Origin of the sequence: Bifidobacterium pullorum DSM 20433 (assembly GCF_000771405.1) — a bacterium.
GTDB lineage: Bacteria > Actinomycetota > Actinomycetes > Actinomycetales > Bifidobacteriaceae > Bifidobacterium > Bifidobacterium pullorum.
In genome coordinates this window covers 173015-230685 of record NZ_JDUI01000001.1, presented here as the reverse complement: position 1 = coordinate 230685, position 57671 = coordinate 173015, and the positions used below count along the sequence as shown (strand labels likewise).

Below are 57671 nucleotides of genomic sequence, written 5' to 3'. Positions count from 1 at the left end.
GTTCGCCGAGCCCAGCGACACCCTGTTCCGGGCCGCGTTCCTGGGCGTGGATGTGGTGCACCTGTACACGCCGTTCCGATTCTGCCAGCATGCCTGCCGCGTGGCCCGGCAGATGGGGATCCCGGTCACCGCCGGCTACCACGTGCAGCCCGAGAACATCACGTATTCGGCCGGACCGTTGAAGCATGTGCCCGGCATCGACTCGATCATCTACCATCTGTTCGATTGGTGGCTGTTCTCCAAGGTCGACCGCATCCACGTGCCCACGGAGCTCGGCGCGAGCCTGCTGCGCTCCCACGGCTACACAACGCCGATCAGCGTGATCTCCAACGGGTATGAGCCGCGGTTCACACCGAAAATCCAGCGCGCCACCGACGCCCCGGCGCCGCAACCGTTCCATATCGTCGCCTCGGGGCGTCTGAGCAATGAGAAGGACCAGATCACCCTGATCCGTGCGGCGTCGATGTGCCGGCACGCCGCCTCCATCCGGTTGACGATCGCCGGAACTGGCCCGTTGAAGCAGCGGTTGCAGCGGACGGCGGACCGTTTGCTGCCGGGGCAGGTGGAGATCGGCTTCCACCGCAACGCCGACATGCCGGAGCTGCTGCGTTCCGGTGACCTGTTCGTGCATCCGTCCATCGCCGACCTGGAATCGGTGAGCGTCATCGAAGGCATGGCAAGCGGGCTGGTGCCGGTGATCGCCGCCTCCGACCTGAGCGCCGCCGGACAGTTCGCGCTGCTGCACGAATCGCTGTTTCCGGTGGGGGATGCGGCGGCGCTCGCCCGGCGCATCGACTGGTGGATCGACCATCCGCGGGAATTGTCCGCATGGGGCGCGCGGTATGCCGAGCACACCAGGGAGCACTATTCGGTGGAGGCCAGCGTGCGCCGGTTCGCGGCGATGGAACGCGAGGTCATCGCCGAACGCGCCGGGTCGCACAACGCGTAGCGGGAGCGCGTGGCGCGGGGAACGCATGGGGCCGGCGACGGATTCATCGTCGGCCCCATGCGTGTATCGGAGCGCAGCATCGTCCGTGTCGGAGTCGGCGGTGCCGTGACTGAGACACGGGGGAGGGTCACAGCACCGCGATCAGTTCGTCGACCTGCTCGTCGGTGGTCGACCAGGCGGTGCAGATGCGCATGACCGTGTGCGTGTCGTCGGCCTTCTCCATGAATCCGAGACGGACATGCTCCTGCAGGCGGGCGATCGTGTCGTTGTCCATCGTGATGAAGATCTGGTTGGTGGGCGTCTCCATCGTCAGCGTGTAGCCGCGTTCGCGTAGCACCGCGCGGATGCGTGCGGCCGCCTCGTTGGCGTGCCGGGCGATGTCCATGTACCGGTTGTCCTCGAACAGCGTGTCGAACTGCAGGCCGAGCAGCCAGCCCTTGGCCAGCAGCGCGCCGTGCTGTTTGACGGTGGTCAGGAAGTGCTTCGGCGCGTCGTTCTTCGGGAACACGACGGCCTCGCCGAACAGGGCGCCGACCTTGGTGCCGCCGATGTAGAACACGTCGGTCAGCCGGGCGATGTCCTCGAGCGTGACATCGGTGCCGTCGGCGGTCAGGGCGTACCCCAGGCGTGCACCATCGAGGAACAGCTTCATGCCGTAGCGGTCGCAGACGCCGCGCAGGGCCTCCAGCTCGTCCAGCGTGTACAGCGTGCCGTATTCCGTGGGGTGGGAGATGTAGACGGTGCCGGGGAACACCATATGCTCGTAGTTGCCGTCCGCGTAGAACGTGGCGCAGTAGTCGTCGAGCTCGGCGGCGGCGATCTTGCCGTCATGGTGGGGGAGCGTCAGCACCTTGTGTCCGGTGGCTTCGATGGCGCCTGCTTCATGCACGTTGATGTGCCCGGTGGCGGCGGCCACCGCGCCTGCATAGGCGGGGGTGATGGCGTCGATGATGGTCTGGTTGGTCTGGGTGCCGCCGACCAGGAAGCGCACATCCGCATCCGGCGTGCCGCAGGCCTCGCGGATGCGGGCCTTGGCGGATTCGCAGACGGCGTCGGTGCCGTAGCCGGGGAACTGCGTGGCGTTCGTGGCTTCCAGACGTTCGAGGATGCTGGGGTGGGCGCCGCAGCAGTAGTCGTTCTCAAAGGACAGCATGGTCGGTTCCTTCCTCATGGTGAGGGGTGATTCTGTAATCGAGGTGCAGTGTATCCCCACCAAGGGGCAATCCGGGAAGCACGGCCACGCGTCGGCGCATGGACGTGAAAAAAGAAAAACCCCGCTTGCGCGGGGTGATGGGGTGGATAACGCGGCTCGAACGCGCGACCTGCTGAACCACAATCAGCTGCTCTACCGACTGAGCTATATCCACCATGTGTGGCATCCGGTTTCCCGGATTCGCACAACAGATGGATACTATACATGATTTTCGGGACAATGCATCTTCGGCGCGTCGCGGAGGTGAATTTCCGTGCCGGCATACCCCGAAAGCCATTCTTTGGCGCCGAAAACCCCGCGGCATGGGCGTGGGCCGATAGCCTGAATGGTGGCGTCCCCACGTATTGGGGCAACACTGAATCACCAAGGAGCATATATGTCGATTCTTGACAACATCAAGGATTTCGCCAAGGACCACGGCGTCAACCTGGACAACGGCCTCGGCCTCGATGATCTGGCCGCCGTGGGCGAGGACATCAAGGGCATGGCCGAGAATGCCGGTCTGACCCCGCAGGAGCTGGGCGAGAAGCTCGGTCAGCTCAAGGAGATGGTCGGCGACAAGGTCGACGACATCGATCTCAAGGGGCTGGCCGAGAAGGTCGGCCTGCCGGAGGACCTGGTCAACAAGGTGCTGGGCAAGTAAGGCGGTGTGTCCGGCCTGGCCGGAGCGTCGCGTTTGGGCCCCGTGCCGCCCCGTGCGTCGATGACCGCGACGCGGGCGGCACGGGGCCTGCCGTATGTGCGGGGTGTGCGGCTCGATCGTGATCAAACAGCACGGAACCTACCATGGCGTGTGCGTCTGCGTGCGATGCAAGCGTATGCGCTGAGCGCTACGAAACATTGGGTTTTCGGCGTTTTTGGGGTGGACATTTCAGGGGTGCGCCGGTATACTGTAAGTGGAGGCCGGAGTTATGGTCGGGTGGGAATCCGCCAGGCGGTAACGAAGCACCAATCCTCCGATTCGTGCAACGCCTCCAATAACGTAACAGAGTTGCGCAGGTTGCACGAGGATTGAGATGGGCATACGGCGAGGGAGCCGTCAGACCTGCGCCGAGGGTATGGATGATGGATAGTGGCTGACTGAGGATGTTGGTTCCGCGCAAGGTGGCGCGGATGAAGATAACTGAAGACGATCACCTCCTTTCGCGGATGGGCCCGGTGCCAGGTAACGACACCGGGCCCATCCGTGTGTGAGGGGCATTCGCGCGGATGCCCGGCGGGGCGTCGCCGGGGCCCGTCCGGGCCTGTGGCGACACGCGTTGTCCGGGGCTCTGGTATGCTGAATATTTGTGTGTGCCGCTAGCGTGCCTTATGTGACAGGCGCGGGTAGCGGGACATCCCCGAGTCCGTGGGAATGCGCGCAGTAATGCGGCGGCAGGAGGGCAAGGGGCCATCGGGCCGGTGGACTGGGCTGTCTTTCCGATTCAGGGGAAGTGTGGGCGCAGTGTGGCGGCTCCACAGATGAAGAACAACCAACGAATCGGAGAATTCAGTTGCCTACGATTGAACAGCTCGTCCGCAAGGGACGTCAGGCCAAGCCGAAGAAGTCGAAGACTTTGGCCCTGAAGGGCAGCCCGCTGCGCCGCGGCGTGTGCACCCGTGTGTATACCACCACCCCGAAGAAGCCGAACTCGGCTCTGCGTAAGGTCGCCCGTGTGCGTCTGAGCTCGGGCGTCGAAGTCACCGCCTACATCCCCGGTGAGGGCCACAACCTGCAGGAGCACTCCATCGTGCTCGTGCGCGGCGGCCGTGTGAAGGATCTGCCGGGCGTGCGCTACCACATCGTGCGTGGCGCGCTGGATACCCAGGGTGTCAAGGACCGTAAGCAGGGTCGTTCCCTGTATGGAGCAAAGAAGGCGAAGTAAGAGATATGTCGCGTAAAGGACCTGCCAAGAAGCATCAGCTGCTGCCCGATCCGATCTACGGCTCGACCGTCGTGGCCCAGCTCATCAACAAGATCCTCCTGGACGGTAAGAAGTCGATCGCCGAGGACATCGTCTACTCCGCGCTCGACATGGTCAAGGAGAAGACCGACCAGGAGCCGGTCGCCGTTCTCAAGCGCGCTCTGGACAACATCCGTCCGAGCCTCGAGGTGCGTTCCCGCCGTGTCGGCGGCGCCACCTACCAGGTGCCGGTCGAGGTCAAGCCGGCCCGCGCCAACACGCTGTCGCTGCGCTGGCTGACCGACTTCTCGCGCGCCCGCCGCGAGAAGACCATGGCCGAGCGTCTCGCCAACGAGATCCTGGATGCCTCCAACGGCCTGGGCGCCTCTGTCAAGCGCCGCGAGGATACTCATAAGATGGCGGAGGCCAACAAGGCGTTCGCTCATTACCGCTGGTAATCACTCGAGAACGAGAGCTAAGGAAAACACTCATGGCACAAGACGTGCTCACTGACCTGAACAAGGTCCGCAACATCGGCATCATGGCCCACATCGATGCCGGTAAGACCACCACCACCGAGCGTATCCTGTACTACACCGGCAAGAACTACAAGATCGGCGAGACCCACGACGGCGCCTCGACGATGGACTTCATGGCCCAGGAGCAGGAGCGCGGCATCACCATCCAGTCCGCCGCCACCACCTGCTTCTGGAACCGCCAGACCCACGACACCGAGGACAAGTATCAGATCAACATCATCGATACCCCGGGCCACGTGGACTTCACCGCCGAGGTCGAGCGTTCGCTGCGCGTCCTCGACGGCGCCGTCGCCGTGTTCGACGGCAAGGAGGGCGTGGAGCCGCAGTCCGAGACCGTGTGGCGTCAGGCCGACAAGTACGGTGTCCCGCGCATCTGCTTCATCAACAAGATGGACAAGCTGGGCGCCGACTTCTACTACTCCGTCCAGACCATCAAGGACAAGCTGGGCGCGACCCCGCTGGTCGTCGAGCTGCCGATCGGCGCCGAGAACGACTTCGTCGGCGTCGTGGACCTGATCCGCATGAAGGCCTACGTCTGGAACGACGTGAAGGGCGACATGGGCGCCCACTACGACACCGTGGACATCCCGGCCGACCTGCAGGACAAAGCCGAGCAGTACCGCGCCGAGCTGCTGGACATGGTCGCCGAGTCCGACGAGGAGCTGCTCGAGAAGTACCTCGAGTCCGGCGAGCTGAGCGAGGACGAGATCCGCGCCGGCATCCGCAAGCTCACCGTGGCCCGTGAAGCCTACCCGGTGCTGTGCGGCTCCGCGTTCAAGGACAAGGGCGTGCAGCCGATGCTGGACGCCGTGGTCGACTTCCTGCCGAGCCCGGAGGACGTGCCGTCCATCGTCGGCTTCGACCCGAAGGACGAGTCCATCGAGATCGACCGCAAGCCGGTCATCTCCGATCCGTTCTCGGCTCTGGTGTTCAAGATCTCGACCCACCCGTTCTACGGCAAGCTCGTGTTCGTGCGCGTGTACTCCGGCGCCGTCAAGCCCGGCGACAACGTGCTCGACTCCACCAAGGGCAAGAAGGAGCGCGTCGGCAAGATCTTCCAGATGCACGCCGACAAGGAGAACCCGGTCGACGGCGCCTCCGCCGGCAACATCTACACCTTCGTGGGCCTGAAGAACGTCTCCACCGGCGACACCCTGTGCGACGAGAAGGCCCCGATCTCCCTGGAGTCCATGACCTTCCCGGACCCGGTCATCGAGGTGGCCGTGGAGCCGAAGACCAAGGGCGACCAGGAGAAGATGGGCATCGCCCTGGCCAAGCTGTCCGACGAGGATCCGACCTTCCAGGTCAAGACCGACGAGGAGTCCGGCCAGACCCTGATCTCCGGCATGGGCGAGCTCCAGCTCGACATCATCGTCGACCGTCTGCGCCGCGAGTTCAAGGTCGAGTGCAACGTCGGCAAGCCGCAGGTCGCCTACCGTGAGACGATCCGCAAGGCCGTCATGAACCAGGAGTACACGCACAAGAAGCAGACCGGTGGTTCCGGCCAGTTCGCGAAGGTCCTGATGAACTTCGAGCCGCTCGACACCGAGAACGGCGAGACCTACGAGTTCCACAACGAGGTCACCGGCGGCCACATCACCAAGGAATTCATTCCTTCGATCGATGCTGGCGTGCAGGAGGCCATGGAATCCGGCGTCCTCGCCGGCTTCCCGGTCGTGGGCGTCAAGGCGACCGTCACCGACGGCCAGACCCACGACGTCGACTCCTCGGAAATGGCCTTCAAGATCGCGGGCTCCATGTGCTTCAAGGAGGCCGCTCCGAAGGCTCACCCGGTCATCCTCGAGCCGATCATGGCCGTCGAGGTCCGTACCCCGGAGGAGTACATGGGCGACGTGATGGGCGATTTGAACGCCCGTCGTGGCCAGATCCAGTCCATGACCGACGCCACCGGCGTCAAGGTCATCGACGCCAAGGTCCCGCTGTCCGAGATGTTCGGCTACATCGGCGACCTGCGCTCGAAGACCCAGGGCCGCGCCATGTTCACCATGCAGATGGACTCGTACGCTGAGGTTCCGAAGAACGTCTCCGACGAGATCATCAAGGCGCAGCGCGGCGAGTGACACGCGCTGCCGCAATGGTCGCATCTGTCTCCAGTCAGCGCTAATATTTTGTAGCGCTGACTGGGTTCAGGGCACCACGGTGGCACAACCCAGCAACCCAGTACAATGTAGCGAGTGCCTCGGGCCACAAGCCCGGGGAGTACTACGAGACGTCCAGGAGGACAACACACAATGGCAAAAGCAAAGTACGAGCGTACTAAGCCGCACGTTAACATCGGCACCATCGGCCACGTCGATCACGGCAAGACGACCCTGACCGCCGCCATCTCCAAGGTGCTGCACGAAGAGTACCCGGATGTCAACCCGGCCTACGACTTCAACCAGATCGACGCCGCTCCGGAAGAGCAGCAGCGTGGTATCACCATCAACATCGCCCACATCGAGTACCAGACCGCTGAGCGTCACTACGCTCACGTGGACTGCCCGGGCCACGCCGACTTCGTGAAGAACATGATCACCGGCGCTGCCCAGATGGATGGCGCTATCCTCGTTGTGGCCGCCACCGACGGCCCGATGGCCCAGACCCGCGAGCACGTGCTGCTCGCCCGTCAGGTCGGCGTTCCGAAGATCCTGGTCGCCCTGAACAAGTGCGATATGGTCGAGGACGAGGAGCTCATCGAGCTCGTTGAGGAAGAGGTCCGTGACCTCCTCGACGAGAACGGCTTCGATCGCGACTGCCCGGTCATCCACCTCTCCGCCTACGGCGCCCTGCATGACGACGCCCCGGATCACGAGAAGTGGGTTGAGGCCGTCAAGGAGCTCATGAACGCCGTCGACGAGTACATCCCGACCCCGGTTCATGACCTGGACAAGCCGTTCCTGATGCCGATCGAGGACGTGTTCACCATCTCCGGCCGTGGCACCGTGGTTACCGGCCGTGTCGAGCGTGGTAAGCTCCCGATCAACACCCCGGTGGAGATCGTCGGCATCCGCCCGACCCAGACCACCACCGTCACCTCCATCGAGACCTTCCACAAGCAGATGGACGAGTGCGAGGCTGGCGATAACACCGGTCTGCTGCTCCGCGGCATCAACCGCACCGACGTCGAGCGTGGCCAGGTTGTGGCCAAGCCGGGTTCGGTGACCCCGCACACCAAGTTCGAGTCCGAGGTCTACGTCCTGACCAAGGACGAGGGCGGCCGTCACTCGCCGTTCTTCTCGAACTACCGTCCGCAGTTCTACTTCCGCACCACCGACGTCACCGGCGTCATCGAGCTGCCGGAAGGCGTCGAGATGGTCCAGCCGGGCGATCACGCGACCTTCACCGTCGAGCTGATCCAGCCGATCGCCATGGAGGAGGGCCTGACCTTCGCCGTGCGTGAGGGTGGCCACACCGTCGGCTCGGGCCGTGTCACCAAGATCCTCGCCTGATTTCCATCGGCGATGATTCGGTGCGCCTGAACTAGCGCATAGGGAATGCCCCGGAACCGTTGGGTTTCGGGGCATTCCGCATATCGGGGGATGGAAACGGCGGATGCCGGGACCGAAGGTGACCGCAATCCGCAGGCCGACCATCCGGCTGTCGGACGTGTGATACGCCTGTATAGGCATGGTGGCATAATAGGCAAGGCTCATTTTGAACGTCGCCAACAACCATCGAGTGAATAGGTGAACAACAGTGGCACAGACTACCAATGACATCAAGAACGGTTCCGTCCTGAACCTGGACGGCCAGCTGTGGACCGTCATCAAGTTCCAGCACGTCAAGCCCGGCAAGGGCCCGGCCTTCGTGCGCACCACCATCAAGAACGTGCTGTCCGGCAAGATCGTGGACAAGACCTTCAACGCGGGCATGAAGATGGAGTTCGAGACCGTCGACAACCGCAACCTGCAGTACTCCTACGAGGACGGCGACAACTACGTCTTCATGGACATGACCACCTACGACCAGATCTACATCCCGAAGACCCTGGTCGGCGAGCAGAGCAAGTACCTGCTCGAGGGCACCGACTGCATCGTCAGCTTCCATGACGGCACCCCGCTGAGCGTGGAACTGCCCGCTTCCGTGGTGCTGACCATCACCCACACCGAGCCCGGTCTGCAGGGCAACCGCTCCAATGCCGGCACCAAGCCCGCCACCGTGGAGACCGGCGCCGAGATCCAGGTCCCGCTGTTCATCGGCGAGGGCGAGAAGGTCAAGGTCGACACCCGCGACGGCTCCTACCTCGGTCGCGAGAACAACTGACCTGAAGAAGGGACACCGAGAGCTTCATGGCACGTTCCACCGCCCGCAAGAGGGCTCTGAACACGTTGTACGAAGCGGATGAGAAGGGACAGGACATCCTGTCCCTTCTTGCTGAGCGCATCGCGATGCCGGGCGCCCAGACCCCGCTGCCCGACTACGCCATCGAGATCGTGCGTGGCGTGGCCGAACATCGTCGCCAGATCGACCGCACCCTGGACGAGCACTCCACCCGTTGGAAGGTCAAGCGCATGGGCGTGGTGGATCGCAACATCCTGCGCATCGCCGCCTGGGAGATCCTCTTCAACGACGAGGTGCCGGATAAGGTCGCCATCGACGAGGCGCTGGGGCTGGCCAAGACGCTGTGCGACGACGACGCGCCGTCGTTCATCCATGGCCTGCTGAGCGCCGTATGCGCCGACAAGCCGCAGGATGCGCCGCAGGACGGATCCGAACAGGCCGATGGGGACGCCGCGGCGTCCGACGGGGCCGACGCGGTCATCCCCGTGCAGGACGGGGCATCCGAATCCGGCGCAACCGATGCCGACGCCGCCGAACAGTCCGGCGAGTCCGTAGAAAACGACTGAATTTTCAAGGATTCCGGCCGGTTGTGAGTCCCAGCCGGCCGGTATCCTGAGGGGTAGATTCAACCCAAGGATAAAGGGGGTTTTGGTGAACCAGACCGATTCCGGAACCGTGATGTTCTCCACCGACGACGCCGTTCTCGTGCTCGAGGACGGACAGGTGTATGTGGGGGAGCCTTACGGTGCGCGTGGCTCGACCAGCGGCGAGATCGTCTTCGCCACCGGCATGACCGGATATCAGGAGACGCTGACCGATCCGAGTTATGACCGCCAGATCGTGGTCCAGACGTTCCCGCACATCGGCGATACGGGCATCAACGGCGAGGATCCGGAATCCTCGAGGATCTGGGTCGCCGGGTATGTGGTGCGCGACCCCAGCCCGAACGTCAGCAATTGGCGTGCCACAGGCAGCCTTGATGACGATCTGGTCGCCAATGGCATCGTCGGCATCTGCCGTATCGACACCCGCAAGCTCGTCCGCCATTTGCGTTCCGCAGGCGTGATGCGTGCGGGTGTTTTTTCAGGTGAGGCCCTGCTGGATGCCAACGGCCGCCTGCGCGCCATCGACGACCTGCTCGACGAGGTCAAGGCCACCCCGCAGATGAAGGGGCTGAGCCTGTATGACGAGGTCAGCACCAAGCAGACCTACACCATCGAACCGTGCGGCGAGTTCGAAGGCAAGGAGCCGCTGTTCACCGTGGCCGCGGTCGATCTGGGCATCAAGGCGATGACCCCGCATCGCATGGCCGAGCGTGGCTGCCGCGTGCATGTGGTGCCGTCCACGATCACCTTCGAACAGCTGCAGGCGCTGAATCCGGATGGCGTGTTCTTCTCGAACGGCCCGGGAGACCCGGAGCAGGCCGAGCCGGAGGTGGCGCTGCTGCGCCAGGTGCTGGACGCCGGCTACCCGTTCTTCGGCATCTGCTTCGGCAACCAGCTGCTGGGCCGTGCCCTCGGCTTCGGCACCTACAAGCTCAAGTTCGGCCACCGCGGCATCAACCAGCCGGTCAAGGACATGACCACCGGCAAGATCGAGGTCACCGCGCACAACCACGGCTTCGCCGTCGACGCCCCGATCGGCGACCCGGTGCCCTCCCCGTACGGTGACGGCCATTACGGCAAGGTGTTCGTCTCCCACATCGATCTGAACGATGATGTGGTCGAAGGCCTGCAGTGCGTCGACATCCCCGCATTCTCCGTGCAATACCATCCCGAGGCCGCGGCCGGTCCGCACGACGCCTCGTACCTGTTCGACCGTTTCGTCGATCTCATGCGTTCGTCCAAGGAGGAAACCCGCAATGCCTAAGCGCACCGACATCAAGTCCGTCATGGTCATCGGCTCCGGCCCGATCGTGATCGGCCAGGCCGCCGAGTTCGACTACTCGGGCACCCAGGCATGCCGCGTGCTGCGCGAGGAAGGCATCCGCGTCATCCTGGTCAACTCCAACCCGGCCACCATCATGACCGATCCGGAGATGGCGGACGCCACCTATATCGAGCCGATCGCCACCCCGATCCTCGAACAGATCATCGCCAAGGAACGCCCCGACGCGCTGCTGCCGACGCTGGGCGGCCAGACCGCGCTGAACGCCGCGATGGCGCTGGGCGAGGCCGGTGTGCTCAAGAAGTACAACGTCGAGCTGATCGGCGCCTCGCTGGAGGCCATCGACCGTGGCGAGGACCGCGAGCTGTTCAAGAAGGTCGTCGAGGATGCCGGCGCGGAGTCGGCCCGTTCCGAGATTGCGCATTCGATGGAGGAGGTCGACGCAATCGCCGCCGAGATGGGCTTCCCGATCGTGGTGCGTCCGAGCTTCACGATGGGCGGCCTGGGTTCCGGCATCGCGCACGACGAGGAGGAGCTGCACCGCATCGCCGGAGCCGGCCTGCACTACTCGCCGACCGACGAGGTGCTGCTCGAGGAGGGCATCGAGGGCTGGAAGGAATTCGAGCTCGAGCTGATGCGCGACAAGAACGACAACGTGGTGGTCGTCTGCCCGATCGAGAACGTGGACCCCGTGGGCGTGCACACCGGCGATTCGATCACCGTGGCCCCGGTGTTCACACTGACCGACCGCGAATACCAGAAGCTGCGCGACATCGGCACCGCCATCATCCGCGGCGTGGGCGTGGATACGGGCGGCTGCAACATCCAGTTCGCCGTGCATCCGGACACCGGCCGCATCATCGTCATCGAGATGAACCCGCGCGTCAGCCGCTCCTCGGCGCTGGCCTCGAAGGCCACGGGCTTCCCGATCGCCAAGATCGCCACCAAGCTCGCCCTCGGCTACACGCTTGACGAGATCCGCAATGACATCACCCAGTCGACGCCGGCCAGCTTCGAGCCGACCATCGACTACGTGGTCACCAAGGTGCCGCGCTTCGCGTTCGAGAAGTTCCCGGGCGCCGACCCGAGCCTGACCACGTCGATGAAGTCGGTCGGCGAGGCGATGGCCCTCGGCGGCAACTTCCAGGAGTCGCTCGGCAAGGCGATGCGTTCGATCGACAAGCGTCACATGGGCTTCAGCTGGGATGGCGAACGCCCCGACGAGACCGAGGTCGCCGAGCTGCTCAAGGCGATGAAGACCCCCACCGAGGACCGCTACCTGCAGCTGCAGCGCGCCATCTGGGGCGGCGCCACCATCGAGCAGCTGTTCGAGGCCACCAAGATCGACCCGTGGTTCCTCAAGCAGTTCATGCTCATCAACGAGACCGCCCTTGAGGTGCGTGATTCGGAGACGCTGAACTTCCGTCTGCTCAAGAAGGCTAAGCAGGCCGGTCTGTCCGATCTGCAGATCGCCCACCTGCGGGGCCTGGGCGACGAGGGCGAGAACACCGTGCGCGAGCTGCGCTGGGCGTTCGGGCTGCGCCCGGTCTACAAGACCGTGGACACCTGCGCCGCCGAGTTCGACGCGGTCACGCCGTACTACTACTCGTGCTACGCCGATGAGAGCGAGCTGCGCCAGCGCGACCGCGAGGCGGTGATCATCCTCGGCTCCGGCCCGAACCGCATCGGCCAGGGCATCGAGTTCGACTACACCTGCGTGCACGCGGTCCAGGAGCTCGGCAAGGACTATGACACGATCATGGTCAACTGCAACCCCGAGACCGTCTCCACCGACTACGACATGTCCGACCGTCTGTATTTCGAGCCGCTCACCTTCGAGGACGTGCTCGAGATCTACGAGGCCGAGAAGAAGATGGGCCCCGTCAAGGGCGTCATCGTCCAGCTCGGCGGTCAGACCCCGCTGTCGTTGGCCGCCCGTCTGAAGGCCGCCGGCGTGCCGATCCTCGGCACCACGCCCGAATCGATCGATCTGGCCGAGAACCGCGAGCTGTTCGGCGAGGTGCTCAAGAAGGCCCGCATGAACGCGCCGCGCTACGGCACCGCGCTGAGCCTCGAGGAGGCGCAGGACGCCGCCCGTTCGATCGGCTACCCGGTGCTGGTGCGTCCGAGCTACGTGCTCGGCGGCCGCGGTATGGAGATCGTCTACGACGACGCCCAGCTGGAGAAGTACGTGAACCGCGCGCTGGCCGAGGCCCAGGCCGATACCGTGGTCTCCGGCCGACTGCCGTCGCCGCTGCTGATCGACAAGTTCCTCCAGGACGCCATCGAGGTGGACGTCGACGCGCTGTTCGACGGCGAGGAGCTGTATATCGGCGGCATCATGGAGCACGTGGAGGAGGCCGGCGTCCACTCCGGCGACGCGGCCTGCACGCTGCCCCCATCCACGCTGTCGGACGACCAGATCCGCCGCCTGCGCGAGGGCACCTACGCCATCGCCAAGGGCTGCGGCGTCCAGGGCCTGATCAACGTGCAGTACGCGTTCATGGCCAATACGTTGTACGTTATCGAGGCCAACCCGCGCGCCTCGCGCACCGTGCCGTTCGCGTCCAAGGCCACCGGCGTGGCCCTGGCCAAGGCCGCGGCGCGCATCATGGCGGGGGAGACCATCGCCCAGCAGCGCGCCAACGGGCTGCTGCTGCCCGAGGGCGACGGCGGCGTCATGCACGTCGGCCAGCAGGTGGCGGTCAAGGAGTCGGTGCTGCCGTTCAAGCGCTTCCGCACGCCCGTCGGCAAGACCGTGGACATCCTGCTCGGCCCCGAGATGCGTTCGACCGGCGAGGTCATGGGCTTCGACCGCGACTTCCCGCACGCGTTCGCCAAGAGCCAGCTGGCCGCCTACGACGGCGGCCTGCCGACCAGCGGTAACGTGTTCATCTCGGTGAACGATTCCGACAAGCGTTCGCTGCCGCTGATGGCCGTGCGCCTGGTGGAGCTCGGCTTCACGCTGTGGGCCACCGAGGGCACCGCCTCCGTGCTGCGCCGCTACGGCATCGAGTCGAAGATCGTCGACAAGATCACCGCCCGCGTGGACACCTCCGCCGACACCCAGGTGGAAGTCAAGCACGCCGAAGGCAGTGTGGGCAAGAACGTCGTCGAGCTCATCGAAGAGGGCAAGATCGACATGGTGCTCAACACGCCGAACTCCCGCGGCTCGCGTTCGGACGGCTATTCGATCCGCGCCGCGGCCATCGCCGCCGACCTGCCGCAGTTCACCACCATGACCGAGTTCTCGGCCGTGCTGATGGCCATCGAGGCGGTGAAGCGCAACGACTACCAGGTCATGAGCATCCAGGAGCATGCCCAGCAGTTGTTCGACTTGGAAAGGTCGTGATTGACGATGCCGGATACCGTCAGCAGTGAAGAGATGCAGATGCGCAGGTCCGATTTCGGTCTGCGTCTGAAGAATTCGATGGACAAATACGGTCCATTGTGCGTGGGCATCGACCCGCATCGCAAGCTCCTCACCGACTGGGGGTACAACGTCGACGCCGACGGCGCCGAGCTGTTCGCGATGCGCATGCTGCAAGCCGCGAACGGCCGCGCCGCGGCGGTCAAATTCCAGGTGCCGATGTTCGAACGGTACGGGTCCAAGGGCTTCGCCGCCCTGGAACGCGTGCTGTACGCGGCCCGGCAGATGGAGATCATCACCATCGTCGACTGCCTGCACGGCGGTCTGAACACCACGATCTCGGCCATCGCCGATGCCTATTTCAAACCGGGCGCCCCGCTGCTCGCCGACGCGATCACCCTGCTGCCGTATTACGGCGCACGCTCGCTGCAGGGCGTGATCAACGACGCGCTGAACAACAGCCGCGGCGTGTTCATCGCCTCGCTGACCTCCAACCCGGAGGGCGCGAGCATGCAGACCGCCATCCGCCAGAGCGGCGAGTACAAGGGCAAGACCGTGGCCTACGGCATCGCGAGCACGGCGCAGAAGTTCAACACCGGCATCGACGGCATGGGATCGGTCGGTCTGATCATCGGCGCCACCATCGGCCAGTGGATCAATGACAGCGGCGTGGACCCGGCGAAGTTCACCGGTCCCATCCTGTCTCCCGGATACGGTTGGCAGGGTGCCGAGGCCAAGGACCTGCGCACGGTGTTCAAAGGCACCAAGGGCAACGTGCTGGTGACCGTGTCACGGTTCATCGCCGCCCACGGGCCGGACATCGCCTCGCTGTCGCAGGCCACCGAGGCCATCGCGCTCGACGTGCGTCAGGCGCTGATGGAGGCCACGCAGGAGGGCGCCGAGGAGCCGGAGGTGGAAGCCAAGTGAATCCCGCACATGACAACATGACCGCCGCAACCGCTTCCGGGACGCCTGGCGGGCGTCTTATCGTGCTCACCGGGCCCGCCGGCGTGGGCAAAGGCACTGTCGAGGCCAAGCTGCGCGCCGATCATCCGCAGATCTGGCTGTCGGTGTCCGCCACCACGCGTGACCCGCGACCGGGCGAAGTGGACGGTGTGAACTACCACTTCATGACCGAGGAGCAGTTCCTGGCCGACGAACGCGCCGGCAAATTCCTGGAGACCGCCGTGGTGCACGGCATGGCGCATTACGGCACGCCGCTCAAGCCGGTATTGGATCATCTGGCCGCCAACGTGCCGACCATCCTGGAGATTGATCTGCAGGGTGCGCGCCGCGTCAAGGAGCGCGCCGCCGAACTCGGTATGGAGGTCGTGTCGGTGTTCCTCGCGCCGCCGAGTTTCGACGAGCTGGTGCGCCGTCTGACCGGCCGCGGCACCGAGACCGAGGAACAGCGCAATCGGCGTCTGGAGACCGCGCGCGTGGAGCTGGCCGCCGAATCGGAATTCGACGTCGTCATCGTCAACGCCGACGTCGATCAGGCCGCCAACGAACTCTGGTCCGTCATCGCCAAAGAATACGGACTGTGAACACTTTTGTGTTCGGGCATGAAAAAAGCCTCGCATCGCGAGGCTTTTTTCATGCCCTTCAGCAAGGGGACGGTTGAGGTCAGCTGTTCTTGACGCTCTTGTGGATGTTGGTGGCGTAGACGGCGCTGGCGATGGTGACCGCGAACACGAGCCAGGCGAACCAGCTCACGGAGGTCATGCCGTTGAGCAGCTGCGACAGGATCACGCCGATTAGGCCAAAGACGACCACGATCCAGGCGAGCACCATGAACACGCCGATCTTGGCGGGGTTCTTGGCGCCATGGATGCCCAGCACACCGAAGATGACGTAGAACAGGCCGCTGATCAGCCACCAGATGGCCAAGGCGAGACCCCAGACCATCACATTGAGGTCCAGACCTTCGGCCACGTTCACGGTCAGGTTCGGGTCGACGAAACGAGCGCCGGCGATCATCACGCCGCCGCCGATCAGATAGACGATGCCCAGGATGATGAACAGGACGCCGAAGATCTTCAGCGCGCCGCGCTCGGCGGAAACGGACTGGTTGGAAGAAGTCATGAATAATCCCTTCAGGATGTTCTCTCGGTAAAAGGTATGCCGCGGTAGGCACACCAATCTTTCATCGTACAGGTTTTTTCGCTTGAGGGGGAGGGACGGTGTCTTGGTTGCCCCTGAGGGGCAACCAAGACGAGATTTCGTCACAACGCAGTTGCCGGCGATTCGGATGAATCGCCGGCAACTGATGGGAAACGGTCGCGCTGCGACGGAATCCGCAGGTCCCGTCATCAGGCCAGGCCGCTGAGCCTGTCGATCAGTTCGGGGTCGCGGGTCGCGCCCTTGTCCGCCGAACGGGCGAAGGCCGCATAGGCCTTCAGCGCCTGGCTGACCTTGCGGTCGCGGTGCGCCACATAGCCGTCGCCGGCCTCGAGTTCGGCGCGGCGCTCGGCCAGCTGCTCGTCGGTCAGCTCCACGTTGATCGTGCGTGCGGGGATGTCGATGTCGATCATGTCGCCGTTTTTAATCAGCGCGATCGGTCCCTTGTTCGCCGCCTCGGGTGCCACATGGCCGATGGACAGGCCGGAGGAGCCGCCGGAGTACCGGCCGTCGGTGATCAGCGCCACTTCCTTGCCGATGCCCTTGCCCTTGACGAACGAGGTCGGGTACAGCATCTCCTGCATGCCCGGGCCGCCCTTCGGACCCTCGTAGCGGATCACGAGCGCCTGCCCGGGCTTCAGCGTGTCGTTGAGGATGACCTCGATGGCCTGCTCCTGGGATTCGACGACCAGCGCCGGTCCGTGGAACTTCCAGATCTCCTTGGGCACGCCGGCGGTCTTGACCACGCAGCCGTCGGGGGCCAGGTTGCCGCGCAGCACTGCCAGGCCGCCCTCGGTCACGGCCGGATGGTCGATGTCGTGAATCGCGCCGTTGACACGGTCGGTGTCCAGCGTATCGAACAGCGTCTCATGGGTGAACGGCTCGGGGGAGACGATATGGCCCGGGGCGGCGTGGAACAGCTGCTTGGCCTCCTCGGTGCAGGTGGGACGCATGATGTCCCAGGCGTCCAGCTTGGCTTCGAGCGAGGGATAGTCCACCGAATGCACGTCGCGGTGCAGCTTGCCGGCGCGGTCGAGCTCGCCCAAGATGCCGGTGATGCCGCCGGCGCGGTGCACGTCGGAGATCTCCCATTCGCCGGACGGGCTTGCCTTGCAGATGCACGGCACGGTGTGGCTGATGCGCTCGATATCGTCCAGCGTGAAGTCCACGTCGGCGGACTGGGCCGCCGCCAGGATGTGCAGCACGGTGTTGGTGGAGCCTCCCATCGCCACATCCATCGTCATCGCGTTCTCGAACGCGTGCTTGGTGGCGATCGAACGCGGCAGCACCGAGGCGTCGTCCTCATGGTAGTAGCGGTTCGCCAGGTCCACGATCACGCGGCCGGCCTTCTCGAACAGCTGTCTGCGGTAGGCGTGCGAGGCGAGCGTGGTGCCGTTGCCGGGCAGGGCCAGGCCCATCGCCTCGGTCAGGCAGTTCATCGAATTCGCGGTGAACATGCCGGCGCAGGAGCCGCAGGTCGGGCACACGGTCTTCTCATAGGCCAGCAGATCCTCCTCGGAGACGCCGTCGTCCGCGGTGGCGTACATGACGTCGATCAGGTCGGTGTTCTGCTTGACGGTGCCATCGGGCAGCACGGTGGTGCCGGCCTCCATCGGGCCGCCGGAGACGAAGATCGTCGGGATGTTCAGACGCAGGGCGGCCATCAGCATGCCCGGGGTGATCTTGTCGCAGTTCGAGATGCACACCAGCGCGTCCGCGCAGTGCGCGTTGACCGAATACTCCACCGCGTCGGCGATGATGTCGCGGCTCGGCAGCGAGTACAGCATGCCGGTGTGGCCCATCGCGATGCCGTCGTCCACGGCGATGGTGTTGAACTCGCGCGGGATGCCGCCGGCCGCCTTGACGGCCTCGGAGACGATGCGGCCCACCTGCTGCAGGTGCACGTGGCCGGGCACGAATTCGGAGAACGAGTTGGCGATGGCCACGATCGGCTTGCCGAAATCCTTGGCGTCGACGCCAGCGGCACGGTACAGGGCGCGCGCACCCGCGAAGGTGCGGTCCTTCATCAGTTTTTCAGAACGCATTTCCATGCTCACCATTCAAGTGAGGCGAGGGGACAGCCGCCCGTCGCTGGTCACATCGTGGAACGGGCCGCTATATCGGGGCGGTGGGGTATACTTACACGGTTGGAATACGTATTCTCAAGCATGGGAGAACATCATATGGCTTTCGGTACCGATCCCACCCCGCAGGGTCTGGCGGATCCGCCCGTCGACGATCTGATGGAGCATGCTGACTCCAAGTACGCGCTCGCCATCTTCGCGGCCAAGCGCGCCCGTCAGATCAACTCCTATTTCACCCAGCTCAACGAGGGCCTGCTGCAGAACGTGGGTCCGCTGGTCGAATATCAGAACCAGGAGAAGCCGTTGTCGATTGCGTTCCGTGAGATCAACAGCGGTCTGCTCGAGGAGACCCTTGGCGAGGACGATCTGAGCGAGGGCAACTGATCTTCGTGAGGCGCCGGCGGGCGAGATGCGCGGCCCGATCGCCGCAGCCGGCCTCCAACACCAGTACGTCCCGACCGGGAACCGTGCCAGCGGCATGGGAACCGGCCGGGACGTCGCGTATCGGGCCGTGCCGATGACGTATGCCCCCTCGCGGTGGTGCCGAGCGGGTGCCCCGACGACTACGAGAAGGAGCGCAATGATGAGGGAAGCAAGATTGATTACCGCGGAGTCGGTGACCGAAGGCCATCCTGACAAGATCTGCGACCAGATCTCGGATGCGATTCTGGACGACATGCTGCGCCAGGATCCGCATTCGCATGTGGCGGTGGAGACCTGCGCCACCACCGGACAGTTCTTCGTCTTCGGCGAGGTGACCAGCGAGGGGTACAGCGACATCCAGAACATCGTGCGCTCCACCGTGCGCGGGATCGGATACACGAGCTCGCGCGTGGGCCTCGATGCCGACTCCTGCGGCGTGCTGGTGTCGTTGACCGAGCAGAGCGCCGAGATCAACCAGGGGGTGGAGCGGCTGAACCGCGAACAGGAGTCGAAGGCCAGCCGTGAGGAACGGTATCAGGCGCAGGGCGCGGGCGACCAGGGCGTGATGTTCGGCTACGCCTGCGACGAGACCGACGTGCTGATGCCGATGCCGATTCATCTGGCACACCGGCTGGCGTACCGGCTGGCCCAGGTGCGCAAGCAGGGCATCGTGCCGTATCTGCGTCCGGACGGCAAGACGCAGGTGACCGTGGCATACGACGACCGGGATCGTCCGGTGCGCATCGATACCGTGCTGGTCTCCACGCAGCACGATCCCGAACCCACTCGCGAATGGCTGTCCGACCAGTTGGCCCGGCACGTCATCGAACCGGTCCTGGATGAGGTGTGCGGCGATCGCGTGGCGCACGACGGCTACCGTCTGCTGGTCAATCCCACCGGTTCGTTCGTGCTGGGCGGCCCGGCGGCCGACTCGGGGCTGACCGGACGCAAGATCATCGTCGACACGTACGGCGGTGCCGCTCATCATGGCGGCGGCGCGTTCTCCGGCAAGGACCCGAGCAAGGTGGACCGGTCCGCCGCCTACGCGGCGCGTTGGGTGGCCAAGAACATCGTGGCCGCCGGCATGGCCCGCAAGGTGGAGGTGCAGGTGGCCTACGCGATCGGCGTGGCCGACCCGGTGAGCATCAACGTGGACACGTACGGCACCGAGCAAGGCGTGAGCCGCGAACAGATCCAGCACGCGGTGCGTGAGGTGTTCGACCTGCGGCCGGCCGCCATCATCGACGAGTTGGACCTCAAGCGTCCGATCTACGCGAAAACCGCCGCCTACGGCCATTTCGGCCGTGAGGACGCCGACTTCACCTGGGAGCGCACCGATAAGGTCGAGGCGCTCAAGGTCGCCATCCGGTAGGCGTCGGGTCGCGTGCGCGCAACCGCTGCACTAATCTGGACTGCATGAGCACAGCGGACGCCGAACAGCTGGCGCTTGACGGTCTGGCACCGCGCAAGCGCCGCAAACGCGCGCCCGCGGAGCGCGTTCCCGCCCCCGAGCGGCCGATCGCCCGCGTCGTGCTTGATGTGCAGGCCACCCATCTGGGCCAGACCTTCGACTACCTGATCGACGAGCGGCAGTCCGATGATGTGCGCCCGGGCGTGCTGGTCCGCGTGCGGTTCGGGGGGCGCCGCGTCAACGGCGTGGTGTGGGAACGGGCCGACCGCAGCGATACGCCGGCCTCGTCGCTGCGCTATCTGGAACGCGTGTTCGGCCCCGACGTGCTGGTGCCGGCATCGATGCGCGAGGACATCACGCTGATCGCGGACGCCTACGGAGGCACGCGCGCCAACATCCTGCGGCTGGCGGTGCCCCCGCGCGTCGCCCGCGTGGAGCAGGAGCAGCGCATGGTCGCCTCCCCTGCGCACGGGCGCGCCGACGACGAGGCCCGACGCGGCGCGGCGGATGAACTGCGCCGGACGCTGACCCCCCTCTACGACGGCCTGCAGGGATTGGATGAGGCGTTGCACGGCGGCCGGTTCCGCGCCTTCGCCCTCGATCCGCTGCCGGGTGCCGGGCAATGGTGCCGGCTGGCCGGATGGATGGCCTCGACCGCGCTCGCAGCCGGCAAGGCCGTGGTGATCGTGCTGCCCACCATGCGCGAGGTGGACGACCTATCGCGCGAACTGACGGCGTTGGGCCTGCGGATGTTCGAACGGACCGGCGCGTCGCATGGCGGGTTTGACGGCGACGTGGCCGTGCTGAACGCCGCATTGCCGCCCGCGGAACGGTATCGCGCGTATCTGGCCGTGGCCACGGGCAGGGTGCGGTGCGTCATCGGCACACGGGCGGCGATGTACGCGCCGGTCGAGGGGCCGGCGCTGTTCCTGATCTATGAGGACATCGACTATCAGAACGCCGACGGCATGATGCCGTACGCCCATGCCCGCGGCGTCCTGCGTCTGCGGGCCCGCAGCCATGATGGCGTGTTCGTCGCCATGGCGAACGCGCGCAGCCCGATCAGCCAGTGGGAATGCGGCGCGAATCATGTGGCGCAGACCCCGGTCAGCGGGTTCAGCACGTCGATCAGACCGCTGCAGTCCGTGGTCAAGGACCGCATGCCCTGGGTGCGTTGGCTGAACCGTGAGGAGTTGGGACGACTGGGGGATACGACGGTCGGCGCCCGCGTGCCGCATACGGCGGTCACGATTCTTTCCAAGGCGTTGGAAAACGGCCCGGTGCTGCTGTCGATTCCCCGGGACGGGGTGAACGAGGCGTTGAGCTGCGCCGCCTGCCATCGCAGGGCGCGGTGCCCGCGGTGCACGGGGCCGTTGGCGCGGCCGCAGCAGGGTGTGGCCCGGTGCCTGTGGTGCGGGGCCGCCGCGGTCGGCTGGCATTGCCCCGGATGCGGCGGCGAGCGGATGCGTGTGGTGCGCGTCGGTGCGGCGGGAACGGCGCAGGAGCTGCGCGGACTGTTCCGTTACGTGCCGATCGTCACCTCGAGCCCGAACCAGCCGCGGGGGATTGTGGAGGACATCGCCTGCACCCCGATGATCGTCATCGCCACGCCGGGTGCGGAACCGAGGGTGCGCGGCGATACGCCGGGCCGCTCGGAATACCGTGCCGTGGCGATTCTCGACGCCTGGACCAGTCTGTACGAGACGGGCGTGGACGCGCGCGTGGACACGCTGACGGCGTGGATGCGCGCCGTGGCGATGTGCGCGCCGCGTTCCCGCGGCGGGCAGGCGCTGATATTGGGTGAGACGGATCCGGTGCTGGCCAGGTCGCTGGCGTTGTGGGACGGTACGGTGCTGGCCGAACGGGAGCTGGCGGAACGCGCCGAGACCGGACTGCCTCCCGTGGCCGCCGCGGCCTGCGTATGGGGACGACGGGACGCGGTACGCACGGCGTTGGAGCATATCGGCGCGTTCCGCGGCGACCTTGCCGTCGTCGATACCACGCAGGGTGAGATGCCGTCGGTGTGGGGTCCGGTGCCGATCGCGCAACCGCGCACGATCGACGCGCGTGAGCTGGAGGCCACGCAGGACCGGGTCAAGGCGGTGGTCAGGGTGCCGTTGTCCCAACGCGCCGAACTGGCGAGACGGCTGCGCGTTGAAATCGCCAGGCATGTGGCCGCGCGCGAGCCGGGGGAGCTGCGCTTCCAGTTGGATCCGAAGGACCTGACCTGACGGGAGCCGGCTCGGCTAGACTGGGATGGACACCGCCGTGCGGGCGTAACCGGACGGCGACGCAGACCGATGGCAAGGAGGATGCCGTGAAGGGATGGCCGGGCGAACCGGAGATGGACTACGACGTGATGGTCGCCGACGATGCGGCGTCCGAGGCCGCGGGCAAGCCGATCGAGAACGTGATCTTCGATTTCGGCAACGTGCTGATCTACTGGGATCCGGCGGCCGTGTTGGTGCCCCGGTACAGCGAGCGGACCGTGGAACGCTTCCTCGACAACGACGTCTCGGGGTTCTACGACGCCAACGACATGATGGACGGCGGCGCGCCGCATGAGGAGGCCATCGCGTGGATGCGCCGCACGCATGGGGACGAATGGGCCGACATCCTGGAATACTATGTGGCGAACTTCCGCGACTCGCTGACCGGCGTCGTGCCCGGCGCACGCGTGCTCGTCGACGATCTGAAGGCCGCGGGCATCGGCGTGTGGGGGCTGTCGAACTGGGAGAAGGAGCTCTACCCGATCGCCGAGGAATGCTGCCCGATCCTGCAGCGGTTGGACGGCAAGGTGGTCTCCGGATATGTGAGGCTGCGCAAGCCGCATCGTGACATCTACGAGTATGCGCTGCATGAGTTCGGCATCGAACCGTCGACCGCCGTGTTCATCGACGACAAGGCCATGAACATCGTCGGGGCGAACGCCGCGGGCATCCGCGGCATCCGGTTCAGCGACCCACGCCGGCTGCGTGACGTGCTGATCGAAGCGGGCGTGGACATCCCGGCTGTGGTCTGAGACCTACGCGGCACGTCCTTGAGACGTGGAATGGTGGCGGAGTCATGAACGTAAGGAGTCGATGATGGTGAAGGTGCTGTTCGCAGGCACTCCCGAGGTGGCGGTGCCCTCGTTGCGGGCGCTGGCCGGTGATGCCGAGCATTTCGAAGTGGTGGCCGTGCTGACCCGGCCGGATGCGCCGACCGGGCGCGGCCGCAGGCTGATGCCCAGTCCGGTCAAGCAGGCGGCCTTGGAACTGGGACTGCCGGTCATCGAATCCGACCCGGGGGAGGAGACGTTCCTCACCGAGCTGACCGCCACCGGCGCCGAGGCCGCCGCCGTGGTGGCCTACGGCAGGCTGCTCAAGCAGGATGTGCTCGACGCCTTGCCGATGGGCTGGTACAACCTGCATTTCTCATTGCTGCCGCAGTGGCGTGGCGCCGCACCGGTGCAGCGCGCCATTTGGGCGGGTGACGACGTGACCGGCGCCACGGTGTTCCGCATCACCCGCGGCATGGACGCCGGCCCGATTCTGGCCCAATCCACGGTTTCGATCGGCGCCCATGAGACCTCGGGCGAACTGCTGGCCCGTCTGGCCGAGGACGGCTCGCATCTGCTGGCCTCCGCGCTGCTGGGCATGGCGGAAGGCCGGATCGTGCCGGTCGAACAACTGCAGGGGGCCTATGAGAAGGCCGAGAAGATCACCGTGGAGGACGCCCGCATCCGTTTCGACGTGCCGGTGTTCGCCGTGGACCGGCAGATCCGCGCCTGCACGCCCAACCCCGGCGCCTGGTGCGAGCTGCATGCGCAGGGCGATGCCGAGCCGGTCGTCCTGCATGTGCTCGCCGCACGTCCGGCCGATATGACGCATCCCGCCGTGCCGACGGATCTCAAGCCGGGCATGCTGCGCGTCGGCAAGAAGAACGTCTGGGTCGGCACTGCCAGCGATCCGCTGGAACTGACCGAGGTCAAGGCGCAGGGCAAGAAGGCGATGCGCGCCGCCGACTGGGCGCGCGGCGCCCGGCTGGGCGAGGCCGCATACTGCGCCTGATGACGAGTCCCGGGCGCCCGTCATCGGCATTCCGCCCGTGACGGACGCCGTATCAGCGCAGCAGATCCAGCACGCGCGTCAGGTCACGCTCGTCGATGGCATGGGGCGCCGCGGCGCGCACCGCCGGTTTGGCGCAGAACGCCACGCCGAGCCCGGCCTCAAGGATCATCGGGATGTCGTTCGCACCGTCGCCCAGGGCAACGGTCTGGCGCATCGGCACGCCGTCGGACTGTGCCCATGAGACCAGCGACCGTCGCTTGAGATCACGGGTCACAATCGGGCCCACCACGCGCCCGGTCAGCACGCCGTCCACCACTTCCAGGCGGTTCGCCAACGCGTGGTCGATGCCGGCGTCGGCGACCAGATCATCCACCACCTCGTGGAATCCGCCGGACACCACGCCGACCGTCCACCCGTGCCCGTGCAGCGTGCCGATCAACGCCAGCGCGCCGTTGGTGAAATGGACGCCGGCACGGACCTCATCGAACACCGATGCCGGCAAACCCTGCAACAGCGCCACACGGGCGCGCAGCGCCTGAGCGAAATCCAATTCCCCGGCCATGGCGCGGGCCGTGATCCGCGCCACGCGATCGCCCACTCCGGCGGCGTCGCCCAGCAGGTCGATGACCTCCTCGTCGATCAGCGTGGAATCCACATCCATGACCAGCAGCCCGGGCTGGGTTAGCGTCGGCTCGTCAAGGGGTTGCAAAGTTTCTTCGGGCATACTGTCGATTTTCTGCAATCGTTGGGACAATGGCCGGTATGGATTTTTCTGTTCTTGCCGCCGCGGCCCCGTTATGTGAGACCAACGAGGGCGGCATCATCGGCGCGATCACGGATTGGCTGGTCTCGGTCATGGATACGGTCGGGGGCATCGGTGTGGCGTTCGCCATCGCCTTGGAATCGATCTTCCCCCCGATTCCCAGCGAGGTCATCCTGCCGTTGGCCGGTTTCACCGCCGCGCGCGGCAGCTTCAACCTGGTCGAGGCGATCGTCTGGGCCACCGTGGGATCGGTGCTCGGCGCCTGGGCGCTGTACGGCATCTCCCGCTGGGTGGGCCTGCACCGCATCCACCGCGCCGTGGATAAGATCCCCGGCGTGGACCGCGGCGACGTGGACAAGGCCGACCGCTGGTTCACCAAGTACGGTCACTGGTCGGTGCTGATCGGCCGAGTCATCCCCGTGGTCCGTTCGCTGATCTCGATCCCGGCCGGATTCAACCGGATGAACTTCCTGACCTTCACCGGCTGGACGCTGCTCGGATCGGCGGTCTGGAACACGATTCTCGTGACGGCCGGATACCTGCTGGGCGACCAGTGGTGTTCCATCCTGGGGGCGCTCAACATCTTCGAGGACATCGTCATCGTCGTCTTCATCGTGGTCATCGTGGCGTTCGTCGCCCGTTGGGCGCGTAATCTGATGAGGAACCGACGAAACGGAGGCGAACGGAGCGAATGACGCAGGATGCGCAGCCGCCGCAGGATCTGGCGGCGTTGAACGACCGGCTCATGGCACGCAACCATGCGCTGGCCGAAGCACTGACCCGTGCCGGCAAGGAACTGGCGAAAGCCAAATCCCAGATCAGCCAGATCACCCGGCCCCCGTTGAGCTTCGCCACCATGGTGCGCGTGGACGGCAGCCATATCGACGAGGACGGCGTCCGCCACGCCAGCGCCGAGGTCATCGCCGGCACCCGGCGCATGATCGTGCCCATAGCCGCATCGCTGAACCCGGCCGGACTCGAACCGGGACGCACCGTACTGCTCAACGAGAACATGGTGCTGGTCGACCAGCGCGACATGGACGGCGTCGGCCCCGTGCGCCGCGTGGCGCAGACGCTTGACGACGGCCGCCTGATCGTGACGGACAACGCGGGCAACCCCGTCCTGGTCCGTCGCTCGACCGCGCTCGCCGGCATGAGCATCAACCCCGCGGACCGCGTGACGGTGGATCCTTCCTGCCGGCTGGCGCTGGAACTGCTGCCCGGCGAGGATGACGCCGATCTGGTGCTGGAGGAGACCCCGGACGTGACCTTTGCGGACATCGGCGGCCTCGACGAGCAGATCGGGCGCATCCGCGACGCCGTGCAGCTGCCGTTCCTGCATCGCGAACTGTTCGAACGCTACAATCTGAAACCGCCCAAGGGCGTGCTGCTGTACGGCCCTCCGGGCAACGGCAAGACGCTGATCGCCAAGGCCGTGGCGCACATGCTCGCCGAGGGAACGCAGGCCGGCGGTGTGTTCCTGTCGGTCAAGGGCCCCGAACTGCTCAACAAGTTCGTCGGCGAATCGGAACGGCTCATCCGCATGATCTTCGCCCGCGCCCGTGAACGCGCCGCCACCGGACGGCCCGTCATCGTGTTCATCGACGAGATGGACTCGCTGCTGCGCACCCGCGGCTCGGGCGTCTCCAGCGACGTGGAGACCACCATCGTGCCGCAGTTCCTGGCCGAACTGGACGGCGTGGAGCAACTGGACAACGTGATGGTCATCGGCGCCTCGAACCGGGTGGACATGATCGACCCGGCCGTGCTGCGCCCCGGCCGTCTGGACGTGAAGATCCGCGTGGACCGTCCGGGCCCGCAGCAGGCGTCCGACATCATCCGCCATTACCTGACCGACGACCTGCCGCTGGAACACGGCGTGGACGCGGACGCCCTGGCCCGTGTGCTGGTCGGCGACATCTACGCGCGCGACGAACACCGGCATGTGTGCGACGTCTGTGACGAGCACGGCCAATGGCATGCCGTCCATCTGGCCGACGTGGTCTCCGGCGCCATGCTCAGGAACATCGTGGACCGCGCCAAGACACGCGCGGTCAAGGCCTCGATCGAAACCGGGGCCGCCGTGGCGTTGAACGTCGACATGCTGGGCAAGGCCGCGCAGGAGGAGTTCCAGGAAACCACGGATTCCATCCTGGACGCGGATCCGACGCAATGGTCTCGGATCACCGGACTGGAATCCGGGGGCGTGACCCGCATCCGCCCGGCCTCCGACGGACCGACGGCATAGGAGGGGCGGAGACATGAGCGTACGTCGTGTCATGGGCACGGAAACCGAATACGCCGTCTCCCGGCGTGGTGCGGACCGGTACAACCCGGTGCGCCTGTCCTTCGATGTGGTGGCGGCCGCCGCCGACCCCGCCACCTCGCATATCCGGTGGGACTACCGGGGGGAGGATCCGGTCAACGACGCGCGCGGGCATCGCCTGCCCCGTGCCGCCGCGCGCCCGGACATGCTGACCGACGAGCCGCAGCTGCAGATCGTCAACGTCATCGCCCCCAACGGCGGCCGCGTCTACGTCGACCATGCCCATCCCGAATACTCGTCGCCGGAGACCACCGATCCGTTCGACGCGGTGCGCTACGACCATGCCGGAGACCTGATCATGGCCGAAGCCGCCCGCCGCGCATCCACCGCCGACGCCGTCATCGAACTGCACCGCAACAACGTGGACGGCAAAGGGGCCAGCTGGGGGACACACGAGAACTACATGATGGACCGCGCCGTGCCGTTCGAGCGTGTCACGGCGCTGATGACGGCCCACCTGGTCAGCCGGCAGATCTATGCCGGATCGGGCCGCGTGGGCCTGGGCGAACGCGGCGAACAGGCCGGGTTCCAGCTGAGCCAGCGCGCCGACTACATCCACATGCGCGTGGGATTGCAGACCACGTTCGACCGGCCGATCATCAACACCCGCGACGAATCGCACAGCACGGCGGACCATCGCCGCCTGCACGTCATCGTCGGCGACGCGAACCGCATGGACGTGCCGCAGCTGCTCAAACTCGGCACTACATCGATGATCCTGTGGCTGCTGGAACATCTGGACGAATCCGGCACCGATTTCGACTCGCTGATGGACGGGCTGATGCTGGCCGATCCGGTCGAAGCGCTGCACACGGTCTCCCGCGACCTGACGCTGTCCGCCCCGCTGGCCCTGGAATCGGGAAGGTGCACCGACGCGTGGAACATGCAGGTGCGTCTGCGCGGCGCCGTCTACCGGCTCGCCGCCGCGGTATACGGTACCGACAACCGCGGGGAGCCGTTGTGGCCGGACAAATCGACGGCGAGGGTCATGGCGATGTGGGGCCAGGCACTGGCTGATGTGGCCGCCATGCGCCACGCCGGTGACGATGCCCGTCTGACGATGCGCGACGAGGCATCACGGATCGAATGGCTGCTCAAATGGCAGCTGATGGAACGCTACCGCCGTAAGCGGCATGCGGGCGGAAGCTCCGCGGGGGCGGCGGACGCACGTTCCGGCATGGCCGGGGTGGCCGCCGGGTGGGATGATCCGCGGCTGGCGGCGCTGGACCTGGCTTGGGCGGTGCTGGATCCCGGCACATCGCTGACAGAGCGACTGTCGGCGTCCATCACGCATCTGGACGGACGGGAGCGGGTGGAACAGGCGGCGACCGAACCGCCCTCCGACACCCGCGCATGGCTGCGCGCCATGCTGGTGCGGCGCTACCCCGAACAGACGGTGGCCGCATCGTGGTCCCAGCTGACGGTCCGTGATGCGAGCCTGCCCTCGGGATTGCGTACACTGGATTGCACGGACCCGTTGGCGTATAACCGAGATCGATGCGAACAGGCCGTGGAGGAATCGTGTGATGCGGCCGGACTGTTCGGCGCGTTGTGTGCGGATGCCGGGAATACCCGGTAGAATCGCCCCACTGGAAGTAACGAATGAGGAATCGCCGGAATCAGGAAACGGCGCAGGATGAAATGAGATGACGATGGAACTGCAGGAAATGACGTTGGCCGTGGCCCGCATCGCGGTGGACGCGGGCAAGCACGTGCTGAGCGAACAGACCACGCCCCGGAAGCTGAACCGGTTGAAGGTGCCGAAGGAATCCACCCAGTTCGACCTAGATATCAACTACAAGCTGATGGATTTCCTCGGCCAGCGGCTGATGCAGCTCGAACCGTTCAACGGCCTGTGGAACGACCGTCCGGAGGAGTGCCGCCCAGGCGAGCGCTACTGGTGCCCCGGCAATATCGACGGCGCGGTGAACTTCATCCGCAACATGCCGGAATGGTCGATCACCATCTCGCTGTTCGAGGTCAACGAGTATGGTTCCGCCCAGCCGATCCTCGGCGTGGTCCACGCCCCGGCGCTGGACATGACGTATATGGCCGCGCGCGGGCAGGGGGCGATTCGGGTGCGCAAGACGCCGATCGGCGACAAGCGGGAGAAGATCATCCCCTCCACCACGTCCTCGCTGGACGGTTCGGTGGTCAGCTTTGGCATGTCGTACGTGCAGGAGGAATCGAAGCGCGCACTGAAGGTGGTCTCCTCGATCGCCGGCCGCCCGACCGACATCAAGCGTGTGGGGCCGGTGTCCCTGGACCTGTGCAAGGTGGCGGACGGCACGTATGACGCCTATTTCGAGCCTCACCTGCACACCTGGGACGTGCCCGCCGTGTCCGCGGGCGCCGTGGTGCTGTGGGAATCCCAGGGCAAGCTGCGGCAGTGGAACGGCAACGACATCCATTGGCGCAGCAACAATGATGTGGTCGCCTCGAACGGCATCATCATCAACGAATTGCGTCCGTATCTGATCGAGAGCTGACGGATGCCGGCACGTCCGGTATGGACGGGATGACGGAAAGGGGAGCATAGCATGCCGCAGGAGTTCGCACAAGCGCGGAATCAGGAATCGCAGCAGCCGCAGGAACAGCCGACGGTCATGGGCGAGTCCCGGATGAACGGGTCCGTGGACGCGTTGGACGCGGTGCTGGATGATATCGAGAGCGTGCTGGAGACCAACGCGCAGGAGTACGTGAACAGTTTCGTGCAAAAAGGCGGCGAGTGATGCCCCAGCTGCGTGACAGCGGCAACCATCCGGTGTCGGATGCCTCGCGGCGTTCCGATGAGCAACCGGCGTCCGTGCCGGGTGGCGCGGACCGGTTCGACCGGATCTTCGGCATCGAAACCGAGTACGGCGTCAGCGTGACCGGGGCTGACGCCGCCTGCGACGCCGGAGCGGTGGCGATGGAGATGTTCCGGCCGGTGGTGGCGAACACGCGATCCACCAATACGTATCTGGAGAACGGCTCCAGACTGTATCTGGATGTCGGCTCACATCCCGAATACGCCACGGCGGAGGCCCGCGACCCGATGGACGCGTTGGCGCAGGACCTGGCCGGGGAGGCCGTGATGCGCCGGCTGGCCCTCGAGGCCCAGGAGCGGCTGCGGAGCTCGCACGGCGACGGCCTGACCGTTCATGTGTACAAGAACAACGCCGATTCGGCGGGCCATTCCTTCGGATGCCACGAGAACTATCTGGTGCTCCGGTATGTGCCGTTGACGATGATCGAGCGGCAGCTGCTGCCGTTCCTGATCACCCGGCAGATCTTCACCGGCGCGGGGCGGGTGACGTCCGGCGGATTCCAGATCACGCAGCGTGCCGATTTCCTGGACGAGGCGGTGTCCTCGGCCACCACGCGGGCCCGCCCGATGGTCAACACCCGTGACGAACCGCACGCCGACCCCGACTCGTACCGGCGTCTGCACGTGATCATCGGGGATTCCAACCGTTCCCAGTTCGCCACGTGGATGAAAATGGCCACCACGCATCTGGTGCTGTGCGTGATGGAATCGGCGGTGCGGCATGGCTGCCCGACCGGGTTCGAGACCTGTGCCCTGGCCGATCCGAACGCCGCCAACCGTGCGGTGAACCGCGACCTGGGCTGCCGTGATGCGCGGCTTGACGTGGTCGACGAGCCCGGATTCCGGCGGGACGCCGTACGTGCCGCGGGGGGCGAGGACTTCGGCGTCACGGCGCTGGCCATGCAGTATCGGTACTGCGCGGTGGTGGAACGTTTCCTCGAACGGTACGGCGATGCGGTGGACCAATCCCTGAACGGCACCCACGCCCGTACCGTGGTGGAGCAGTGGCGTGGCGTCCTGGACGCCATCGCGGGAGGCCGTTTCGATGCCATGGCGGACCGTGTGGATTGGATGGCCAAACGCCGCCTGCTGGAGGCGATGACGGCGCGTCACCCCGATATCGACCCGGCCCGATTGGCGCAGATCGACCTGGACTACCATGACGTCGCCAATGGCAGGACCTATGAGGCGTTGACCGCACGCGGCGCGATGTCGATGCCGGTGGATGCCGCGCGGGTCCGAACGGCGGTCCATGAGCCCCCGCATGGCACCAGAGCCTTGCTGCGCGGACGGTTCGTCCGGGAGGCGAAGACCTCGGGCGCCCAGTATTCCTGTGATTGGACGCGGTTGACGGTGCATGCGCCGGTGCGGCGCGAACTCGTGCTGCTCGATCCGTTCGACGACACGGTCACCGAGGATTTCCGATCATTGCTGGCGGCGCTGTGACGCGCCGCACGGAGGCCCCATACACGTGTGGGCCCCGACCAACAATGGTCGGGGCCCACACGGCACCAGTGTCCTGAAAGGGCAAACTTACTTGGTGACGGCCTTCTTCAGCAGCGAGCCGGCGGAGATGCGGACGCCGTAGGAGGCGGGGATCTTGATGGTTTCGCCGGTGCGCGGGTTGCGGCCGGTGCGCTCGGCGCGCTTGACGCGCTCGGCGGAGAACAGACCGGTGAGCTTCAGGCCCTCGCCGGACTCCATGGCCTCGACGAACACATCCTGGAAAGCGTTGACAGCAGCCTCAGCCTGAGCCTTGGTCAGGTTCGACTTCTGGGCGATCTTCGACACGAGATCAGACTTGTTGTATGCCATACAGCATCCTTCTTGGGTCAGGGGATGCCACGATTCTGCGGCATCCAACGTTCATCACCGATAATAGCGCAGAAAACTGGCAAGAACCGCCAATTACAAGGGTTTTCGCGATAGTTTGCACAAAAAGGGGCACGAATCAGATGAGATTGTGCCGATCCAGCCATTTCATGGCCAGCGCACCCATCGGGATGCGCAGCCAGTAGAAGGCCACACGGTAGACCAGCGTCGCCGACAGCGCCACGGCGGGCGGCACCCCGACGGAGGTGAAGGCGAAGGTCAGCGCCGCCTCCACCGCGCCCAGGCCGCCGGGGGTGGGGACCGCCGAACCCAGGGTGTTGGCCAGCAGGAACACGAAGGTGGTCTCCAGCGGGTTCGTCGGCTGCCCGAACGCCATCAGCGCGGCCCAGAAGCCCAGCCCGGTGGCGATGTTCAACACCAACGCCCCGGCCAATCCCATCACCAGCTGTTTGGGCTGGCTGAGCACGTTGACCAGCTGCCTCGCATACGCCTTGACAAGGGGCAGATACCGCTGCGCCACCACGTGACGGACCGGCGGTATGGCCATGGCGATGGACAGCAGCAGGGCCACGGCGGCGATGACGATGATCAGCGTGTTCGTGGGGATCATGCCGGAGAGCATATTGCGGCCGGTGAAGATGCCGATGGACAGCACCAGCGCGATGGTGGTGCCGCCCTGGATGGCCCAGACCGCACTCATGATGGCCGTCGCCGCGGTATTGCGGTAGCCGCTTTTCCTCAGGAACTGCAGATTGACGAACGCGGGGCCGACGCCGGCCGGCATCGAGACCGCGGTGAATCCGGATGCCGCCTGGGAGCACAGCAAGCCAATGGTGTTGCGACGCTGCGGGTCCATGAACGTGCCGAGCGTCAGCGCCGAACCCGCCCACGCCAGCAAACCGAACAGCACGCACAGCACCGCCATGAACGGGTTGGCGTTCGACACGGCCGCGATGACCTCGTCCGGGCGCAATTGGGTGAACACCACCGACACCGCGACGATCAGCAGCACGATGGTGATGAACGAACGGATGTTGAACCGGGAGATCGTCACCGGTTCCATCGCCTCGGAGACCTCCTGCGGCGCAAGCGCGCGCAGGGCATCACGCACGTCGTCGAGCAGCCGTTTGCTCCATGGGTTGAGCGCGCGCGTGGCGGCGGGAATGGCGGCCTTCTGCACGAACGGCAGCAGGCCGATCATGGTCTCGTCGCCCCAGACCAGCCGTCCTGCGGCCACGGCCCTGTCGACGTCGAGCAGCACCGCCATCAGGACAAGCAACTGCACCTTGTCGATCGAAAGGTTCGCGCCTGTGCTGGTGCAATCGCCGTTCTGCCACCCCGCGATGACGGGGGAGCCGATCGGCAGGCGGGCCAGGGTGTCCGGGGTGATGCGATGATGCGACAGCCCATGCCGATGGGCCACGTCGAGGTATCGCATGAACGCGACGGCGTCGTCGTCGGTGAGCGTGTTGAGGTTGCACGGCAGGGCGGTGGACTCGGCGTCGAGCACGAGCAGCGAGGATTCCCCGCAATCGGCGATGCCGTATGGGCGCGATGCGGCCAGACCGATGTTGTCCAGCGACAGCAGCATGGTCAGGTGGTGGTGGACGGCGTCGGAGACCGAACGGTCGCGTCTCATCGTCACTCCGGTCAGGCGCAGCCATTGCCAGAGCTGATTGAGATAACCGGCGTTGTGCTCCTGTCCGTCGATGACCGATACGGTATAGCGCCGCCCCTGTCCGTCGACCATGTCATAGACGCGGGAGTTCTCCGCCAGATCGTCGTCGAGCGTGGTCTTCAGCATGCCGGATTCGGCGTGGGCCTCCGGACGGCGCGTCAGCGAACGGACATCCAGTCCGATGCCCTGCAGGCTCTGCACCACCTGGGTGCCCCACGCGCCCTGATTGCGTGTGCCGACGGCGAACCGGATCACCATGCCGACGATGCGTCCCACAGCGAACGAGAACACCACGCCGGGCACGGAATTCCAGGACAGCACCACCAGCAGGACACCGAGCGCATACAGCGCGTTCCAACTCCATTTGACTGCGGAGCGCATGCGGCGGGGACCCGCCGTGGTCAGGAAGGCGGCGAATCCGGCGTAGAAATCCGGTACCAGGCCGGAGCCGCTGAGCGCGCCGGGCGATTCCAATCCCTGGATCAACGGATCGAATCCGGTGAGGGTGATGATGGACGACAACGCCCACACCGCGGCGTAGCCGCCGAACATGGCGATCAGGGAGATCGCGGACTGCAGCCATTCCCGGTTGACCAGCAGCTGGAACAGCACGCTGATCGCGATCACGATGGTGATGATCTGCTGGAGCAGCGAGGCCGGCACATCCATGACCCAGCCGATCGCCTGCCCGGCGTTGTGCACGTCGGATTCCATGCCTCGGGTCAGACCGCGCAGATACACGGCGACAAGCAGCATGAGCACGGCGAGCACGAGTGCGCCGGCGGCATGCATCAGATCGGCGAAGTCCCGCGTGCGCCGGGGCGGGATGTCATCGATGACGACACTCCCATCGGCTGCGCCATCCGTTTGCGGATTGCCGCGCTTCGTGTGTTCCTCGCTCATCCATCCACCTGCCTTGGGACGGACCGACCTCCCGGTGTGGGGATGCCGGGAGGTCGGTGCATATCGAACGGATTCGGGTCAGCGGTCGAAATCGACCAGCTTGTTCGCCACGCCGGTGTAGGAGGCGGGCGTCAGGGCCTTCAGGCGTGCGGCGGTCTCGTCGTCGAAGGCCAGTCCGTCGATGAACTGCTCGACGTCCTCGCGGCTGATCTCATGGCCGCGCATCAGCTCCTTGACCTTCTCGTACGGCTTGTCCATGCCGGGCAGACCCTTGAGCTCGCAGGCGCGCATCGCGGTCTGGATCGGCTCGCCGAGCACCTCCCAGTTGGAGTCGAGCTCACGCTGCATGACGGCCGCGTTCGGATGGATCGAGTTCAGCCCGCCCAGCAGGTTGTTCAGCGCCAGCAGCGAATAGCCGAGTGCGGAGCCGATGTTGCGCTGGGTGGTCGAATCGGTCAGGTCGCGCTGCCAACGGGATTCCACCAGCGTGGCCGACAGCGTGTCCAGCAGCGAGCAGGACAGCTCGAAGTTGGCCTCGGCGTTCTCGAAGCGGATCGGATTGACCTTGTGAGGCATCGTGGAGGAGCCGGTGGCACCCTTGACCGGCACCTGCGCGAACACGCCGCGCGAGATGTACATCCACACATCCACGCACAGGTTGTGCATGATGCGGTTCGCATGCGAGACCGTCGAGTACAGCTCGGCCTGCCAGTCGTGGCTCTCAATCTGCGTGGTCAGCGGGTTCCAGGTAAGTCCCATGCGGTTCGAGACGAACTCGCGGGACACCGCCACCCAGTCGACCTCGGGCAGCGCGGCCAGATGCGCGCCGAAGGTACCGGTGGCGCCATTGATCTTGCCCAGATACTCCTGGGACTCCAGATGCTTCAGCTGCCGGTTCAGACGGTACACGTAGACGGCGAGCTCCTTGCCCAGCGTGGTCGGTGTGGCCGGCTGTCCATGCGTCAGCGAGAGCAGCGGCATGTCGCGGTATTCCTCGGCCTTGGCGGCCAGATGGTCGACGATCGCGCGGAACGAGGGCAGCCAGACCCGCTCCATCGCCTGCTTAACGCACAGCGCCGTGGACAGGTTGTTGATGTCCTCGGAGGTGCAGGCGAAATGCACCAGCGTCTTGATGCGCTCGTTGAGCTGCGTGTCCGGGCCGAGCACGGCGGCCGCCTTGTCGATCTGGTCGTCGATGTAATACTCCACGGCCTTCACGTCATGGTGGGTGACGGCCTCGTGCGCGGCATGCGCGGCGATGCCCTCGGCGCCGAAATCCTCGGGGATGGAGCGCAGGAAGTCGATCTCGGCCTGCGTGAACGGCTGGACGCCTTCGACGATCGGCTGGTTGCCGTTGCCGTCGAAGCCGTTGGCCAGCAGGATCATCCACTCGACCTCGACGTGGATGCGCTCGCGGTTGAGCGCGGGCTCGCTCAGGTATTCGACGAGGTCGGCGGTCTGCTTGTGGTAACGGCCGTCCAGGGGGGTCAATGCGATTGCGGGGGAGATATCGGTAAGCTTCATGCCCCTAAGACTACCGCCACCCCGCGATGCTGCGGCGGGCATCCTGATTTCTTATATACAGGAAGACATTGCGAAATAAGCTGCTAGTTTCTTGTATACAAGAAACACGAAGCCAAATGGTGGACCGTCCGCGATATCCCGACCGCCTCATGTCCTTTATCGGCACCGATGTCGTCAAGGTGCTAGTCGGTTTGCGCCGCAGCGGCATTCGGACACGCCCGGCCTGTACGGACTGTGACACTTCTGTGACCGTGATGCAAGTTCAAAACCTTGGTATTCTGCGGGTCTGGTGAATGTATCAGAGTCACGAAGTGTCACAGTCCGCAGAAGCCGGGCGTGTTGGTGTAGTTGTGTCACAGTCCGTACAGGCCGGGCGGGGTGGTCATAGACGCGGTGGGTTGACCGGCTCGCCCGGCGCCACGGTGGCGGATTTGGTCATGCGGCCCTGCCAGTAGGTGGTGGAGACCAGCTCGCCGTCCAGAACCTCCTGGAAGTGCGCCTCATGGCGTTGCACGGCGGGAGAGCCCAGGTCGGTGGCGTTCTGGTAGGCGGCCTGATGGTATTTGAGCCAGTGGGTGATCTCCTTGTCCTCGCCGGTGTCGCGCACGCTGGCCGCCGTGAACGGGTCCTCGGCGCCCGGCCCGATGCCCGGCACGCAGTACCCCTCCTCGCTGACGCTGGTGGTCAGGCTGCCGGGCACCTTGTGCACGGTGCCGCTGACAGTCAGCCAGTTCTCGGTCGCCGGATTGGCCGCGCCATCCAACGCGGCCACCAGTTCGTCGTCGATCTCCACACTCGTCACCCAGGTCTTCTCCGGGATTGGATGGTTGGCGACCGGAGAGCCGCAGGTCACCACATGCTCGATCGTGTAGACATCCGCCATGTCGGCGGCGATGGCCGCAGCCACGATGCCGCCCTGCGAATGCCCAATCAACGCCACCGGTTCGTCCTCGCCGATGCCGGCGCGTTCCATCGCCTCCAACACCATGCGGGCGCTGTCGGCATGCATGCGCCGTTCCGGATCGTCGCTCATCAGCTCCACGTTCTGCGGCCAGCCGAACGGCGAATCGAGCTTGCCGTCGGTGCCGGGGATCGTGACCAGCCAGGAGGACGAGCCGTCGGCCTTGCGATACTCCTGGATGGCGATCGTGCCGTACTCGAGCCCGCTGTTCAGGTCGATCTTGCCCAACCGTTCCTCGCCGAGCCGTCGCAGATTCTCCATCGCCTCGGCCACGGAATGCGATTCGCGCACCACTTCGGTGCGCGAATGCACCTGCCTGACCTGCAGCACATCGCCCTGAAACGCGCCGTACAGCGGTGCCGTCACCGAGGCGACCCGTTCGGCCGCCTGGTTGACCTCGTCGGAGGAGACCAGGCCCTTGAGGGCGCCGACGCCGGCCACCTTCGACGCCAGTCCGTCCATCAACCCCTCCTGGGCCCATGCCGTTGCGTCCAAAGCGTGGATGCCGTTGGCGCCGCCTTCGGCCAGGGATCCCGCCAGGAATCCTCCGACGGCGATGGCCGTGGTCCCCACCAAGGCGTGTCCGGGGAATTGGTAGCTGGCCAGCTGTACCAGTTCGGTCAGCATCCGCTGGGTATTCCGCTCCGCATGCGAATACAGGGAATAGGCGCGGATCAGCAGATCCGCCAACTCGTCGAGCCGGTCGGCCACCACGCCGCCGCGACGGATGAGATCGGCGCAACGATCGGTGATCTGCTGGAAGGGGATCGTGACATGCCCCACCACCGGCGTCGCGCTCCCTCCGGACAGCACCGGGCACAGGGGAGCGCTGACGCGGCGGTTGCCCAGCAGCATCATCGTGGTGTTCCAGGAGGCCGCAAGCGTCCGCCACCGCCGGGCCGTTTCCGCCATCTGCGTCGCAAACCCCGAATACTCCTCCACGGTGGCGGCGGCATACGCCTGACCGCCGTGGATGGTGGCCGTGACCTGCCAGCTCATGACGTCTCCGTCAGGGACAGCCGCCAGGTCTCGCGCGCATCCGTGTCGAACAGACGCGCCTCGCCGTCGAGCTCGCCGAGTCGTTGGCGGAACATCGTCGCCGCGTTACCGGTCCAATCCAGCCCTTCCGCCTGCATATGCAACGCGGCCACGGCGAGGGCGGCCTGCTCGCTGAGCAGGGCGGAATTCCGGAGTGCGGCACGGCTGTCCTCGACGGCCTGCCGGCAGGGGCATGCCGCCGAGGCGAACGGTGTGATCGTCGCCACCGACAACCCCTGCAAGCCTGCGGCCTGAAGGCCCTCGGACGGCACTGGCGTGCCGGGGAACAATGATGTCGTGCTGCTCATGCATCCATGGAACACGCCACCTTCGGCGCGCGTCCAGCCGAATGGGCCGATGTGGTCGAACGCTGGCAGTTATCCACATCGTGGCGTGTCGCCGGTGTCACCAGGGTTTGCTCTCGACGGTGGATTCCCCGTCGTCGCCGCCGTTCGCGGAATCCCCGTCCTGGGAATCGGTTCCGGACGATTCGGCAGGCGTGGACGACTGATTGGATTGCAGCAGTTCCTCGACGCGTCTGCGCTGCTCCTCGGTCAGCCCGCCGCCCTCGGATGCCGTTCCGTCCTCCTGCGGGTCGGACGAGTCGGTTGTGTCGGCGTCGCCTTGCTGCTGGCGGTCGAGCTCCTCCTGGATGCGTTGCGTCAGCGCTTGGGAGACGGCGGCATTCGTCTCGATGGAGGACCGCAGCGCCGGCAGCAGCGCCATGCCATAGCGGCCGGCGTCCTCGAACTGGGCGTCGACCTGCTGCTGCCGGATGCGCAGCATCTCCAGATTCGACGTGTCGTCGGCGGCCTCCGCCACATTGCGTTCCAGCGCCTGCGTCGCCTCATCGTGGAGAACCGCGGCGGACAGGTTGACGACGGTCAGCGCGGCGAGGCACGCCACCGCCACCGCCAGGACGATCAGCGCCACACGCATCGGTAGCGGAGCGCGGGCGACGGTACGTGTGCTCATAGCATCCTCCTCGAAAGCGCCAGCCATGCGCCGAGTTCCCAAGCCAGCAGCGCGACGGCGGCGATCGCCAGCGGCCAGACCACAGGCGTCAGCCGTGTACGTTCCTTGGAGGTTTCAGTCACCCGCCATCGGTCCGACGCCTCCTTGGAGACACCGGCGTCGATCGTCGTCATGGCATCCAGCAGCAGTGTGCCGCCGCTCATCTCGTCGGCCAGCTCCTCAAGGCCGGCGGTGTCCATCACGGAGATGCCCGGTTCGCCCGTGGCCGGGTCGACCGCCCACTGCCCGTCGGCCGTGCCGTCCACACCGTCGGAGACCAGCGGCACCATGCCGCCTTCGGTCGAGCCCACCCCGATCACCAGGGCGTCGTCAAGGTACCGGCGCAGCGTGGAGAACGTGCGGCGCGTACGATTCGAGGTCTGCTCGCCGTCGGTGATCAGGTACAGGATGATCGCATCATCGGGGCGTTGCTCCCGGATCGACCTCAGCGTGATGAGCAGCTGATCCAACGGGGCGTCGAGACTCGAGCCCGCGGACACCGAGGTGGCCTCGACCGACAGGGTGTCCGCCCAGTTGTCGATGGCCAGCGTGTCCGGGGTCAGCGGCACGTCCAACGTTCCGGACGCGCCGAACCGCACGGCGGCGAAGCTCGCGTCCGCATACATCGCCGTCAGCCCATGGACGGCCTGACGGGCGGCATCCAGCCTGCTGACAGGCTGGTCGGTGCCGTATCGGGCGTCCGAAACCGCCATCGAACCCGTCACGTCGACGGCCACCACCACGTCGGTGGCGTTCACGGCACGGCTGGTCGTGGAGGTGACCCTGCTCGGCGTCAGCGCCATGACGGCCACCACGACGACGATCAGCACACGTCGCACGCAGGCGGCGGTCGTCTCATCGCTCGAACGACGCCGTACGACATGGAGCACCACCTCTACGACGGCGAGCGCCAGCATCACGGCCGCCACGGTGCCGCCGACCGGCCAACCCATCACGGGGGAGAACGTCCAGGAATTCATCGCCGCAACCTCCAAGCCAACATCAGCCAGACCGCGGCCGCAGCGGCCAACGCCAAGGTCCACCATCCGGGAGCGTCGATCAGCGCGGCCCTGGTGCGTTCCTCGTTCTCGTCCACCCGGCGGCGTTCGATGCGTTTGACCAGCTCCTCGACCGATCCGCCGTTCGACTGGGTCAGCATCACGCCGTCATGCGATTCGATCAGGGTGCGCATATCGGCGGCCTCCGCGCCGTTCTCGCTTTCACGCGGGCCGGAATACAGCCCGTCGACGCCGATGCCCGCGGCGTCGGTCAGTTCCAGCGCCTCGGACAGCGTGTATGTGGGGTCGCCTGACACCACGTTGTCGGTGGCCAGCACGATCGAAGCGGCGCGGTGGCGTTCGTCTCCGTCCCGCCCCGCCGAACCGTAGGCGAATCCGGGGAGCATCGCGGCGCAGCTGACCAGTCCGTCGCCGATCAACGATGTGGCGTTGGTGCGGTTCTGCGTGCCTTCCAACCAGTTCGAGATCCGCTGGTAGTCCTCGTCGCTCATCGCGTCGATGTCGTCCTGCGATTCCACGCCGCGCAGCAGCCGTTCGGCCTCGTCCAGCTGGGAAGTGACCAGATCGTAGTCGTCCGTGAGGGGGAACACCGTCCGCGAGGTGGAGTTGAAGATGCTCAGTCCGATGCGCTCGCCTTCGAAGCTGCGCACCAGATCACGGTAGGTGTCGATGACCTGCCGGTCATAGGGCAGGGCCGATCCGGAGACGTCGAGGCACAGCACGATGTCGCGGTCGCTGGCGCGTTCGGCGCCGACATCGACCTGCGAGGGTCGCGCGACGAGCGAAACGCCGATCGCCAACGCCAACGCCAACGGCACGACGGCCATCCTTCCGAGCAGCTTCCATTGACGGAACAGGCGTGAGGCGTGTTCCGTGCGCAGATCGTCATCCAGACTGAACACACGCTCCCCGTCGTCGCGGCGGTGCCGACGCGTGGAGGCGACCAGCATCACGACGACGATCGCGATAATCGCCAGCCCGGCGGCCAGCGCGGCCCAGGGCCATTGCCAGGACAGGCTCATCATCGCCACCTTTCCACGAGCGCGGACACCCATTCGGCGGCGTGGGCCACGTCGATGCCGCGGGCGGCGTCGTTGACGGACGGATCGGCGAATTCCGCGGGATACAACGCGCCGATGGTCTGGCGCAGCAGATTGAACCCGTCTCGTTGCGAGGAATCGGACCGCTGCCGGTGCAGGTCGGTGAGCGTCTGGGAGCTCAGGTCCCGCCCGCTGGCCGCGGAGGCGTAGTCGCGTGCCACGGCGGCCAGACGAATCATCGCCTCGTCGCGGTCGATCGAACCGCGGGCATGGTCCTGGACGATCGCGTCGATCCGCTCGTGCCAGACGGCCTTGCCCGTCGACGTGCGGTGGACGCCGCGCACCGGTGCGGATGCGCGGGGCCGTCTGGGTTTCGAAAGCACGACGGCCAACGCGATCAGCACGGCCACGGTCACGACGCAACCGATGAGCACGGCGACCAACGGCATCGCCAGGTCGAGGGGAGCGCCGACGACCAGATCATCCGTGGGAATGGACAGCTGCATCTCATCCTCCCGCCTGCAGGGCCGGCATGACGGCGGGCCGCAGCTGGTTTTGGGTCGAGCGGGCCAGCGTGTCCGACACCAGATGCACGAACGCGGCGAACATCGCCTCGCTGGAACCGGAGCGAATCATATGCGAGCCGCACCGGGCCAGCTCCCGTTCCATCGACGCTGCCCGATACGCGCGGTGGACATCGACCTCGTCGCGGGAACGGGCGTTTCGCAGGAACGCCGGCACGGCACGGCCGGACACGCCGTCGCGCAGTCCCCGCCCGCCGGTTGCGCCGAACGGGTTCGCTGTGGCCACATCGATGAACACCATCGGGTGCGTTCGCGCGATGCGCCGGATCGTCGCCAGATGCCCGTCGACCAGGGCATGCTCGTCGGTGGCGAGCACGATGAGTGCGCGACGGTCGCGGATGCGCCGGGCGTACTCCAGCAATGCATCGATATTGCGCGGACGGTCCCAGGTCCGCTGCAACGCCAGGTCGAGCGCATGCTCGAACTGGGCGAACCCCCCGTTGAACGGCACGCGGGTGATGCTGGCGGCGTCGCCGAACACCAGCGACACGTCATCGGAACGACGCAGACTCAACGCGGCGAACATGCGCAACGCGTTGGCGGCCACCTCATAGGCATGTTCGCCGGAGGGGCATGCGCCGGTCATCTCCCGGCCCACGTCCAGCAGCAGCCATGCACGGCTGGTCGAAGGCCGCTCGCGCTGCACCACCATCGGGCGGCCGACGCGAGCGCTGGTGCGCCAATCGATATGGCGGGCCTCGTCGCCTGCGGCATAGGGGCGGATGTCCATCAGCTCGTCGATGCCGCCCCTGCGCTGCGAGGCATGCTCGCCCTCCAGCACGCCGAGCGCCTTGCGCACGGTGGGCAGGCTCAGCGACGTTCCCAGCGCCTCGATCTTGGCCCGGATCTCCTTGCCGGCGTTCGGATCCCGGCTCATCATGGGACGGGAACCGCCTTGACGACCGAATCGATGATCTGATCGGTGGCGACTCCGTCCGCCAACGCCTCGAACGTGAGAATGATGCGGTGCCGCATCACCTCGTGGATGAATGCCTTGATGTCCTCGGGCACCACGTAGTCGCGCCCGGACAGCAGCGCATACGCCTGTCCGATGCGGACCAGCGCGATCGAGGCGCGGGGGCTGGCGCCCAGACGCACCAGGGCGTCGAGGCCCTGCAGCGGATGGGGGCCAGCGCCGCGGGTGGTGGCGGCCAGGTCGACCGCGTAGCGCATGACCGCGTCGGCAACGTGCACGCGTCGCGCCGAGGCGCGCAGGAACTCCACGTCGCTGATGGACAGCACGTCATGGCTGAGCGCGTTGACATCGACCACATCGGAGCCGCGCCGGGTGAGCAGCGCCAGCATGCGCCGTTCCTCGTCGGCCGTGGGATAGGTCATGACGGCCTTCATCATGAAACGGTCCATCTGCGCCTCCGGCAGATTGAACGTACCCTCCTCCTCGACGGGATTCTGGGTGGCGATGACCATGAACGGTCGGGGCAGCGCGATGCGCTCGCCGCCGATGGTGGTCGCGCCTTCGGCCATGGCCTCGAGCATGGCCGACTGGGTTTTGGCATTGGACCGGTTGATCTCATCCAGCAGTACGAAGTTCGCGTGAATCGGGCCGATCTGCGTGGTGAAACGCTGGGAGGCGAAATCGAACACCTGCGTGCCGACCAGATCGGAGGGCATGAGGTCGGGGGTGCACTGCACGCGTTTGAACGTACCGGACACCGATGTGGCCAGCGTCTGGGCGGCCGTGGTCTTGGCCAGGCCGGGCACCGATTCGATGAGGATATGCCCCCCGGCGACGAGGGTGACGATCAGGGATTCGCGCAGGTTGTCCTGCCCGACCAGGGTCTGGGCGAAGCGTGCGCGGATGCGGTCGGCGAGCTGACGTGCACGGGCGAGGTCCTCCCGGCTGAGCGGGTGGGGCGTTGGCGTCTGCTGCTGGAGTGCGGGTTGCGCTGATGACGAGGCGTGGGTGGGGAAAATCGGCATGATGGTTTCTTCCGGTCGGCTGTGTGCTCACTCAGGTCAGTTATTGTAACCGCTGATTGGGAGGGTCGGCGGCCGGAAGGGACCAATCTACCGGTTTCGCCCCCATCCGGATCAGCGCCTCGTTGGTTCGGGAGAACGGTTTCGACCCGAAGAATCCCCGTGATGCCGATAGGGGGCTTGGATGGGGCGAGGTGATGATGAAGGCGTTGTTCAGCAGGGGAGCGAGGGTCTGCGCCTTGCGCCCCCAGAGGATCGCCACCAGCGGCTTGGGGCGCCCCTGTTCGTCCGTGCGGGCGTTCAATGCGCGGACCGCCGCGTCGGTGATCTGCTCCCACCCCTTGCCTTGATGGCTGTCGGGCCTGTTGACCTGTACGGTCAGACACCTGTTGAGCAGCATCACCCCCTGCCCGGTCCAGGGCGTCAGGTCGCCGTTGGCCGGCATCGGTACGCCAAGGTCGTCGACAAGCTCCTTATAGATGTTGACCAGGCTTTTGGGCAGCGGCCTGACGTCCGGCGCCACGCAGAAGCTGAGCCCCACCGGATGGCCGGGGGTCGGATAGGGGTCCTGCCCGACGATCAGCACCTTGATGCTGTCGAACGGAATGGTGAAGGCTCGCAGGATGTTGCGGCTCGCCGGCAGATACCGTCTGCCCGCGGCCAGCTCGCCCCGCAGGAAATCGCCCATGGCGTGGACGGCCGGTTCGACGTCGGCCAGCGCTTCGGCCCACCCGGGGTCGACCAGCTCCGACAGAGGCTTGACATGTGTGGTGCTCATGCCTCCCACTCTAGGCGTCTCGTTCGATGAACCTGTGCATATCCGGTATACGCTGCCGCCTGCCTGTGGCGTGCTGGCGATGGCGACGGCTACACTCGTGCATGGAACCAGACGTGAAAGGGAACTCTGATGGCGCACAGCGAGAAGGAAAGCTACCAGTCGTATCCGCGGGATGCCTTCGACAATCCGCCGAGCGGCCCCGTGGGTGTGCACCGCGGTCGTCGTTCGGTCGTGGCGCGCGTCGCGCCGTTCCTCATCGTGATCGTGGCCGCCGCGCTGGCGGGGCTGCTGGCGTGGGGCATCGCCTCCGGAGAACTGGCCAAGGTGCAGTTGCCGTGGTCGAACCAGTCGCAGACGTCGCAGGCCGACGCCGGGGACGACGGGCAGTCCGACGATCAGGACGCGTCCGATTCACAGGACGATCAGTCCGACCAATCCGACCAGTCCGATCAGACGGATCAGACGGATCAGACGGATGGCGCGCAGGATGAGCCGGACGGGGACGACCAGTCGCAGGATGGGGCCGAACCGGCCGCGCCGGAGCAGACCGTGAACTACGGCACCGGCGTCCGTGTCGTCAACGCCACCGGGGTCAACGGGTATGCCGCCCAGCAGATGGGTGTGCTGCAATCGGTCGGCTATACGAACGTGGTCGCCGCGAATCCTTCCGGCGGCACGTTGCCGGCGGTGAACGTGGTGTGGTATCAGAACGAGACCGATATGGCCACCGCACAGGATGTCGCCAATACGCTGGGCATCGCGACCGTCGAGCAGACGACGGGGATATCCGACCCGATCGTGGTGGTGTACATCGCCGCGCAGTGATGTTTTTGCAGCCAACAGCGCAATTGACGTGGCGGTGTTGGCACTCGGGCCCCGAGAGTGCTAATGTCCCAATTAGCACTCGGAGGCCGAGAGTGATAACCGGCAGCTGACGGCTGGATGTCCTCCAGGCTTTACGAGTGGAAACAGTACCGTGTAGCCATATGTGGAGGAACAATGGCAAAGATCATCGCATACAACGAGGAAGCCCGCCAGGGCATGCTCGCGGGTCTCGATAAGCTCGCGGACACCGTCAAGGTCACGCTGGGCCCGAAGGGCCGCAACGTCGTGCTCGACAAGACCTACGGCGCCCCGACCATCACCAACGACGGCGTGTCCATCGCCAAGGAGATTGAGCTCGAGGATCCGTATGAGCGCATCGGCGCCGAGCTGGTCAAGGAAGTCGCCAAGAAGACCGACGACGTCGCCGGCGACGGCACCACCACCGCCACCGTGCTGGCCCAGTCCCTCGTGCATGAGGGTCTGAAGAACGTGGTCGCCGGCTCCAACCCGATCGCGCTGCGCCGCGGCATCGAGAAGGCCACCGACGTCATCGTCAAGGAGCTCATCGCCGCCGCCAAGGACGTGGAGACCAAGGACCAGATCGCCGCCACCGCTACCATTTCGGCCGCCGATCCGGAAGTCGGCGAGAAGATCGCCGAGGCCCTGGACAAGGTCGGCCAGGACGGCGTCGTGACCGTCGAGGACAACAACCGCTTCGGCCTGGATCTCGAGTTCACCGAGGGCATGCGTTTCGACAAGGGCTACATCGCCCCGTACTTCGTGACCAACGCCGAGGACCAGACCGCCGTGCTCGAGGATCCGTACATCCTCCTGACCTCCGGCAAGGTCTCCAGCCAGCAGGACGTCGTGCACATCGCCGAACTGGTGATGAAGACCGGCAAGCCGCTGCTGATCATCGCCGAGGACGTCGACGGCGAGGCGCTGCCGACCCTGATCCTGAACAAGATCCGCGGCACCTTCAACTCCTGCGCCGTCAAGGCTCCGGGCTTCGGCGACCGCCGCAAGGCCATGCTGCAGGATATGGCCATCCTGACCGGCGCCCAGGTGGTGTCCGACGAGCTGGGCCTGAAGCTCGACTCCGTGGACCTGTCCGTGCTCGGCTCCGCCAAGAAGGTCATCGTCTCCAAGGATGAGACCACCATCGTTTCCGGTGCCGGCTCCGCCGAGGATGTGGCCGCCCGCGTGGCCCAGATCCGCGCCGAGATCGAGAACACCGACTCCGACTACGACCGTGAGAAGCTGCAGGAGCGCCTGGCCAAGCTGGCCGGCGGTGTGGCCGTCATCAAGGTCGGCGCCGCCACCGAGGTGGAGGCCAAGGAGCGCAAGCACCGCATCGAGGACGCCGTGCGCAACGCCAAGGCTGCCATCGAGGAAGGCCTGCTGCCCGGCGGCGGTGTGGCCCTCGTCCAGGCCGCCAAGAAGGCCGAGACCGATGAGGCCATCACCTCGCTGACCGGCGAGGAGGCCACCGGCGCCGCCATCGTGTTCCGCGCCATCGAGGCCCCGATCAAGCAGATCGCCGAGAACTCCGGTGTTTCGGGCGACGTGGTCTTCAACAAGGTTCGCGAGCTGCCGGAGGGCCAGGGCTTCAACGCCGCCACCGACACCTACGAGGACCTGCTGGCCGCCGGCGTGACCGACCCGGTGAAGGTGACTCGTTCCGCGCTGCAGAACGCCGCCTCCATCGCCGGCCTGTTCCTGACCACCGAGGCTGTGGTGGCCAACAAGCCGGAGCCGCCGGCAGCCGCCCCGGCCAACGCCGACATGGGCTACTGATCGCGGGAATGAGCGACAGGGTCCTTCCCTGAAGGGAGGGGCATAGCGTAACGGGAGGGATGGACGCCGAAACCGGTGTCCATCCCTCCCGTCGTTATCCGGAGCGTCCCCTGCCGGAGCAGGCACCGGGATCATCCCGCCGCGAACAGCCGCGAGGCCTGCATCTCGGCGTCGGCGTAGAGCATGGAGGCTTGGGTCAGCGCGTTCTGGATCGATTCAAGCGAGGCGTCCATCTGCTGTTGCGCCGCATGCCACTGCGCGACGACTGAGGCGAACTGCGTGGCCGCCGAACCATGCCATGCGTCCTGCAGTGCGTTGAGATTCGCGACCATGCCGTCGGTGGCCTGTCTGATCGCGGCGACCGATGCCGATACCGCCGCGCCGGAGGATTGGATGCGGTCCGAATCCACTTGATACTGTGCCATGATGCGTTCCTTTCCTTGTTTGAGGTGGTCGGGCGATGCCAGCGGACGGCTTTGGCGCAACCGCCCGCTATGGTGGAGGGTATGTCGGATTCGAACAACACAGGTGGGAATATGGGCATGGTGGTCGAACGTTTGAAGTGCCGCAGAGCGGACGCAACGCCGCAAACCCTTACGAAGCGGCTGGTTTGCCTGCTTGCCGCGGTATTTGCCGCCATGCTGTGGATAACTCCCGTCGGGCTTGCGGACGAGGAGGGCGACGATGCCGCCGTGGAGGACAGCGGCATGCTGAGCAGCTCGATCACGGACACCGAGAACCTGCTGGGTTCCAACGTCGGCGCGGTGAACGACGCCATCGACCAGCTGCATGAGGATAGCGGCGTATCGGTGCGGCTGTTGTACCTGACCTCGTTCAGCGCGGGGGAGGACGACGTCGATCAGTGGGCCAGCGACGTGCTGGAATCCACCGATCCGGGTCCCAATACGGTGCTGCTGGCCGTCGCCTCGCATGACGGCAATCTGGTCGTCGCCGTGTCCTCGAACTCCGATGAGTGGCTGCGGCGCCAGCAGACCGTGGACGAATTGTCCCAAGCCGCATTGGATCCGTTGGTTGAGAACGACACGCCGGATTGGTCCGGGTCGGCGATCGCCATGGTCGAACGGATCGGCGAAATCGAGCGCGAGGAGAAGTCGCGACTGCCCATCCTGATCGGCTCGGTGGCGGCGGGCGTCGTCGTCATCGCGGCGCTGTCCGCGGTCGTCGTACTGGTGGTGCGTCGCCGCAGGCGGAATGTTCCCGACGAGCCAACGGAGGAGGCCGAGGAATCGGATGCGACCGACGCCGCCACGCAGTCGGACTCCGACACAATGGACTCTGACACATCGCAGTCGGACTCTGATGCAATCGACTCTGACACATCGGAAACGGACTTCGATACATCGGCATCCGTCGAGCCGACCGGGGACACCGCCTACTCGGTCGAGGACGGCGTCGATTGGGGCATGGCCGTCACCTCGGTCGAGGACGGCGTCGAATCGCAGGTGGAGGATGCGACACAGGAAGAGAACATCGAATCGGATGATGCGGACGGGGCGATGACGTTCCCATCCCCGACGGAATCCGACGAGCCGATGGACGAAGCGGAACCGGTGGAAGCCGTACCGTCGTCGCCGGATGCCTGGCCCGAGGAAGCCGAGTTGGGAATCGCCAGACTGGAACCGGTTGTACTGGAACCGGTTGTGCTGGAGACGACCGAGACGGAGCCTGTCGAGACCGAGCCCGCTGAGACCGAGCCGGTCGAGGCCGGGACTGAGCTGGAGGAGGAGAGCGTCGAGCCGGAGGCCGCGGCTGAGCCGGAGTCCGAGCCCGCGCCCGGGCCCGAATCGGCGGAGAACGCCGCGGCGGATGCCGGCGCGAAGAAGCCACGGCGCCGTGGCCTGTTGCCGCTGCGGAGGAAGCCGCGCGGCCGCCACAGCGCATAGTCCAACCACCAGCGAACATTCAGGAAAAGCACAGATACGAGGGTCAAGCTGGACACCATGAGCAAAGCCATTGAAGCATCGATTGTGGTTGTTGATGACGAGCCGTCCATTCGTGAGCTGCTGGTTGCCTCGTTGCATTTCGCGGGATTCGAGGTGGCGACCGCCGCTTCCGGGTCGGAGGCGATCGAGGTCATTGAACGGGTCCAACCGGATCTGATCGTATTGGACGTCATGTTGCCTGACATCGATGGTTTCACGGTGACCCGCCGCATCCGTCAGGAGGGCATCGACGCGCCCGTGCTGTTCCTGACCGCGCGAGACGACACGCAGGACAAGGTGATGGGCCTGACCGTGGGCGGTGACGATTACGTGACCAAGCCCTTCAGCCTGGAGGAGGTCGTGGCCCGCATCCGCGCGATCTTGCGTCGAACCCGTGAACAGGTGGAGGATGATCCCATCATCCGCGTCGGCGATCTGGAGATCAACGAGGACTCGCATGACGTCTCCCGCGCCGGCCAGTCCATCGACCTGAGCCCGACCGAATACAAGCTGTTGCGGTATCTGATGGACAACGAGGGCCGCGTGCTCTCCAAGGCGCAGATCCTCGACCACGTCTGGCAATACGACTGGGGCGGGGACGCGGCCATCGTCGAATCCTACATCTCCTACCTGCGCAAGAAGGTCGACGGCATCATGGTCACCGATGAGAACGGCGAGGAACACAAGGTGGCGCCGCTGATCGAGACCAAGCGCGGAATTGGCTATATGATCCGCGCGCCCAAGGGCAGCCAGGGGGCGTGATGGCGGCGGCGAACGCGGGGCGTGACACACAACCGGAACCCGCGTCCCCGGATGTCCCGCCGAACAAGACATCCAAGGGCGGTCCGGCCAAGGAATCGGCGGTCAGACGCGTCGTGCGGGCACGGTGGAACGCGATTTCGCTGAACACCAAGCTGGTGTCCACCGTGCTGGTGCTGCTCACCATCGGCGTGGCCTGCATCTCGTTCTCCATCCGCCAGCTGGTCAGCAACTATCTGCTGGAGAAGGTGGATACGCAGATCGTCCAGCAGGCGAACCTGGTGTTCCAGAACATCGATCTGCTGCGCAACAGCGACACCAACTCGGCCGGCATGACCGACTTCTTCCTGCAGATCAGGGACACCGACGCCAATATCCTGACCACGCCGTTGAAACCGACCATCGCGCAGGATGTGGTGTCCGAACCCGTGCTGCCTCCCAGCGGCACGATGGGTGACGTGACGTTCGGCGAACCGTTCACCGCGCAATCCATCGTCCATCTGGGAAGCGAGCTGCCCAGCCGGGCCACGCTGTCCACGGCGCGCTCGCCTTGGCGCGTGGTCTCGATGAAGGTGGTGCGCAACGACGTCTTCTCCTATATCATCTTCATCGGGTTGCCGCTGGCCGATTCCATCGACACCGTTTCAAGACTGACCCGCTACTGCGTCATGGTCGGCATCGCGGTCATCCTGTTGGGCGGCGTCATCGGCACACTGGTGGTTCAGGGCACGCTCGCACCGCTCAAACGCATCGAGAAGACCGCGGCCAAGATCGCGGCGGGGGACCTGAAACAGCGCATCCCCTCCACTCCGGAGAACACGGAGATCGGTTCGCTGTCGGCGTCGCTGAACGCCATGCTCGCCCGCATCGAGCGAAGTTTCCGCGAACAGCAATCCACGACCGATAAGATGAAACGGTTCGTCTCCGACGCCAGCCATGAGCTGCGCACGCCGCTGGCGGCCATCCACGGATATGCCGAGCTGTATAAGATGCAGCGGGACATGCCCGGCGCGTTGGAGCGGGCGGATGAATCCATCGCCCACATCGAGGCCTCAAGCTCCCGTATGACGGTGCTGGTGGAGGATCTGCTGTCGCTGGCCCGTCTGGACGAGGGTCGAGGCATCGATATCAGCCAGCAGGTGCACCTGACCTCCATCGTGCGGGACGCGGCCGACGACCTGCACGCTCTCGACCCGGATCGCGGCATCACCTGCGGCGTTGTACGTTTCGTACCCCGCAACGGCGAGGAGGCCGCGCGGCTGGCGTTCGAACAGGGCGACCTTCCGGCGATCAGCCTGAACGGCGACGGGTCTCGGTTGCGCCAGGTGGTGACGAACATCGTCGGCAACATCCACCGGTATACGCCGGTGGATTCCCCCGTGGAGGTGTCGATGGGCGAGGTCATCGCCTCGATCGGCGACGATTCGCTGGGGCGCATGCCGCCCACCGAACAGTCCCTGCGGCATTTCCTGGACGCGGTGGACGTGGGACAGTCGATCAACGTCGGCATGCGATACGCCGTGGTGCGGTTCAGCGATCACGGTCCCGGCGTGCCCGCCGAATCCCGTGAGCGGATCTTCGAACGGTTCTACACCGCCGACCCCTCGCGCGCGCGGCAGAAGGGCGGCACGGGCCTGGGCATGGCGATCGTGGAATCGGTGATCAAGGCGCATCATGGTTTCATCTGCGCCTGCGAGACGGATGGCGGCGGCCTGACCATCGTGGTGGTGCTGCCCATCGCGCCGGTCGAGATCCCCGCGGTGCAGACTCAGGACGGCAGGTCCGCAAAGGGCGGCAAAACCTCGCGGAACGCCAAGGCGGGCAAGACGCTGTTCGCATCCAAGAGCCCCAAGGCCAACCGATAGACCGGTCCGGGTTACGCCGTCAGGCGGATAGGCATGGCGTGCGGTAGAATAGGGGGTCGGCTTGAAATGCGCGGACACCAGGGTCCGCCGCACGAGGATATGAAGAGACGAGGTGTCAGATGCCAAGCGGACGTGTGCGTTGGTTCGATGCGAAGAAGGGATACGGCTTCATCATCAATGAGGAGGGTGACGATGTGTTCATGTCGGCTTCGGCGTTGCCGGACGGCGTGACGACCCTGCGGAAGGGTGCCCGCGTGGAGTATTCCGTGGTCGACGGGCGCCGCGGCCCGCAGGCGATGAACGTCCACCTGATCGCCTCCGCGCCCTCGATGGTCAAGGCGACGCGTCCGAAGCCGGACGACATGGCCGCCATCGTGGAGGATCTGATCAAGCTACTGGATGCGGCGGGCAACGGTCTGCGCCGCCACCACTATCCCTCCGCGGCCGAGAGCAAGAAGCTGGCGACGCTGCTGCGCGCCGTGGCCGACAATTTCGACGTACAGGACTAGGACTGAGGGATGATGCCCGATTCGATGCTGGACCCGCAGACGATTGCCCGCAGTGTCGCCCGAGCGATGGCCGATGACCCGGATCAGGTCGGGGACTTCGTGGATGCCATTGCGTTGGGCGACGGCGTGACCGACTTCCGTTTCGTCGCCGATTACCGCGGCTATGAAGGATGGCAGTGGTCGGTGACGCTGTTCCACGACGAGGAACTCGACAGGTGGACGGTGAACGAGTCGTCCCTGGTGCCGACGGATGAGGCGTTGCGCCCTCCGGAATGGGTGCCGTGGAAGGACCGTCTGGAACCGACGGATCTGTCGGTCACCGATTCGATCGGCACCGAGCCCGACGATCCCCGGCTTGAGGACGGATTCCGCCGCACCGAACCGCAGACCGAGCCCGATGCCTCGCCGGACGGCGGGGACGCCGCGGCACGGACCGCCGCCGTGGACGGCGGGAGCACGACGGCGCACGGTGCGGACACCGACGCGGAGGCGGCGACCGCCGACGGCGACGCCACGCAGGAGCAGACCGACATCGATGCCGCGGTGGAGGAGTTCGACCTGTCTCGCAGGCATGTGATGAGCCCGTTGGGTCGTTCCCAGACCGCCAAACGGTGGTATGAGGGGCCGCGCGGTCCCAAGTCGCTGTCCACGAAGACGGCCGGGGGCCACACCTGCGCGACGTGTGGATTCTTCGTGCCGCTCAAGGGCGAACTGAACCTGATGTTCGGCGTGTGCGCGAACAAGTGGAGTCCGGATGACGGACGCGTCGTCTCGCTGGATCACGGCTGCGGCGAACATTCGGAGATCGAACCGCCGGAGCCCACGCATCTGTGGGTGCAGTCCAAGCCGGCGTTCGACGATCTGCACATCGACATCATCGCCCACGCCCCGCGCGAGGAGAGTCCCGAGGTCGAACTCATCGAGCGGATCAACGATCGGGATGAGGACGAGGCCACCGACGAGGACATCGACGCTAACGTGACCGCCGAGGATGAGATCGACGAGCAGGATGACCAGGATACGCTGACCGGGCATCCGCAGGTCGAGGAGACCATCGATCTGAGCGGCGGCGCTCCCGCCGATACCGGGGCCGCCGGCGATGTCGAAACGGCCGCGGACGCCACGTACGCCGAGGACACCGAACCGGTGGCGGCCGAAACGGCGGCGGAATCCGGAACCGACGTGACGGGCGACGCGCAGGCCTAGACACCGGGCACAGTCGTGGAAGGTTTTGCGTCCACAGCGCAATTCGGGGCGGGCGTGCAATAAACGTCACCTCGAATCGGTAGAGTGATGTGGACTATCACAATGGGAAGGACAAGCATGTTCGAACGGTTTACCGACCGTGCGCGGCGCGTGATCGTGTTGGCGCAGGAGGAGGCACGTGCCCTCCAGCACAACTACATCGGCACCGAACACCTGCTGCTGGGCCTGATCCGCGAAGGCGAAGGCATTGCGGCCAAGGCGCTGACCGCCAAGGGCGTGTCCTTGGACGATACCCGCAAGCAGGTCGAGGAGATGATCGGCAAGGGGACCGCGGCCCCCAACGGCCATATCCCCTTCACTCCGCACGCCAAGCAGGTGCTGGAGCTGAGCCTGCGGGAGGCCCTGCAGCTCGGCCACAGCTACATCGGCACCGAGCACATCCTGCTGGGCCTGATCCGCGAAGGCGAGGGCGTGGGCACCCAGGTGCTCATCAAGATGGATGTGGATCTGGGCGATCTGCGCAGCACGACCATCGACCTGATTCGCGGCAATACCGGCGGCGACAAGGGCAAGGGCGATCTGGCGAACGCCGGTGGCGTGGCCGACAAGCGCAACCAGACCGGATCCGCCATCCTCGATCAGTTCGGACGCAACCTGACCGCCGAGGCCGCCGAAGGCAAACTGGACCCGGTCATCGGACGCACCAATGAGATCGAGCGCGTGATGGTGGTGCTGTCGCGTCGCACGAAGAACAACCCGGTGCTGATCGGTGAGCCGGGCGTCGGCAAGACCGCCGTGGTGGAGGGCCTTGCCCAGAAGATCCAGACGGGCGACGTGCCGGAGACGCTCAAGGGCAAGCAGGTCTACTCGCTGGACCTGGGCTCGATGGTGGCGGGCTCCCGCTATCGCGGCGATTTCGAGGAGCGTCTGAAGAAGGTGCTCAAGGAGATCAAAACCCGCGGCGACATCGTGCTGTTCATCGACGAGATCCATACGATCGTCGGCGCCGGCTCGGCCGACGGGGCGCTCGGCGCATCGGATATGTTGAAGCCGATGCTGGCCCGTGGCGAGCTGCAGACCATCGGCGCGACCACGACCGACGAGTACCGTAAGTACATCGAGAAGGATGCGGCGCTGGAACGCCGGTTCCAGCCGATTCAGGTATCCGAGCCGACCATCGCGGAAACGATCGAGATCTTGAAGGGCCTGCGTGAGCGCTATGAGAACCATCATCATGTGACGATCACCGATGCCGCCCTGCAGACCGCGGCGGAGCTTTCGGCCCGGTACATCCAGGACCGTAACCTGCCGGACAAGGCGATCGACCTGATCGACGAGGCCGGTGCGCGCCTGCGCATCAAGCGTCTGACCGCGCCGCCGGAGCTCAAGGAGCTCGATGCCAAGATCGCGCGGATCTCCGCCGACAAGGACAAGGCCATCAAGGATCAGGACTTCGAGAAGGCCGCCGAGCTGCGTGACAGCCAGGAGAAGCTGGAGCAGGAGCGCAAGCAGAAGGAGCAGGCATGGCGTGAGGGCGAATCCGACGTCAAGATGGTGGTGGATGAGGATGTCATCGCGCAGGTGATCTCCCAGTCCACCGGCATTCCGGTGTTCAAGCTCACCCAGGCCGAGTCCAAGAAGCTGCTGGGCATGGAGAGCGAGCTGCACAAGCGCATCATCGGCCAGGACGAGGCCGTCTCTGCGCTGTCGCGTTCGATTCGCCGCACCCGTGTAGGGCTCAAGGATCCCAAGCGTCCGTCCGGTTCGTTCATCTTCGCCGGTCCGACCGGCGTGGGCAAGACCGAGCTGGCCAAGGCGCTGGCCGAGTTCCTGTTCGACGATGAGGACGCGCTGATCCGCGTGGATATGTCGGAGTTCTCCGAGAAGTACGCGGCCTCGCGTCTGTTCGGCGCGCCCCCGGGATACGTCGGCTACGAGGAGGGTGGCGAGCTCACCGAGAAGGTGCGCCGCAAGCCGTTCTCCGTGGTGCTGTTCGATGAGATCGAGAAGGCCCATCCGGACATCTTCAACACGCTGCTGCAGGTGCTGGATGACGGTCACCTGACCGACGGCCAGGGCCGCAAGGTGGATTTCAAGAACACGATCATCATCCTGACCACGAACTTGGGCTCGAGCAACATCGCCAAGTCGGCCAATACCGGCTTCAGCCTGGGGTCGAACACCGAGTCGAGCTACCAGCGGATGAAGGATCAGGTGAGCACGGAGCTCAAGCAGCAGTTCCGTCCCGAGTTCCTCAACCGTCTGGACGACATCATCGTGTTCCGTCAGCTCACCGAACCGCAGGTGCGTCAGATCGTGGACCTGGATGTGAACAAGCTCAACGACCGCCTGTTCGACCGCCACATGTCGCTCGAACTGACCGACGCCGCCAAGGACCTGCTCGCGCAGAAGGGTTTCGACCCGCTGCTGGGCGCCCGTCCGCTGCGTCGTGTCATCCAGCGCGACATCGAGGACGCCATCTCGGAGAAGATCCTGCTCGGCGAGCTTGAGGACGGCCAGCGCGTGGTCGTGGATGCGGAGGGTGAAGGCATCCTCGGCGAGTTCACGTTCCGGGGCGAACGCTTCGAGGAGCCGGAACCCGTGACGAGTGCGGCCTCCGGTGAGAACGCCGAGGAAACGGGACAACCGGCTGAATGACGCCGTACGGCGTCAGAAAGCATATGGCGGCCCGGTCATCCATGGATTCAGCCATGGACGACCGGGCCGTTCGTATACCGTGGGCGACCGGAACGTGAGCGGCCGGGCCGGAGGATGACGATTCGTCGCCCGATATGAACAAGGTGCGTCCCCGAGGGGAGACGCACCAGTGGAAACCGATCGGAACCAGTTCAGCGGATCGCGTTGAGCCACTGCTCCTTGGTGGCCTTCTCCGCTTCGAGCGCGGCCTTCTTCTTCGGATCGGACTCGGCGGCGATCTTCTCGTCCAGTTCGGCGAGCTGCGCGGTCAGCTGCACCTCGAAGCTGGACTTGCGGGCGTCGGCCTCCGGGTCGGTCTGCTTCCAGGCGGCATCCTCGACGGACTTGATCTGACGATCGACGGCGTCCAGACGGGACTCGATGCGGTGCATCGCCTCGCGCGGCACATAGCCGATCTGATCCCACTGCTCCTGGATGGCGGCCAGCGCCTGACGCGCCTTCTTGGCGGCCGCCTCATCGGCGACAGGCACCAGGGCCTCGGCCTGCTTGAGCAGATCCTCCTTCTTGGCCAGATTCTCCTTCTCGGTGGAGTTGATCTGGTCGCGGTCGGCCTGACGCGCGTTGAAGAAGGTGTCGGCGGCCTCGCGGAAACGCGCCCACAAGGCGTCGTCCTCGTTGCGTCCGGCGCGTCCGGCCTGCTTCCAACGATCCATCAGCTCGTTGAACTTACGGGAGGTCTCGCCCCAGGCCGTCGAGTTCTTGATCTCGTTGGCCTCGGCGATGATCGCCTCCTTGGCTTCACGGGCATGGTTGCGTTCGTTGTCGCGGGCCTGCGCCCACTTGCGGCGGGACTGGTTGAACGTGGTGCGCGCCTGGGAGAAGCGCTTCCACAGCGCGTCCGCATCCGCCTTGTCGATGCGGATGGTGGTGCGCTGATGCTCCTGCCACTGCTCGAACAGGGCGCGGAACTTGTCCGCGGTCGAACGCCAGTTCGTGTTGTCTCCCAACGATGCGGCCAGCGCCTCGGCCTTTTCGACGATCGCGGTGCGCTCGGCCACGGCCTTGGCCATGGCGGCCTTGCGGGCCTCGGCTATCGAGGCCTTCTTGGTAGCCGCCTCGGTCTTCAGCGCCTCGAACTGCGCCTTGATCGCGGCGATGTCGCCCACCACGGCCGGCTCGGCGGTCTCTTCGGTCAGCGTCTTGAGCGTGTCGTCGATTTCGCGGTTCTTGACGTTGGAGGACTTGAGCCTGTTGGCGAACAGGTCCAGCTTGGCCTTCAGATCCAGATACCGGCGGGCGTACAGCGCCAGCGCCTCCTCCTTGGAGGCGTCCGGGAACTGGCCGACCTCGCGCTCGGTCTCGCCTTCGCGCACGAACACGGTGCCGTTGTCATCCACCCGGCCGAACGCTTCGGCGGCGGTGATATCGGTTTCCGAATAGGTGACGGTCGACTGCTTGGGCGCGTGATGCTGCGGCGTCTTCCTGGCGAACGCGGCGGGGGAGGGCGCATGCGGCTTCGGCATCGAGGCCGGGGTCGGGGCCGATGGGGCTTGCTCAACCACTGTCTCCGCGGCTGCGGCCGCCTGTTCGACCGCGGCTGTTTCCTCGGGCGCGGGCGTCGTTGCCTGCTCGGTGACGTCGGTGGTGTTCTCGGGTGTGGTGACATTCTCGTCGGCCATGGCCAG

The 57671-nt window shown here is 65.7% G+C and carries 49 protein-coding genes and 1 tRNA gene (1 of these 50 cut by a window edge); 31 read left to right on the top strand and 19 right to left on the bottom strand.

Features of this window, described 5'->3' with window-relative positions:
- A protein-coding gene (locus OU11_RS00960; protein ID WP_033513953.1) for a glycosyltransferase crosses the window boundary here: on the top strand, positions 1 to 949 show its 3' portion. 230 nt of this gene lie to the left of the window's left edge; 949 of the gene's 1179 nt are visible here — the last part of the coding sequence; the start codon falls outside the window, past its left edge; its stop codon occupies positions 947 to 949.
- 127 nt (positions 950 to 1076) lie between these two features.
- Here OU11_RS00960 and OU11_RS00955 read toward each other — a convergent pair whose 3' ends face one another.
- Both OU11_RS00955 and OU11_RS00950 read right to left on the bottom strand, forming a co-directional pair.
- Positions 1077 to 2102 carry a threonine aldolase family protein gene (locus OU11_RS00955; protein WP_033513952.1) on the bottom strand — a complete coding sequence of 342 codons (1026 nt, stop codon included), beginning with the start codon at positions 2100 to 2102 and terminating at the stop codon, positions 1077 to 1079.
- Between the two features lie 138 nt (positions 2103 to 2240).
- Positions 2241 to 2316 (bottom strand) — tRNA-His (locus tag OU11_RS00950).
- Positions 2317 to 2538: 222 nt separating this feature from the next.
- On the opposite strand from OU11_RS00950, the gene OU11_RS00945 reads away from it, so the two are divergent.
- From OU11_RS00945 to gmk, 11 genes are all read left to right on the top strand, one after another.
- On the top strand, positions 2539 to 2805 hold the full coding sequence (locus tag OU11_RS00945) for a hypothetical protein (RefSeq protein ID WP_033513951.1): 267 nt from the start codon (positions 2539 to 2541) through the stop codon (positions 2803 to 2805).
- Between the two features lie 850 nt (positions 2806 to 3655).
- Positions 3656 to 4027 carry a 30S ribosomal protein S12 gene (rpsL, locus tag OU11_RS00940; RefSeq protein WP_003808601.1) on the top strand — a complete coding sequence of 124 codons (372 nt, stop codon included), beginning with the start codon at positions 3656 to 3658 and terminating at the stop codon, positions 4025 to 4027.
- 5 nt (positions 4028 to 4032) lie between these two features.
- On the top strand, positions 4033 to 4503 hold the full coding sequence (gene rpsG, locus OU11_RS00935; RefSeq protein ID WP_003813834.1) for a 30S ribosomal protein S7: 471 nt from the start codon (positions 4033 to 4035) through the stop codon (positions 4501 to 4503).
- 32 nt (positions 4504 to 4535) lie between these two features.
- The gene (gene fusA, locus OU11_RS00930) at positions 4536 to 6665 is read left to right on the top strand and encodes an elongation factor G (protein WP_033513950.1); all 2130 of its coding nucleotides are present in this window, start codon (positions 4536 to 4538) and stop codon (positions 6663 to 6665) included.
- Between the two features lie 171 nt (positions 6666 to 6836).
- The gene (gene tuf / locus OU11_RS00925; RefSeq protein WP_033513949.1) at positions 6837 to 8036 is read left to right on the top strand and encodes an elongation factor Tu; all 1200 of its coding nucleotides are present in this window, start codon (positions 6837 to 6839) and stop codon (positions 8034 to 8036) included.
- A 247-nt stretch (positions 8037 to 8283) separates the two neighbouring features.
- Positions 8284 to 8850, top strand: a complete 567-nt coding sequence (gene efp / locus OU11_RS00920) for an elongation factor P (protein WP_033513948.1) — start codon at positions 8284 to 8286, stop codon at positions 8848 to 8850.
- Positions 8851 to 8876: 26 nt separating this feature from the next.
- Positions 8877 to 9434, top strand: a complete 558-nt coding sequence (gene nusB / locus OU11_RS00915) for a transcription antitermination factor NusB (protein ID WP_033513947.1) — start codon at positions 8877 to 8879, stop codon at positions 9432 to 9434.
- 85 nt (positions 9435 to 9519) lie between these two features.
- Positions 9520 to 10737, top strand: a complete 1218-nt coding sequence (carA, locus tag OU11_RS00910) for a glutamine-hydrolyzing carbamoyl-phosphate synthase small subunit (RefSeq protein WP_152597011.1) — start codon at positions 9520 to 9522, stop codon at positions 10735 to 10737.
- Positions 10730 to 14107: a carbamoyl-phosphate synthase large subunit gene (carB, locus tag OU11_RS00905; RefSeq protein WP_033513946.1), complete on the top strand. Its 3378-nt coding sequence runs from the start codon at positions 10730 to 10732 to the stop codon at positions 14105 to 14107. Before carA ends, carB begins: the two co-directional genes overlap by 8 nt.
- A 6-nt stretch (positions 14108 to 14113) precedes the next feature.
- Positions 14114 to 15052: an orotidine-5'-phosphate decarboxylase gene (pyrF, locus tag OU11_RS00900; RefSeq protein ID WP_033514045.1), complete on the top strand. Its 939-nt coding sequence runs from the start codon at positions 14114 to 14116 to the stop codon at positions 15050 to 15052.
- Positions 15053 to 15069: 17 nt separating this feature from the next.
- A complete protein-coding gene (gene gmk, locus OU11_RS00895) occupies positions 15070 to 15672 on the top strand; it encodes a guanylate kinase (protein ID WP_033514044.1) in 603 nt (200 codons plus the stop codon).
- Between the two features lie 79 nt (positions 15673 to 15751).
- On the opposite strand, the gene OU11_RS00890 is transcribed toward gmk, so the two are convergent.
- Both OU11_RS00890 and ilvD read right to left on the bottom strand, forming a co-directional pair.
- A complete protein-coding gene (locus OU11_RS00890) occupies positions 15752 to 16210 on the bottom strand; it encodes a hypothetical protein (protein WP_033513945.1) in 459 nt (152 codons plus the stop codon).
- A 227-nt stretch (positions 16211 to 16437) separates the two neighbouring features.
- Positions 16438 to 18297, bottom strand: coding sequence for a dihydroxy-acid dehydratase (gene ilvD, locus OU11_RS00885; protein ID WP_033513944.1), 1860 nt, complete (start codon positions 18295 to 18297; stop codon positions 16438 to 16440).
- Positions 18298 to 18429: 132 nt separating this feature from the next.
- Here ilvD and rpoZ point away from each other — a divergent pair, with 132 nt between their 5' ends.
- The 5 genes from rpoZ to fmt all read left to right on the top strand — a co-directional run bounded on the left by rpoZ (position 18430) and on the right by fmt (position 24216).
- Positions 18430 to 18714, top strand: coding sequence for a DNA-directed RNA polymerase subunit omega (gene rpoZ, locus OU11_RS00880; protein ID WP_033513943.1), 285 nt, complete (start codon positions 18430 to 18432; stop codon positions 18712 to 18714).
- 199 nt (positions 18715 to 18913) lie between these two features.
- Entirely contained in the window at positions 18914 to 20125 is a 1212-nt protein-coding gene (gene metK, locus OU11_RS00875) for a methionine adenosyltransferase (RefSeq protein WP_033514043.1), read from the top strand.
- 44 nt (positions 20126 to 20169) lie between these two features.
- Positions 20170 to 22395: a primosomal protein N' gene (locus OU11_RS00870; RefSeq protein WP_033513942.1), complete on the top strand. Its 2226-nt coding sequence runs from the start codon at positions 20170 to 20172 to the stop codon at positions 22393 to 22395.
- Between the two features lie 86 nt (positions 22396 to 22481).
- Positions 22482 to 23186 carry an HAD family hydrolase gene (locus OU11_RS00865; RefSeq protein ID WP_033513941.1) on the top strand — a complete coding sequence of 235 codons (705 nt, stop codon included), beginning with the start codon at positions 22482 to 22484 and terminating at the stop codon, positions 23184 to 23186.
- A gap of 64 nt (positions 23187 to 23250) precedes the next feature.
- Positions 23251 to 24216: a methionyl-tRNA formyltransferase gene (fmt, locus tag OU11_RS00860; protein WP_033513940.1), complete on the top strand. Its 966-nt coding sequence runs from the start codon at positions 23251 to 23253 to the stop codon at positions 24214 to 24216.
- 52 nt (positions 24217 to 24268) lie between these two features.
- Here fmt and serB read toward each other — a convergent pair whose 3' ends face one another.
- Positions 24269 to 24940, bottom strand: a complete 672-nt coding sequence (gene serB / locus OU11_RS00855; RefSeq protein ID WP_033513939.1) for a phosphoserine phosphatase SerB — start codon at positions 24938 to 24940, stop codon at positions 24269 to 24271.
- Positions 24941 to 24978: 38 nt separating this feature from the next.
- Between serB and OU11_RS00850 the strand changes: the two genes are divergently transcribed.
- The 6 genes from OU11_RS00850 (at position 24979) to OU11_RS00825 (ending at position 31560) form a co-directional block, all read left to right on the top strand.
- Positions 24979 to 25674 (top strand): DedA family protein, encoded by a 696-nt coding sequence (locus OU11_RS00850; protein ID WP_033513938.1) that lies wholly within the window; start codon positions 24979 to 24981, stop codon positions 25672 to 25674.
- Positions 25671 to 27227, top strand: a complete 1557-nt coding sequence (arc, locus tag OU11_RS00845; protein ID WP_033513937.1) for a proteasome ATPase — start codon at positions 25671 to 25673, stop codon at positions 27225 to 27227. The genes OU11_RS00850 and arc overlap by 4 nt, the downstream gene beginning before the upstream one ends.
- Before the next feature lie 13 nt (positions 27228 to 27240).
- On the top strand, positions 27241 to 28884 hold the full coding sequence (gene dop / locus OU11_RS00840) for a depupylase/deamidase Dop (RefSeq protein WP_033513936.1): 1644 nt from the start codon (positions 27241 to 27243) through the stop codon (positions 28882 to 28884).
- Between the two features lie 73 nt (positions 28885 to 28957).
- Positions 28958 to 29794 carry an inositol monophosphatase family protein gene (locus OU11_RS00835; protein WP_033513935.1) on the top strand — a complete coding sequence of 279 codons (837 nt, stop codon included), beginning with the start codon at positions 28958 to 28960 and terminating at the stop codon, positions 29792 to 29794.
- Positions 29795 to 29845: 51 nt separating this feature from the next.
- Positions 29846 to 30037, top strand: coding sequence for a ubiquitin-like protein Pup (locus OU11_RS00830; RefSeq protein ID WP_033513934.1), 192 nt, complete (start codon positions 29846 to 29848; stop codon positions 30035 to 30037).
- Positions 30037 to 31560 (top strand): proteasome accessory factor PafA2 family protein, encoded by a 1524-nt coding sequence (locus tag OU11_RS00825; RefSeq protein WP_033513933.1) that lies wholly within the window; start codon positions 30037 to 30039, stop codon positions 31558 to 31560. Before OU11_RS00830 ends, OU11_RS00825 begins: the two co-directional genes overlap by 1 nt.
- A gap of 87 nt (positions 31561 to 31647) precedes the next feature.
- Here OU11_RS00825 and OU11_RS00820 read toward each other — a convergent pair whose 3' ends face one another.
- The 12 genes from OU11_RS00820 to OU11_RS00765 form a co-directional block, all read right to left on the bottom strand.
- Positions 31648 to 31929, bottom strand: coding sequence for an HU family DNA-binding protein (locus OU11_RS00820; protein ID WP_033506481.1), 282 nt, complete (start codon positions 31927 to 31929; stop codon positions 31648 to 31650).
- Positions 31930 to 32065: 136 nt separating this feature from the next.
- A complete protein-coding gene (locus OU11_RS00815) occupies positions 32066 to 34528 on the bottom strand; it encodes a lysylphosphatidylglycerol synthase transmembrane domain-containing protein (RefSeq protein WP_052122513.1) in 2463 nt (820 codons plus the stop codon).
- Positions 34529 to 34606: 78 nt separating this feature from the next.
- On the bottom strand, positions 34607 to 36052 hold the full coding sequence (purB, locus tag OU11_RS00810) for an adenylosuccinate lyase (RefSeq protein WP_033513932.1): 1446 nt from the start codon (positions 36050 to 36052) through the stop codon (positions 34607 to 34609).
- A 382-nt stretch (positions 36053 to 36434) separates the two neighbouring features.
- Positions 36435 to 38012 (bottom strand): PGAP1-like alpha/beta domain-containing protein, encoded by a 1578-nt coding sequence (locus tag OU11_RS00805; RefSeq protein WP_033513931.1) that lies wholly within the window; start codon positions 38010 to 38012, stop codon positions 36435 to 36437.
- Positions 38009 to 38359 carry a hypothetical protein gene (locus OU11_RS00800; RefSeq protein ID WP_033513930.1) on the bottom strand — a complete coding sequence of 117 codons (351 nt, stop codon included), beginning with the start codon at positions 38357 to 38359 and terminating at the stop codon, positions 38009 to 38011. The genes OU11_RS00805 and OU11_RS00800 overlap by 4 nt, the downstream gene beginning before the upstream one ends.
- Before the next feature lie 97 nt (positions 38360 to 38456).
- Positions 38457 to 39026, bottom strand: coding sequence for a DUF6466 family protein (locus OU11_RS00795; protein WP_052122512.1), 570 nt, complete (start codon positions 39024 to 39026; stop codon positions 38457 to 38459).
- Positions 39023 to 40045: a vWA domain-containing protein gene (locus OU11_RS00790; RefSeq protein ID WP_033513928.1), complete on the bottom strand. Its 1023-nt coding sequence runs from the start codon at positions 40043 to 40045 to the stop codon at positions 39023 to 39025. The genes OU11_RS00795 and OU11_RS00790 overlap by 4 nt, the downstream gene beginning before the upstream one ends.
- Positions 40042 to 41106 carry a vWA domain-containing protein gene (locus OU11_RS00785; protein WP_033513927.1) on the bottom strand — a complete coding sequence of 355 codons (1065 nt, stop codon included), beginning with the start codon at positions 41104 to 41106 and terminating at the stop codon, positions 40042 to 40044. Before OU11_RS00785 ends, OU11_RS00790 begins: the two co-directional genes overlap by 4 nt.
- On the bottom strand, positions 41106 to 41630 hold the full coding sequence (locus tag OU11_RS00780; protein ID WP_033513926.1) for a hypothetical protein: 525 nt from the start codon (positions 41628 to 41630) through the stop codon (positions 41106 to 41108). The genes OU11_RS00785 and OU11_RS00780 overlap by 1 nt, the downstream gene beginning before the upstream one ends.
- A gap of 1 nt (position 41631) precedes the next feature.
- A complete protein-coding gene (locus tag OU11_RS00775) occupies positions 41632 to 42585 on the bottom strand; it encodes a DUF58 domain-containing protein (protein WP_033514041.1) in 954 nt (317 codons plus the stop codon).
- Positions 42585 to 43649, bottom strand: coding sequence for an AAA family ATPase (locus OU11_RS00770; RefSeq protein WP_033513925.1), 1065 nt, complete (start codon positions 43647 to 43649; stop codon positions 42585 to 42587). The genes OU11_RS00775 and OU11_RS00770 overlap by 1 nt, the downstream gene beginning before the upstream one ends.
- A gap of 40 nt (positions 43650 to 43689) precedes the next feature.
- Positions 43690 to 44424 carry a uracil-DNA glycosylase gene (locus tag OU11_RS00765; RefSeq protein ID WP_033513924.1) on the bottom strand — a complete coding sequence of 245 codons (735 nt, stop codon included), beginning with the start codon at positions 44422 to 44424 and terminating at the stop codon, positions 43690 to 43692.
- Positions 44425 to 44553: 129 nt separating this feature from the next.
- On the opposite strand from OU11_RS00765, the gene OU11_RS00760 reads away from it, so the two are divergent.
- Positions 44554 to 45249 carry a LytR C-terminal domain-containing protein gene (locus tag OU11_RS00760; protein WP_033513923.1) on the top strand — a complete coding sequence of 232 codons (696 nt, stop codon included), beginning with the start codon at positions 44554 to 44556 and terminating at the stop codon, positions 45247 to 45249.
- Between the two features lie 174 nt (positions 45250 to 45423).
- Positions 45424 to 47046, top strand: coding sequence for a chaperonin GroEL (gene groL, locus OU11_RS00755; protein ID WP_033513922.1), 1623 nt, complete (start codon positions 45424 to 45426; stop codon positions 47044 to 47046).
- 131 nt (positions 47047 to 47177) lie between these two features.
- Here groL and OU11_RS00750 read toward each other — a convergent pair whose 3' ends face one another.
- The gene (locus OU11_RS00750) at positions 47178 to 47471 is read right to left on the bottom strand and encodes a WXG100 family type VII secretion target (protein WP_033513921.1); all 294 of its coding nucleotides are present in this window, start codon (positions 47469 to 47471) and stop codon (positions 47178 to 47180) included.
- Between the two features lie 213 nt (positions 47472 to 47684).
- On the opposite strand from OU11_RS00750, the gene OU11_RS08725 reads away from it, so the two are divergent.
- From OU11_RS08725 to OU11_RS00720, 6 genes are all read left to right on the top strand, one after another.
- The gene (locus OU11_RS08725) at positions 47685 to 48950 is read left to right on the top strand and encodes a TPM domain-containing protein (RefSeq protein ID WP_152597010.1); all 1266 of its coding nucleotides are present in this window, start codon (positions 47685 to 47687) and stop codon (positions 48948 to 48950) included.
- 57 nt (positions 48951 to 49007) lie between these two features.
- Positions 49008 to 49751, top strand: a complete 744-nt coding sequence (locus OU11_RS00740) for a response regulator transcription factor (RefSeq protein ID WP_033513920.1) — start codon at positions 49008 to 49010, stop codon at positions 49749 to 49751.
- The gene (locus tag OU11_RS00735; protein ID WP_052122510.1) at positions 49751 to 51613 is read left to right on the top strand and encodes a sensor histidine kinase; all 1863 of its coding nucleotides are present in this window, start codon (positions 49751 to 49753) and stop codon (positions 51611 to 51613) included. Before OU11_RS00740 ends, OU11_RS00735 begins: the two co-directional genes overlap by 1 nt.
- Positions 51614 to 51732: 119 nt before the next feature.
- Positions 51733 to 52122, top strand: a complete 390-nt coding sequence (locus OU11_RS00730; RefSeq protein WP_033513919.1) for a cold-shock protein — start codon at positions 51733 to 51735, stop codon at positions 52120 to 52122.
- A gap of 12 nt (positions 52123 to 52134) precedes the next feature.
- Entirely contained in the window at positions 52135 to 53328 is a 1194-nt protein-coding gene (locus tag OU11_RS00725) for a DUF3027 domain-containing protein (RefSeq protein WP_033514038.1), read from the top strand.
- A gap of 117 nt (positions 53329 to 53445) precedes the next feature.
- Positions 53446 to 55986, top strand: a complete 2541-nt coding sequence (locus OU11_RS00720) for an ATP-dependent Clp protease ATP-binding subunit (RefSeq protein WP_033513918.1) — start codon at positions 53446 to 53448, stop codon at positions 55984 to 55986.
- 191 nt (positions 55987 to 56177) lie between these two features.
- Here OU11_RS00720 and OU11_RS00715 read toward each other — a convergent pair whose 3' ends face one another.
- Positions 56178 to 57665, bottom strand: a complete 1488-nt coding sequence (locus tag OU11_RS00715) for a DUF349 domain-containing protein (protein ID WP_033513917.1) — start codon at positions 57663 to 57665, stop codon at positions 56178 to 56180.
- Positions 57666 to 57671: the final 6 nt, after the last annotated feature.

What these genes read in the sequence shown, in the direction of transcription:
- OU11_RS00955 (WP_033513952.1), bottom strand. Translation starts at nt 2,102, where the DNA reads ATGCTGTCCTTTGAGAACGACTACTGCTGCGGCGCCCACCCCAGCATC.
- OU11_RS00945 (WP_033513951.1), top strand. Translation starts at nt 2,539, where the DNA reads ATGTCGATTCTTGACAACATCAAGGATTTCGCCAAGGACCACGGCGTC.
- rpsG (WP_003813834.1), top strand. Translation starts at nt 4,033, where the DNA reads ATGTCGCGTAAAGGACCTGCCAAGAAGCATCAGCTGCTGCCCGATCCG.
- fusA (WP_033513950.1), top strand. Translation starts at nt 4,536, where the DNA reads ATGGCACAAGACGTGCTCACTGACCTGAACAAGGTCCGCAACATCGGC.
- tuf (WP_033513949.1), top strand. Translation starts at nt 6,837, where the DNA reads ATGGCAAAAGCAAAGTACGAGCGTACTAAGCCGCACGTTAACATCGGC.
- nusB (WP_033513947.1), top strand. Translation starts at nt 8,877, where the DNA reads ATGGCACGTTCCACCGCCCGCAAGAGGGCTCTGAACACGTTGTACGAA.
- carB (WP_033513946.1), top strand. Translation starts at nt 10,730, where the DNA reads ATGCCTAAGCGCACCGACATCAAGTCCGTCATGGTCATCGGCTCCGGC.
- pyrF (WP_033514045.1), top strand. Translation starts at nt 14,114, where the DNA reads ATGCCGGATACCGTCAGCAGTGAAGAGATGCAGATGCGCAGGTCCGAT.
- gmk (WP_033514044.1), top strand. Translation starts at nt 15,070, where the DNA reads ATGACCGCCGCAACCGCTTCCGGGACGCCTGGCGGGCGTCTTATCGTG.
- OU11_RS00890 (WP_033513945.1), bottom strand. Translation starts at nt 16,210, where the DNA reads ATGACTTCTTCCAACCAGTCCGTTTCCGCCGAGCGCGGCGCGCTGAAG.
- ilvD (WP_033513944.1), bottom strand. Translation starts at nt 18,297, where the DNA reads ATGGAAATGCGTTCTGAAAAACTGATGAAGGACCGCACCTTCGCGGGT.
- rpoZ (WP_033513943.1), top strand. Translation starts at nt 18,430, where the DNA reads ATGGCTTTCGGTACCGATCCCACCCCGCAGGGTCTGGCGGATCCGCCC.
- metK (WP_033514043.1), top strand. Translation starts at nt 18,914, where the DNA reads ATGAGGGAAGCAAGATTGATTACCGCGGAGTCGGTGACCGAAGGCCAT.
- OU11_RS00870 (WP_033513942.1), top strand. Translation starts at nt 20,170, where the DNA reads ATGAGCACAGCGGACGCCGAACAGCTGGCGCTTGACGGTCTGGCACCG.
- fmt (WP_033513940.1), top strand. Translation starts at nt 23,251, where the DNA reads ATGGTGAAGGTGCTGTTCGCAGGCACTCCCGAGGTGGCGGTGCCCTCG.
- serB (WP_033513939.1), bottom strand. Translation starts at nt 24,940, where the DNA reads ATGCCCGAAGAAACTTTGCAACCCCTTGACGAGCCGACGCTAACCCAG.
- OU11_RS00850 (WP_033513938.1), top strand. Translation starts at nt 24,979, where the DNA reads ATGGATTTTTCTGTTCTTGCCGCCGCGGCCCCGTTATGTGAGACCAAC.
- arc (WP_033513937.1), top strand. Translation starts at nt 25,671, where the DNA reads ATGACGCAGGATGCGCAGCCGCCGCAGGATCTGGCGGCGTTGAACGAC.
- dop (WP_033513936.1), top strand. Translation starts at nt 27,241, where the DNA reads ATGAGCGTACGTCGTGTCATGGGCACGGAAACCGAATACGCCGTCTCC.
- OU11_RS00835 (WP_033513935.1), top strand. Translation starts at nt 28,958, where the DNA reads ATGGAACTGCAGGAAATGACGTTGGCCGTGGCCCGCATCGCGGTGGAC.
- OU11_RS00830 (WP_033513934.1), top strand. Translation starts at nt 29,846, where the DNA reads ATGCCGCAGGAGTTCGCACAAGCGCGGAATCAGGAATCGCAGCAGCCG.
- OU11_RS00825 (WP_033513933.1), top strand. Translation starts at nt 30,037, where the DNA reads ATGCCCCAGCTGCGTGACAGCGGCAACCATCCGGTGTCGGATGCCTCG.
- OU11_RS00820 (WP_033506481.1), bottom strand. Translation starts at nt 31,929, where the DNA reads ATGGCATACAACAAGTCTGATCTCGTGTCGAAGATCGCCCAGAAGTCG.
- OU11_RS00815 (WP_052122513.1), bottom strand. Translation starts at nt 34,528, where the DNA reads ATGAGCGAGGAACACACGAAGCGCGGCAATCCGCAAACGGATGGCGCA.
- purB (WP_033513932.1), bottom strand. Translation starts at nt 36,052, where the DNA reads ATGAAGCTTACCGATATCTCCCCCGCAATCGCATTGACCCCCCTGGAC.
- OU11_RS00805 (WP_033513931.1), bottom strand. Translation starts at nt 38,012, where the DNA reads ATGAGCTGGCAGGTCACGGCCACCATCCACGGCGGTCAGGCGTATGCC.
- OU11_RS00800 (WP_033513930.1), bottom strand. Translation starts at nt 38,359, where the DNA reads ATGAGCAGCACGACATCATTGTTCCCCGGCACGCCAGTGCCGTCCGAG.
- OU11_RS00795 (WP_052122512.1), bottom strand. Translation starts at nt 39,026, where the DNA reads ATGAGCACACGTACCGTCGCCCGCGCTCCGCTACCGATGCGTGTGGCG.
- OU11_RS00790 (WP_033513928.1), bottom strand. Translation starts at nt 40,045, where the DNA reads ATGAATTCCTGGACGTTCTCCCCCGTGATGGGTTGGCCGGTCGGCGGC.
- OU11_RS00785 (WP_033513927.1), bottom strand. Translation starts at nt 41,106, where the DNA reads ATGAGCCTGTCCTGGCAATGGCCCTGGGCCGCGCTGGCCGCCGGGCTG.
- OU11_RS00780 (WP_033513926.1), bottom strand. Translation starts at nt 41,630, where the DNA reads ATGCAGCTGTCCATTCCCACGGATGATCTGGTCGTCGGCGCTCCCCTC.
- OU11_RS00775 (WP_033514041.1), bottom strand. Translation starts at nt 42,585, where the DNA reads ATGAGCCGGGATCCGAACGCCGGCAAGGAGATCCGGGCCAAGATCGAG.
- OU11_RS00770 (WP_033513925.1), bottom strand. Translation starts at nt 43,649, where the DNA reads ATGCCGATTTTCCCCACCCACGCCTCGTCATCAGCGCAACCCGCACTC.
- OU11_RS00765 (WP_033513924.1), bottom strand. Translation starts at nt 44,424, where the DNA reads ATGAGCACCACACATGTCAAGCCTCTGTCGGAGCTGGTCGACCCCGGG.
- OU11_RS00760 (WP_033513923.1), top strand. Translation starts at nt 44,554, where the DNA reads ATGGCGCACAGCGAGAAGGAAAGCTACCAGTCGTATCCGCGGGATGCC.
- groL (WP_033513922.1), top strand. Translation starts at nt 45,424, where the DNA reads ATGGCAAAGATCATCGCATACAACGAGGAAGCCCGCCAGGGCATGCTC.
- OU11_RS00750 (WP_033513921.1), bottom strand. Translation starts at nt 47,471, where the DNA reads ATGGCACAGTATCAAGTGGATTCGGACCGCATCCAATCCTCCGGCGCG.
- OU11_RS08725 (WP_152597010.1), top strand. Translation starts at nt 47,685, where the DNA reads ATGCTGTGGATAACTCCCGTCGGGCTTGCGGACGAGGAGGGCGACGAT.
- OU11_RS00740 (WP_033513920.1), top strand. Translation starts at nt 49,008, where the DNA reads ATGAGCAAAGCCATTGAAGCATCGATTGTGGTTGTTGATGACGAGCCG.
- OU11_RS00735 (WP_052122510.1), top strand. Translation starts at nt 49,751, where the DNA reads ATGGCGGCGGCGAACGCGGGGCGTGACACACAACCGGAACCCGCGTCC.
- OU11_RS00730 (WP_033513919.1), top strand. Translation starts at nt 51,733, where the DNA reads ATGCCAAGCGGACGTGTGCGTTGGTTCGATGCGAAGAAGGGATACGGC.
- OU11_RS00725 (WP_033514038.1), top strand. Translation starts at nt 52,135, where the DNA reads ATGCCCGATTCGATGCTGGACCCGCAGACGATTGCCCGCAGTGTCGCC.
- OU11_RS00720 (WP_033513918.1), top strand. Translation starts at nt 53,446, where the DNA reads ATGTTCGAACGGTTTACCGACCGTGCGCGGCGCGTGATCGTGTTGGCG.
- OU11_RS00715 (WP_033513917.1), bottom strand. Translation starts at nt 57,665, where the DNA reads ATGGCCGACGAGAATGTCACCACACCCGAGAACACCACCGACGTCACC.